Source organism: Bacillus yunxiaonensis (assembly GCF_037104695.1).
Lineage (GTDB): Bacteria > Bacillota > Bacilli > Bacillales > Bacillaceae_G > Bacillus_A > Bacillus_A yunxiaonensis.
Genome location: NZ_JBAWSV010000004.1, coordinates 173,015 through 230,685 on the forward strand (window position 1 = coordinate 173,015; position 57,671 = coordinate 230,685).

At 37.1% G+C, this 57,671-nt stretch carries 58 protein-coding genes, 1 pseudogene, 3 riboswitches and 2 other annotated features (2 of these 64 running past the window's edge); of the genes and pseudogenes, 50 read left to right on the forward strand and 9 right to left on the reverse strand.

Annotated features, from left to right (window positions below; all coding sequences use genetic code 11):
• A protein-coding gene (locus WAX78_RS13010; RefSeq protein WP_098309527.1) for an imidazoleglycerol-phosphate dehydratase crosses the window boundary here: on the forward strand, positions 1-113 show its 3' portion. Its footprint begins 43 nt before the window's first position; the window shows 113 of its 156 coding nt (coding positions 44-156); its start codon lies off the left edge, out of view; its stop codon occupies positions 111-113.
• A 434-nt stretch (positions 114-547) separates the two neighbouring features.
• On the forward strand, positions 548-1,891 hold the full coding sequence (locus WAX78_RS13015; RefSeq protein WP_336482685.1) for a TrkH family potassium uptake protein: 1,344 nt from the start codon (positions 548-550) through the stop codon (positions 1,889-1,891).
• A gap of 85 nt (positions 1,892-1,976) precedes the next feature.
• On the opposite strand, the gene WAX78_RS13020 is transcribed toward WAX78_RS13015, so the two are convergent.
• A complete protein-coding gene (locus WAX78_RS13020; protein WP_336482686.1) occupies positions 1,977-2,333 on the reverse strand; it encodes an imidazole glycerol phosphate synthase in 357 nt (118 codons plus the stop codon).
• Between the two features lie 273 nt (positions 2,334-2,606).
• Here WAX78_RS13020 and ytfJ point away from each other — a divergent pair, with 273 nt between their 5' ends.
• Entirely contained in the window at positions 2,607-2,981 is a 375-nt protein-coding gene (gene ytfJ / locus WAX78_RS13025; RefSeq protein WP_336482687.1) for a GerW family sporulation protein, read from the forward strand.
• A 125-nt stretch (positions 2,982-3,106) separates the two neighbouring features.
• Positions 3,107-3,196, forward strand: coding sequence for a phosphoribosyl-ATP pyrophosphatase (locus WAX78_RS13030; RefSeq protein WP_336482688.1), 90 nt, complete (start codon positions 3,107-3,109; stop codon positions 3,194-3,196).
• A gap of 435 nt (positions 3,197-3,631) precedes the next feature.
• Here the strand turns inward: WAX78_RS13030 and WAX78_RS13035 are convergent, their stop codons facing one another.
• On the reverse strand, positions 3,632-3,874 hold the full coding sequence (locus WAX78_RS13035) for a YkuS family protein (RefSeq protein WP_336482689.1): 243 nt from the start codon (positions 3,872-3,874) through the stop codon (positions 3,632-3,634).
• Positions 3,875-3,973: 99 nt separating this feature from the next.
• Complete coding sequence (locus tag WAX78_RS13040) at positions 3,974-4,228, reverse strand: DUF3911 family protein (RefSeq protein ID WP_336482690.1); 255 nt, start codon at positions 4,226-4,228, stop codon at positions 3,974-3,976.
• A 408-nt stretch (positions 4,229-4,636) separates the two neighbouring features.
• Here WAX78_RS13040 and ilvE point away from each other — a divergent pair, with 408 nt between their 5' ends.
• The 22 genes from ilvE (at position 4,637) to WAX78_RS13150 (ending at position 27,529) form a co-directional block, all read left to right on the forward strand.
• Positions 4,637-5,533 (forward strand): branched-chain-amino-acid transaminase, encoded by an 897-nt coding sequence (gene ilvE, locus WAX78_RS13045; RefSeq protein ID WP_336482691.1) that lies wholly within the window; start codon positions 4,637-4,639, stop codon positions 5,531-5,533.
• Between the two features lie 14 nt (positions 5,534-5,547).
• On the forward strand, positions 5,548-7,215 hold the full coding sequence (ilvD, locus tag WAX78_RS13050; protein WP_336482692.1) for a dihydroxy-acid dehydratase: 1,668 nt from the start codon (positions 5,548-5,550) through the stop codon (positions 7,213-7,215).
• A 23-nt stretch (positions 7,216-7,238) separates the two neighbouring features.
• Positions 7,239-7,466 (forward strand) — a binding site (T-box leader).
• 73 nt (positions 7,467-7,539) lie between these two features.
• Entirely contained in the window at positions 7,540-9,237 is a 1,698-nt protein-coding gene (gene ilvB / locus WAX78_RS13055; protein WP_336482693.1) for an acetolactate synthase large subunit, read from the forward strand.
• Positions 9,234-9,749, forward strand: coding sequence for an acetolactate synthase small subunit (ilvN, locus tag WAX78_RS13060; RefSeq protein ID WP_336482694.1), 516 nt, complete (start codon positions 9,234-9,236; stop codon positions 9,747-9,749). The genes ilvB and ilvN overlap by 4 nt, the downstream gene beginning before the upstream one ends.
• Positions 9,750-9,776: 27 nt before the next feature.
• On the forward strand, positions 9,777-10,787 hold the full coding sequence (ilvC, locus tag WAX78_RS13065) for a ketol-acid reductoisomerase (RefSeq protein WP_336482695.1): 1,011 nt from the start codon (positions 9,777-9,779) through the stop codon (positions 10,785-10,787).
• Between the two features lies 1 nt (position 10,788).
• Positions 10,789-12,312 (forward strand): 2-isopropylmalate synthase, encoded by a 1,524-nt coding sequence (locus tag WAX78_RS13070; protein ID WP_336482696.1) that lies wholly within the window; start codon positions 10,789-10,791, stop codon positions 12,310-12,312.
• Positions 12,313-12,326: 14 nt separating this feature from the next.
• Complete coding sequence (gene leuB / locus WAX78_RS13075) at positions 12,327-13,391, forward strand: 3-isopropylmalate dehydrogenase (RefSeq protein WP_336482697.1); 1,065 nt, start codon at positions 12,327-12,329, stop codon at positions 13,389-13,391.
• Positions 13,391-14,785: a 3-isopropylmalate dehydratase large subunit gene (leuC, locus tag WAX78_RS13080; protein ID WP_336482698.1), complete on the forward strand. Its 1,395-nt coding sequence runs from the start codon at positions 13,391-13,393 to the stop codon at positions 14,783-14,785. The genes leuB and leuC overlap by 1 nt, the downstream gene beginning before the upstream one ends.
• Positions 14,763-15,338, forward strand: coding sequence for a 3-isopropylmalate dehydratase small subunit (leuD, locus tag WAX78_RS13085; RefSeq protein WP_336482699.1), 576 nt, complete (start codon positions 14,763-14,765; stop codon positions 15,336-15,338). Before leuC ends, leuD begins: the two co-directional genes overlap by 23 nt.
• A gap of 829 nt (positions 15,339-16,167) precedes the next feature.
• Positions 16,168-17,430: an ATP phosphoribosyltransferase regulatory subunit gene (locus WAX78_RS13090; protein ID WP_336482700.1), complete on the forward strand. Its 1,263-nt coding sequence runs from the start codon at positions 16,168-16,170 to the stop codon at positions 17,428-17,430.
• Entirely contained in the window at positions 17,406-18,041 is a 636-nt protein-coding gene (hisG, locus tag WAX78_RS13095; RefSeq protein ID WP_154712361.1) for an ATP phosphoribosyltransferase, read from the forward strand. The genes WAX78_RS13090 and hisG overlap by 25 nt, the downstream gene beginning before the upstream one ends.
• A 12-nt stretch (positions 18,042-18,053) precedes the next feature.
• The gene (gene hisD / locus WAX78_RS13100) at positions 18,054-19,346 is read left to right on the forward strand and encodes a histidinol dehydrogenase (RefSeq protein ID WP_336482701.1); all 1,293 of its coding nucleotides are present in this window, start codon (positions 18,054-18,056) and stop codon (positions 19,344-19,346) included.
• A complete protein-coding gene (gene hisB / locus WAX78_RS13105) occupies positions 19,346-19,930 on the forward strand; it encodes an imidazoleglycerol-phosphate dehydratase HisB (RefSeq protein WP_336482702.1) in 585 nt (194 codons plus the stop codon). Before hisD ends, hisB begins: the two co-directional genes overlap by 1 nt.
• Position 19,931: 1 nt before the next feature.
• Positions 19,932-20,561 carry an imidazole glycerol phosphate synthase subunit HisH gene (hisH, locus tag WAX78_RS13110; RefSeq protein ID WP_336482703.1) on the forward strand — a complete coding sequence of 210 codons (630 nt, stop codon included), beginning with the start codon at positions 19,932-19,934 and terminating at the stop codon, positions 20,559-20,561.
• Entirely contained in the window at positions 20,534-21,253 is a 720-nt protein-coding gene (hisA, locus tag WAX78_RS13115; protein ID WP_336482704.1) for a 1-(5-phosphoribosyl)-5-[(5-phosphoribosylamino)methylideneamino]imidazole-4-carboxamide isomerase, read from the forward strand. Before hisH ends, hisA begins: the two co-directional genes overlap by 28 nt.
• Positions 21,247-22,005 (forward strand): imidazole glycerol phosphate synthase subunit HisF, encoded by a 759-nt coding sequence (hisF, locus tag WAX78_RS13120; RefSeq protein ID WP_336482705.1) that lies wholly within the window; start codon positions 21,247-21,249, stop codon positions 22,003-22,005. Before hisA ends, hisF begins: the two co-directional genes overlap by 7 nt.
• On the forward strand, positions 22,002-22,307 hold the full coding sequence (gene hisI, locus WAX78_RS13125) for a phosphoribosyl-AMP cyclohydrolase (RefSeq protein ID WP_336482706.1): 306 nt from the start codon (positions 22,002-22,004) through the stop codon (positions 22,305-22,307). Before hisF ends, hisI begins: the two co-directional genes overlap by 4 nt.
• A 12-nt stretch (positions 22,308-22,319) precedes the next feature.
• On the forward strand, positions 22,320-22,643 hold the full coding sequence (locus WAX78_RS13130; protein WP_336482707.1) for a phosphoribosyl-ATP diphosphatase: 324 nt from the start codon (positions 22,320-22,322) through the stop codon (positions 22,641-22,643).
• 12 nt (positions 22,644-22,655) lie between these two features.
• On the forward strand, positions 22,656-23,678 hold the full coding sequence (locus tag WAX78_RS13135; RefSeq protein ID WP_336482708.1) for a histidinol phosphate phosphatase domain-containing protein: 1,023 nt from the start codon (positions 22,656-22,658) through the stop codon (positions 23,676-23,678).
• Positions 23,679-23,835: 157 nt separating this feature from the next.
• Complete coding sequence (locus WAX78_RS13140) at positions 23,836-23,994, forward strand: DUF4025 domain-containing protein (protein ID WP_336482709.1); 159 nt, start codon at positions 23,836-23,838, stop codon at positions 23,992-23,994.
• Between the two features lie 349 nt (positions 23,995-24,343).
• A complete protein-coding gene (locus WAX78_RS13145) occupies positions 24,344-25,315 on the forward strand; it encodes a 2-hydroxyacid dehydrogenase family protein (protein ID WP_336482710.1) in 972 nt (323 codons plus the stop codon).
• Positions 25,316-26,128: 813 nt separating this feature from the next.
• Complete coding sequence (locus WAX78_RS13150; protein ID WP_336482711.1) at positions 26,129-27,529, forward strand: DJ-1/PfpI family protein; 1,401 nt, start codon at positions 26,129-26,131, stop codon at positions 27,527-27,529.
• A 404-nt stretch (positions 27,530-27,933) separates the two neighbouring features.
• Here WAX78_RS13150 and pssA read toward each other — a convergent pair whose 3' ends face one another.
• Positions 27,934-28,635, reverse strand: a complete 702-nt coding sequence (pssA, locus tag WAX78_RS13155; RefSeq protein WP_336482712.1) for a CDP-diacylglycerol--serine O-phosphatidyltransferase — start codon at positions 28,633-28,635, stop codon at positions 27,934-27,936.
• A 379-nt stretch (positions 28,636-29,014) separates the two neighbouring features.
• Complete coding sequence (locus tag WAX78_RS13160) at positions 29,015-30,901, reverse strand: LTA synthase family protein (RefSeq protein ID WP_336482713.1); 1,887 nt, start codon at positions 30,899-30,901, stop codon at positions 29,015-29,017.
• Between the two features lie 192 nt (positions 30,902-31,093).
• Between WAX78_RS13160 and WAX78_RS13165 the strand changes: the two genes are divergently transcribed.
• The 13 genes from WAX78_RS13165 (at position 31,094) to WAX78_RS13225 (ending at position 43,163) form a co-directional block, all read left to right on the forward strand.
• On the forward strand, positions 31,094-31,489 hold the full coding sequence (locus WAX78_RS13165; protein WP_336482714.1) for a DUF3888 domain-containing protein: 396 nt from the start codon (positions 31,094-31,096) through the stop codon (positions 31,487-31,489).
• Positions 31,490-31,580: 91 nt separating this feature from the next.
• Positions 31,581-31,763: riboswitch (Lysine riboswitch) on the forward strand.
• Positions 31,764-31,944: 181 nt separating this feature from the next.
• On the forward strand, positions 31,945-33,261 hold the full coding sequence (gene lysA, locus WAX78_RS13170; RefSeq protein ID WP_336482715.1) for a diaminopimelate decarboxylase: 1,317 nt from the start codon (positions 31,945-31,947) through the stop codon (positions 33,259-33,261).
• Positions 33,262-33,657: 396 nt separating this feature from the next.
• A riboswitch (SAM riboswitch) is annotated at positions 33,658-33,766 on the forward strand.
• A 68-nt stretch (positions 33,767-33,834) separates the two neighbouring features.
• Positions 33,835-33,978 carry a YezD family protein gene (locus tag WAX78_RS13175; protein WP_336482716.1) on the forward strand — a complete coding sequence of 48 codons (144 nt, stop codon included), beginning with the start codon at positions 33,835-33,837 and terminating at the stop codon, positions 33,976-33,978.
• Positions 33,979-34,069: 91 nt separating this feature from the next.
• The gene (locus WAX78_RS13180; RefSeq protein ID WP_336482717.1) at positions 34,070-34,774 is read left to right on the forward strand and encodes a phosphoadenylyl-sulfate reductase; all 705 of its coding nucleotides are present in this window, start codon (positions 34,070-34,072) and stop codon (positions 34,772-34,774) included.
• Positions 34,775-34,909: 135 nt separating this feature from the next.
• On the forward strand, positions 34,910-36,046 hold the full coding sequence (sat, locus tag WAX78_RS13185; protein WP_336482718.1) for a sulfate adenylyltransferase: 1,137 nt from the start codon (positions 34,910-34,912) through the stop codon (positions 36,044-36,046).
• A gap of 12 nt (positions 36,047-36,058) precedes the next feature.
• On the forward strand, positions 36,059-36,658 hold the full coding sequence (gene cysC, locus WAX78_RS13190; protein WP_336482719.1) for an adenylyl-sulfate kinase: 600 nt from the start codon (positions 36,059-36,061) through the stop codon (positions 36,656-36,658).
• A 150-nt stretch (positions 36,659-36,808) separates the two neighbouring features.
• The gene (locus WAX78_RS13195; protein ID WP_336482720.1) at positions 36,809-38,431 is read left to right on the forward strand and encodes a nitrite/sulfite reductase; all 1,623 of its coding nucleotides are present in this window, start codon (positions 36,809-36,811) and stop codon (positions 38,429-38,431) included.
• A gap of 12 nt (positions 38,432-38,443) precedes the next feature.
• The gene (locus WAX78_RS13200; protein ID WP_336482721.1) at positions 38,444-38,656 is read left to right on the forward strand and encodes a DUF3906 family protein; all 213 of its coding nucleotides are present in this window, start codon (positions 38,444-38,446) and stop codon (positions 38,654-38,656) included.
• 101 nt (positions 38,657-38,757) lie between these two features.
• Positions 38,758-39,534, forward strand: coding sequence for a uroporphyrinogen-III C-methyltransferase (gene cobA / locus WAX78_RS13205; RefSeq protein ID WP_336482722.1), 777 nt, complete (start codon positions 38,758-38,760; stop codon positions 39,532-39,534).
• 1 nt (position 39,535) lies between these two features.
• Positions 39,536-40,294, forward strand: a complete 759-nt coding sequence (locus tag WAX78_RS13210) for a sirohydrochlorin chelatase (RefSeq protein ID WP_336482723.1) — start codon at positions 39,536-39,538, stop codon at positions 40,292-40,294.
• Positions 40,263-40,877 carry an NAD(P)-binding protein gene (locus WAX78_RS13215; RefSeq protein WP_336482724.1) on the forward strand — a complete coding sequence of 205 codons (615 nt, stop codon included), beginning with the start codon at positions 40,263-40,265 and terminating at the stop codon, positions 40,875-40,877. The genes WAX78_RS13210 and WAX78_RS13215 overlap by 32 nt, the downstream gene beginning before the upstream one ends.
• Positions 40,878-40,944: 67 nt before the next feature.
• Positions 40,945-41,409 carry an NUDIX domain-containing protein gene (locus tag WAX78_RS13220; protein ID WP_336482725.1) on the forward strand — a complete coding sequence of 155 codons (465 nt, stop codon included), beginning with the start codon at positions 40,945-40,947 and terminating at the stop codon, positions 41,407-41,409.
• A gap of 54 nt (positions 41,410-41,463) precedes the next feature.
• Positions 41,464-41,708: a binding site (T-box leader), on the forward strand.
• A 111-nt stretch (positions 41,709-41,819) separates the two neighbouring features.
• Positions 41,820-43,163: a sodium-dependent transporter gene (locus WAX78_RS13225; RefSeq protein ID WP_336482726.1), complete on the forward strand. Its 1,344-nt coding sequence runs from the start codon at positions 41,820-41,822 to the stop codon at positions 43,161-43,163.
• A gap of 354 nt (positions 43,164-43,517) precedes the next feature.
• Here the strand turns inward: WAX78_RS13225 and WAX78_RS13230 are convergent, their stop codons facing one another.
• Entirely contained in the window at positions 43,518-44,783 is a 1,266-nt protein-coding gene (locus tag WAX78_RS13230) for a murein hydrolase activator EnvC family protein (RefSeq protein WP_336482727.1), read from the reverse strand.
• Between the two features lie 425 nt (positions 44,784-45,208).
• Between WAX78_RS13230 and gltP the strand changes: the two genes are divergently transcribed.
• The 8 genes and pseudogenes from gltP to WAX78_RS13270 all read left to right on the forward strand — a co-directional run bounded on the left by gltP (position 45,209) and on the right by WAX78_RS13270 (position 52,701).
• A complete protein-coding gene (gltP, locus tag WAX78_RS13235) occupies positions 45,209-46,480 on the forward strand; it encodes a glutamate/aspartate:proton symporter GltP (RefSeq protein WP_336482728.1) in 1,272 nt (423 codons plus the stop codon).
• Between the two features lie 61 nt (positions 46,481-46,541).
• A pseudogene (locus tag WAX78_RS13240) lies at positions 46,542-47,068 on the forward strand (ribonuclease FAU-1 family protein).
• Between the two features lie 144 nt (positions 47,069-47,212).
• Positions 47,213-47,317: riboswitch (SAM riboswitch) on the forward strand.
• Positions 47,318-47,414: 97 nt separating this feature from the next.
• Positions 47,415-48,731 (forward strand): Na+/H+ antiporter NhaC family protein, encoded by a 1,317-nt coding sequence (locus WAX78_RS13245; protein ID WP_336482729.1) that lies wholly within the window; start codon positions 47,415-47,417, stop codon positions 48,729-48,731.
• A gap of 220 nt (positions 48,732-48,951) precedes the next feature.
• Positions 48,952-49,311: a lmo0954 family membrane protein gene (locus WAX78_RS13250; RefSeq protein ID WP_336482730.1), complete on the forward strand. Its 360-nt coding sequence runs from the start codon at positions 48,952-48,954 to the stop codon at positions 49,309-49,311.
• A 45-nt stretch (positions 49,312-49,356) separates the two neighbouring features.
• Complete coding sequence (locus tag WAX78_RS13255; RefSeq protein ID WP_336482731.1) at positions 49,357-50,019, forward strand: PspA/IM30 family protein; 663 nt, start codon at positions 49,357-49,359, stop codon at positions 50,017-50,019.
• Between the two features lie 255 nt (positions 50,020-50,274).
• Complete coding sequence (gene liaF, locus WAX78_RS13260) at positions 50,275-51,015, forward strand: cell wall-active antibiotics response protein LiaF (RefSeq protein ID WP_336482732.1); 741 nt, start codon at positions 50,275-50,277, stop codon at positions 51,013-51,015.
• Entirely contained in the window at positions 51,015-52,076 is a 1,062-nt protein-coding gene (locus tag WAX78_RS13265) for a sensor histidine kinase (protein ID WP_336482733.1), read from the forward strand. The genes liaF and WAX78_RS13265 overlap by 1 nt, the downstream gene beginning before the upstream one ends.
• Positions 52,069-52,701, forward strand: a complete 633-nt coding sequence (locus WAX78_RS13270; protein ID WP_336482734.1) for a response regulator transcription factor — start codon at positions 52,069-52,071, stop codon at positions 52,699-52,701. The genes WAX78_RS13265 and WAX78_RS13270 overlap by 8 nt, the downstream gene beginning before the upstream one ends.
• Before the next feature lie 155 nt (positions 52,702-52,856).
• Here WAX78_RS13270 and WAX78_RS13275 read toward each other — a convergent pair whose 3' ends face one another.
• Entirely contained in the window at positions 52,857-54,398 is a 1,542-nt protein-coding gene (locus WAX78_RS13275) for a bifunctional metallophosphatase/5'-nucleotidase (RefSeq protein ID WP_336482735.1), read from the reverse strand.
• A gap of 270 nt (positions 54,399-54,668) precedes the next feature.
• On the opposite strand from WAX78_RS13275, the gene WAX78_RS13280 reads away from it, so the two are divergent.
• Positions 54,669-54,878, forward strand: coding sequence for a hypothetical protein (locus tag WAX78_RS13280; protein ID WP_336483020.1), 210 nt, complete (start codon positions 54,669-54,671; stop codon positions 54,876-54,878).
• Between the two features lie 33 nt (positions 54,879-54,911).
• Here WAX78_RS13280 and WAX78_RS13285 read toward each other — a convergent pair whose 3' ends face one another.
• On the reverse strand, positions 54,912-55,688 hold the full coding sequence (locus WAX78_RS13285; protein WP_336482736.1) for a class I SAM-dependent methyltransferase: 777 nt from the start codon (positions 55,686-55,688) through the stop codon (positions 54,912-54,914).
• Positions 55,689-55,799: 111 nt separating this feature from the next.
• Between WAX78_RS13285 and WAX78_RS13290 the strand changes: the two genes are divergently transcribed.
• The gene (locus WAX78_RS13290) at positions 55,800-56,666 is read left to right on the forward strand and encodes a hypothetical protein (protein ID WP_336482737.1); all 867 of its coding nucleotides are present in this window, start codon (positions 55,800-55,802) and stop codon (positions 56,664-56,666) included.
• 53 nt (positions 56,667-56,719) lie between these two features.
• On the opposite strand, the gene WAX78_RS13295 is transcribed toward WAX78_RS13290, so the two are convergent.
• Entirely contained in the window at positions 56,720-56,899 is a 180-nt protein-coding gene (locus tag WAX78_RS13295) for a hypothetical protein (RefSeq protein WP_413789198.1), read from the reverse strand.
• 140 nt (positions 56,900-57,039) lie between these two features.
• Between WAX78_RS13295 and WAX78_RS13300 the strand changes: the two genes are divergently transcribed.
• A protein-coding gene (locus tag WAX78_RS13300; RefSeq protein ID WP_336482739.1) for a site-2 protease family protein crosses the window boundary here: on the forward strand, positions 57,040-57,671 show its 5' portion. 466 nt of this gene lie beyond the right edge of the window; the window shows 632 of its 1,098 coding nt (coding positions 1-632); it begins with the start codon at positions 57,040-57,042; the stop codon falls past the right edge of the window.

Here is a 57,671-nt window from a genome sequence, read left to right on the forward strand (position 1 = left end):
CACCCAAAGTAGGACAATATCAACAGGAGTTCGGCACAGAGTTTGTTACTGGTGATGATAATAAAGGAAAAGAGTATCGCTCGAAAAAAGGGAGTAAATCAAGGAAGGAGTGAAGCGTATTCACTTCTTTTTTGCTATTAAATAAAGTGAAATTTTCATTATTGGAGTTTTTCCTTATCAAGGCTTTCACTAATTTGGTGTATTTCTCGCTTCTCTCTAAATCTTGAGGTGGGAATCTTACTGCCTGCGAATAGCTGGATAAAAAAAGGCCATCTTGTCATTGCAAGATGGCTTAGGAAGGGGGACAATTTATGTCAATTTAAGTTAGGGATAGAAAGCTGTTCGAGACATTAGGGATGATGTCTCATTATTAGGGAGGAACAGCTTTGATAGTTATACTATAAAAGACTGATGTGAATTCAATGTGAACTTGACGTGAAAGAATAAGGAATTTTCGCTTTTTTTATACAAAAATAAAAGTTGAAATTCAAAAGAAAAAAGATTATGCTCAACTATGTATGGAGGACGGGTTAAGGGAGTTAGTACTATGGAAATAATAGAAAAACGTGACTTGAATGATCGTTTTATACGATTAAGTCCACCACAAATTTTAGCGATTGGATTTTTTGCTTTAATTATTGTTGGCGGCATATTATTAAAATTACCGATTGCGACGAAAACGTCTATTAGTTGGGTTGATGCTTTTTTCACAGCGACCTCAGCTGCGACTGTAACAGGCTTAGGTGTAGTGGATGTAAATAGTACATTTACAACATTTGGACAAGTTGTCATCATGCTTCTAATACAAACAGGTGGTTTAGGGTTAATGACAATTGCTATTTTAATAGTTTGGGTGCTAGGAAAAAAAATAGGATTACGTCAGCGACTTCTTATTGGGGAAGCATTAAATCAAACGAACATTGGCGGACTTGTAAAATTAGTAAAACGAGTGTTTTTCTTCTCGATTTGTATTGAATTAGTGGGAGTTTTATTTTTAGCTATCCGTTTTGTTCCTGAATTCGGATTGGAAAAAGGGCTATATTACAGCTTGTTTCACGTCGTGGCTGCTTATAATAATGCAGGATTTGCTTTATGGCCAGATAATTTAACGAGATATGTTGGAGATCCTATCATTAATATTGGGATTTGTTCTTTGATTGTAATAGGTGGTTTAGGTTTTACAGTACTAATTGATATATGGTACAGTCGAAGTTTTCGGAAATTAACACTGCATTCGAAAATTATGATCGTTGGTACAATTGTATTGAGCATTTTTGCGATGATTGTCATCTTTATATTAGAGTATAGTAATATTAAGACGTTGGGTTCTTTATCGTTAAGTGAAAAATTGTGGGCATCATTTTTCCAAGGAATTACACCTCGTACAGCTGGGTTTAATACAATGGATTACGGAAGTATGAATGAATCAACGTTGTTCTTTACGATGATACTTATGTTTATTGGAGCCGGAAGTGTTTCAACTGGAGGCGGTATTAAGCTTACGACTTTTGTTATTTTAATTACATCTGTTATTTCATTTTTTAAGAAAAAAGAAGATGTTGTTTTATTTCATCGTACAATTAAAATGTCAACAGTGATGAGAGCGTTGTCGATTGTAATTGCAAGTCAATTTTTAATTTTTGTAGCAGTATTTGTACTTATGCTTACTGAAAACTTTAGCTTTATTGAATTGTTGTTTGAAACGGTTTCAGCCTTTGGAACAGTTGGATTATCAATGGGAATTACAGCTGATTTATCAGCTTTTGGGAAATGTGTGATTATGTTTGTTATGTTTTGTGGATTAATTGGACCATTAACACTTGTGTTTTCACTTGCACGGCCAGCGAAACAAAAAATTCGCTATCCATCTGAGGATGTGTTTACAGGATAAGGTATCTCGCGAGAAGCGAGATACCTTTTCTCATGTTCTGTGATGAAAAATTGTGAAGATCCTGATTGATGGAAGTTTCACTTTATTACGTAAAAAGAGAGTACAGCAAGCTGATAATAGCTGCTCGAAATATTAGTGCAACAATCGCTACTACGCCGCCCGTTACTGCTGCAATTCCACCTGTAACATTGGCACCGCGGTTATAGGCATATATGCCAAGTAGGACAGCAAGAAGTCCAAAGAGCGTTGGAAAAGTGAATAAAGATAAGACTGCAAGGGCAAGAGCGATAAATCCTGCTGTTGCTCCTCCTGCTTTTGTTGTTACTTCGTCTCTTCCTTCTCTTCCATCGTAAGGCACACCATTGGGTGCAATTTCAGCTGCGTATTCTTCGTCAAAATGATCTTCACTTTCTCTATGACGTTCTTCGTGTTTATCAGTCAATGTTAATGTCTCCTTTCATAAAGAGCTTCATGTATAGTATGAGCTGCTTTTGCTTTTTTATCCGCTTCATCGCGGTTACGTTAAGATTTTGAGAAAATAAATAAGATAAATGTCCGCAAGCGTCCGATATAAGAGCTTTCACGTAAGTAAGGAAGGAAAGAACCTCCTAATATAGGCTTCACTTCATGAAAAAGTTAAATCACAAAAGTTGGTATGTCTTCCACGTTTTTGGAAACGATAAAAAGGAATTGATAGGAAAAAGAGGTGGTTTATATGACGCAACATCCAATTGAAAACTTAATGAAAACAGCAATGGCAAACTTAAAAGAAATGGTGGATGTGAATACGATTGTTGGAAAACCAGTATCAACAGCTGATGGAAATGTTATTTTAACCGTTTCGAAAGTTGCTTTTGGTTTTGGTGCAGGTGGAAGTGATTTCGCAGGAAATGGACAATCACAAGAAGGGCAGAACTTACATCCATTTGGTGGTGGAAGTGGTGCAGGGGTTTCCATTAATCCTGTTGCGTTTTTAATAGTTGGGGCAAAAGGAATTCAGGTTATGCACTTACATAGCGGTACACACCTTGTAGAAAAAGCATTGGAAACAGTACCTAATGCAGTGCAGCGATTGGTAAATAAGCGTTAGCAGAATACTTGCATTTTAAGAAAACTATGATATAGTAGATAAAGTGTGTCTAAAAATTATACGAATATAAAGTAAATGACTATATAGAGAATTCAGATTTAAGAAAGAACAAGGGAGAGGGATAAATGATTAACATCAAGAATTTTGTTGTCGGTTTATGTATGTTAGTGAGCGGATTTGTTGTGTACGTATTAAAAGAAAAAGTACAGTTTTAACAAACAGGCTTACTTGTCAGTCTGTTTTTATTTTTGATAAAAGTGTTGACATTTTTATCGATAAGAAGTATAATTTACTTTCGTGTCTCGGTTACAGCTAGTATATATTGGTAATTCCTTACTTATACAAGTCACTTATTTGCTAAAGATCGGGCAATGATGCCAACAACTTTAGTGATCGTGCATATGATGAATTGTATTTGTAAGATGTACACCTACTAGTGATTAGGAGCGGTCGTTGGAACCGTAATGATGAAAGAGAGGCAGGGCTTTCGTCCAGTATATGTTACTTTCCCGTTAGTTAAATATAAAAAAAGAAGGCGCCTTTTTGTAAAAGGTGCCTTCTTTTTTATATGAAACGGTCCGTAAGAGCCCGATTAACGCGGCTCTTAATCAGCAGGGATGAGGAGAATCCCTGCTAATTAAAAGTTCACTTTATTGAATTCTACTCTCAACTTGTTGACAAATTTCATCAGTTGTTAACCCGCTTGCATCGATAACAGATCCCTTTATCACAGCGTTGCTAATCCCCGCTACGTTAGAATCCTGCCCGGTTACAACGCAGCAGTTACATCCTTGAACGTCACTTTCAGATTGCAATGAGACTACTTCATGTCCTTGTTGTTCTAGAGCTCGTTTTACGTTCGTTAAAGAATCCTCTACTCCAATTTTCGCCATATCATTCACCTCCTGCCATCTAGTAATATGTTCCTTTTTCGGAAGAATATTCACTAAATAACAAAGAGGTTTCACATGCTTGGCAGGAGTAGGAAAGAGTTAGTCGTTATAAACCCCAGTTAACATGTCACTTACAAAACGATCATTTTGTACATCTTGCATCGTATAATCATTTGATTGTACATCAACTGAGGCAATGTACATAGGATTTTGCGTTGTTTTATTTTGCTCTGCATATGGAAGTAATTCTACATAATCTTCTAATTTACACATTCCTTGTGTATTCATTACATCAAATAATTGAAGCATTTCCATTACTTCTTGTCTTGTTCCTTTAATTTGTAAACATGCCATATTATTAGCCCCCTTAAATTCGTCAAAATGATTTTTGAAAATAGGATTATGAGTAATAAGAAAAAAATATGAGTGTTATCCTCAAATTTTATTTTTTATTTTTTCACCTCGCTTTATTACTAGTCTTTTTCTAAAAACATGTAATAGATCGTCCGTTTATTGAATACAATAGATTCGCATCTTTTGACAAAAATCCTTCTCCTAAACAAATATTTTTTTGTAAGAAAAATGTCGAAAAAAATTTTTTGACATTTTGTAAACGTTAACAATGTTGATATATCAATATAAAGAGGGTTGTTTATAAATTTCAAAATTTAAAATTTTCAAAAAATTACTTTGATTTATTTGAAAAGGGGGCGTAAACTAGGAACCAATAAAAAAATTCAAGGATATAGGGGGCGCTTTCAAGTGAACGAGCAATGGATTTTCTTAAATGGAGAATTTGTTCCAAAAAATGAAGCAAAAGTTTCTGTCTATGATCATGGATATTTATATGGAGATGGGGTATTTGAAGGCATTCGTGTCTATAGTGGAAATGTTTTCCGCTTAAAAGAACACCTCATTCGGTTGTACGAATCTGCAAAATCCATTTTATTAGAAATTCCATATACGTTGGAAGAAGTGACCAGTATTGTTGTTGAAACAATTCGACGGAATCAATTATCTAATGGATATATTCGTTTAGTTGTATCGCGCGGAGTTGGAAATCTTGGTTTAGATCCTGATTCGTGTTCAAAGCCAAATGTTGTTGTAATCGCTGAGCAATTAGCATTATTCCCGGCAGAATATTACGAGAAAGGAATTCCGGTTGTAACAGTTGCAACAAGACGGAATCGTCCAGATGTATTAACGCCACAAGTAAAATCACTAAATTACTTAAATAATATTTTAGTGAGAATTGAAGCGAAACTTGCTGGTGTGGCGGAAGCGTTAATGTTAAATGAACAAGGATATGTGGCAGAAGGTTCTGGTGATAACGTATTTATTGTAAAAGGTAATAAGTTAATTACACCGCCAAGTTCTGCTGGAGCACTGGAAGGAATTACGAGGAATGCGATTATGGAAATTGGTGAGAAGCTTGGTTATGACGTAAGGGAAGAATTATTTACACGTCATGATGTGTATGTAGCAGATGAGGTGTTTTTAACAGGTACAGCAGCTGAAGTTATTGCGGTAACAAAGGTTGATGGCAGAGAAATTGGAGCTGGAAAACCAGGAGCGCATACAAATCGTTTATTAGAAGAATTTCGTAAGCTTGTTGTAGAAGATGGCGAAAAAATTTATGAAGAAAATAAAGTAATTTGATGGGAGAGTAACCGATGCGAAGCAATATGATTAAACAAGGTATTGACCGAGCGCCGCATCGAAGTTTGCTTCATGCAGCAGGCGTTAAAGAAGAAGATTTTCATAAACCATTTATTGCAATTTGTAATTCATATATCGATATTGTTCCAGGCCATATTCATTTAAGAGATCTTGCTGATGTAGCAAAAGCTGCCATTCGTGAAGCAGGAGGTGTTCCTTTTGAATTTAATACGATTGGTGTTGATGATGGAATTGCAATGGGACATATCGGAATGCGATATTCACTCCCAAGCCGAGAAATCATTGCAGATGCAGCGGAAACGGTAATCCAAGCTCATTGGTTTGACGGAGTTATGTTTATGCCGAATTGTGACAAAATTACACCTGGAATGTTAATGGCATCTGTTCGGACAAATGTTCCTTCTGTTTTTGTATCTGGAGGACCAATGGAAGCTGGGAAATCAAAGGATGGAACTCCGCTTTCGTTAGCATCTGTATTTGAAGGAGTTGGCGCTCACAAATCAGGGAAATTAACTTTAGAGCAACTGATTGATATAGAAAAATCAGCATGTCCAACTTGTGGTTCTTGCTCGGGGATGTTTACAGCAAATTCTATGAATACCATCATGGAAATGCTTGGTGTTGCGCTTCCTGGAAATGGAACGGTTGTTGCAACAAGTGAAGAACGACATAACTTAATTCGTCAAGCTGCTTTTCATTTAATGGATTTAATTGAGCGTGATATAAAGCCGCGCGACATTATTACAAAAGAAGCAATTGATGATGCCTTTGCATTAGATATGGCGATGGGGGGATCGACAAATACAGTTTTACATATGTTAGCCATCGCGAATGAAGCAGGCATTGAATATGACTTGCAGCGTATTAATGATATTGCAAAGCGTGTTCCATACTTAGCGAAAATTAGCCCAGCTTCTCATTATTCCATGCATGATGTGCATGAAGCAGGTGGAGTAGCAGCTATTATTAAAGAGCTTTCACAAATTCCAGGGGCAATTCATCCAGAGCGCATTACAATTTCAGGGAAAAGCATTTATGAAACAGTAGAAGAAGGAAAAATCTTAGATGAAAAAGTAATTCGTCCGAAAGAACGACCATATCGTAAAACAGGTGGTCTTTCCATTCTCTTTGGAAATTTAGCACCAGATGGTTCTGTCATAAAAGTTGGAGCTATCGATGAATCTGTTACATCATTTGTTGGTGAAGCGATTTGTTTTGATTCTCATGATGAAGCGGTTGCTGCGATTGATAGTGGTGTTGTGAAAGAAGGGCATGTTGTTGTCATCCGATATGAAGGTCCAAAAGGAGGACCTGGCATGCCGGAAATGTTAGCTCCAACATCAGCGATTGTTGGAAGTGGACTGGGAACAAAGGTTGCATTGATTACCGATGGACGCTTCTCCGGAGCAACAAGGGGGATTGCGATTGGTCACGTATCACCAGAAGCGGCTGAAGGAGGGCCAATTGCATATGTGGCAGACGGTGATCCAATCATTATTAATTTAAAAGATGGTATTATTCATTGGGAAATTTCTAAAGAAGCATTAGAACAACGGAAAAAACAATTTATTTCTCCAGAGCCGAAAGTAACAACTGGATATTTAGCACGATATGCAAAGCTTGTTACTTCGGCAAATACAGGAGGGATTATGAAAGTATAAAGTAAAACTTCCGTTCGCGGGAGGATAAAGCGTTGATAGGGAGGAGTAGTTGATTGTGAAGCCTCACAGAGAGTCGGTGGTTGGTGGAAACCGATGGTTCACGTTGACGAACATCGCCCTTGAGTGCCAAGCTGAAGCACTTGCTTAGGTTTGGACGGTAGCTCCGTTATTAGCTTGACTCTATGAGAGTCACTGAGGCAAGAATTTTTCTTGCAAAGAAGGGTGGTACCACGAAGTCTTTCGTCCCTTCAGCACATAGCTGGAGTGTGGGCGAAAGACTTTTTTATTTATACGCGTATTTCATAAAGGAGGTTTGTAGAAACGATGTCTTCAAAAACGGAAGAGAAAATGGCAACCGGTGCACAGTTATTGTTAAATGCGCTTAGAAAGGAAAAGGTAGAAGTCATTTTTGGCTATCCAGGAGGAGCTGTTTTGCCGCTATATGATGCGCTTTACGATTGTGAAATTCCTCATATCTTAACAAGGCATGAACAAGGAGCAATTCATGCAGCAGAAGGATATGCAAGAATTACTGGAAAGCCAGGTGTTGTTATTGCTACAAGTGGGCCAGGGGCGACAAATGTGATTACTGGTTTAGCGGATGCGATGATGGATTCCTTACCGCTTGTCGTATTTACTGGCCAAGTTTCAACAACGCTGATAGGAAGTGATGCCTTTCAAGAAGCGGATATTATTGGACTTACAATGCCTGTCACAAAGCACAATTATCAAGTACGAAATGCTTCAGATTTACCAAGGATTATAAAAGAAGCATTCCATATTGCCGCAACAGGTAGACCGGGTCCGGTCGTCATTGATCTTCCAAAAAATATGGTTGTAGAAATGGGAGAGCGATGTAGCAATGTAGAGATGGATTTACCTGGATACCAGCCGAATTATCATCCAAATCAACTGCAAATTACGAAACTGCTGCAAGCAATTGAAGCAGCAAAGAAACCGCTTATTTTAGCGGGTGCAGGCGTATTGCATGCAAAAGCGGCAAGTGAATTAACTGCATTTGCTCGTATGTATAATCTTCCGGTCGTTCATACATTGCTTGGTCTTGGAGGGTTTCCATCCGATGATACATTGTTTTTAGGGATGGGTGGTATGCATGGTTCTTACGCAGCAAATATGGCTTTGTACGAATGTGATTTGTTAATAAATATAGGGGCCCGTTTCGATGATCGTTTGACTGGAAATTTAGCGTATTTTGCAAAGAAAGCAACAGTAGCACACATTGATATTGATCCTGCGGAAATTGGAAAAAACGTTGTAACGGAAATTCCAATTGTAGCCGGTGCTAAACATGCTCTAGAAGCATTGTTAGTATGCAAAGGAGAGAAACAAAATCATAAAGAATGGCTAGATCTCCTGCAAAGAAGGAAGAATCGTTACCCATTTTGCTATAAAGACGATTCACAAATGTTAAAACCACAAGCTGCAATTCAGATGCTTCATGAAGTTACAAATGGAAATGCCATTATAACGACAGATGTTGGACAGCATCAAATGTGGACTGCACAATATTATGCATTGAAACAGCCTGATAAATGGGTTACATCAGGAGGACTTGGAACGATGGGGTTTGGTCTGCCAGCTGCGATTGGAGCACAAATTGCTGAGCCCGATGAACTCGTTGTAGCGATCGTAGGTGATGCCGGTTTTCAAATGACATTGCAAGAATTAAGTGTTTTAAAGGAACATCATCTTCCTGTTAAAGTGCTGATTTTAAATAATGAAGCACTCGGCATGGTAAGACAATGGCAAGATGAGTTTTATAATCAGCGTTATTCTCATTCTGTAGTCTCTTGTCAACCAGATTTCCCTATGTTAGCTCATGCTTATGGAATTAAAGGGATTCGTATTGAAAATCCGCTAACAGCAAAAGAGCAATTGCGAGAAGCGATGAATTTACAAGAGCCTGTGCTTATTGATTGCCGCGTTTTACAATCTGAAAAAGTTATGCCTATGGTTGCTCCGGGAAAAGGTGTTCACCAAATGGAGGGGGTGGAAGAGTGAAACGGATTGTTACAGCGACGGTTCGGAATCAAAGTGGGGTTTTAAACCGTATTACAGGTGTGATGACGAGAAGACATTTTAATATTGAAAGTATTTCAGTGGGTCATACAGAATCATCACATATTTCAAGAATGACATTTGTTGTTCACGTTGAAGATGTCCAGCAAGTAGAGCAGCTTATTAAACAGCTTCATAAACAAATTGATGTATTAAAAGTATCTGATATTACAGAAGAAGCAATGATTGCAAGAGAACTTGCGCTTATTAAAGTGTCTACGACAATTGCTTCTAGATCTGAATTATATAGTTTAATTGAACCATTTCGTGCAGCAGTTATAGATGTTGGAAAGGATTCCATCGTCGTTCAAGTAACAGGGACACAAGAAAAAGTAGAAGCGCTTATTGAATTATTGCGTCCATATGGTTTAAAAGAAATTGCAAGAACAGGAGTAACAGCCTTTACAAGAAGTATGAAAAAGCAAGACAAACAACAAGTAATGTTAATTAACTAATTTTTAAAATATAGGAGGAGAAAGAAAATGGCAAAAGTTTATTATGAAAAGGATGTAACAGTAAATGTATTAAAAGGAAAGAAAGTAGCGATTGTTGGATATGGGTCTCAAGGTCATGCTCATGCGCAAAATTTACGTGATAATGGTTTTGATGTTGTTGTAGGTCTTCGTCAGGGGAAATCTTGGGAAAAGGCAAAAGAAGATGGCTTCTCTGTATATAAGGTGGCTGAAGCTACAAAACTAGCAGATGTTGTAATGGTATTACTTCCAGATGAACAACAGCCGGAAGTATATGAAACAGAAATTGCACCGAATTTGCAAGAAGGAAATGCACTCGTGTTTGCTCATGGGTTTAACGTTCATTTCGGTCAAATTACACCGCCGGAAGATGTAGATGTATTCCTTGTAGCACCAAAAGGACCTGGGCATCTTGTACGCCGAACATTTGTAGAAGGCGCAGCGGTACCAGCACTATTTGCGGTTTATCAAGATGCAACAGGAACAGCTTATGAAAAGGCACTATCGTATGCAGATGGAATTGGAGCAACTCGCGCCGGTGTACTCCAAACGACATTTAAAGAAGAAACAGAAACAGATTTATTTGGAGAACAAGCAGTACTTTGCGGAGGAGCAACTGCTCTTGTAAAGGCTGGTTTTGAAACATTAGTAGAAGCTGGCTATCAACCGGAACTTGCATATTTTGAATGTTTACATGAACTAAAGCTTATTGTTGATCTTATGTATGAAGGTGGATTAGAAAATATGCGTTACTCAGTTTCGGACACAGCGCAGTGGGGGGATTTCGTATCAGGGCCGCGCGTTGTAACAGAGCATACGAAACAAGCAATGCAAGAAGTGTTAAAAGATATTCAAGATGGGACATTTGCAAGAGGATGGATTGCTGAACATAAAGCAGGAAGACAAAAATTCCATGCAATTAATGCAGAGGAGAATGAGCATCAAATTGAAGTAGTAGGACGTAAATTACGTGAGATGATGCCATTTGTGAAGCCGAAAGTGAAAATGGAGGTTAAGTAATATGAAGCAAATTTTGTTCATGGACACGACGCTTCGCGATGGGGAGCAATCACCTGGAGTAAATTTAAATGAACAAGAAAAATTACAAATTGCACGGCAGTTAGAGCGGCTTGGAATTAATGTGATGGAGGCGGGCTTTGCGTCCGCCTCTGAAGGTGATTTTCGGTCAGTGAAACGCATTGCTGAAACAATTCAAAATGCATCTGTTATGAGCCTGGCCCGTGCAAAGGAAAGTGATATTCGTACTGCATATGAAGCGTTAAAAGGAGGCGTATCTCCTCGATTACATGTATTTCTAGCAACGAGCGATATTCATATGAAATATAAGCTCCGTATGTCAAAGGATGAAGTATTAGATACAATTCATCGTTCTGTAAAGCTTGGAAAGTCATTATTTCCAACGGTGCAGTTTTCTGCAGAAGATGCAACGCGAACAACACCTTCTTTTTTGGCGGAAGCTGCAGAGGTTGCAATTCGCGCTGGAGCTGATGTGATTAACATTCCCGATACAGTAGGATATACCAATCCAGAAGAATATTATTCTCTTTTTCGATATTTAAAAGAGCATGTTCTATCTTATGAGAAAGCTATTTTCTCCTGTCATTGTCACGATGATCTTGGCATGGCAGTAGCCAATTCATTAGCAGCAATTGAAGGCGGTGCACTTCAAGTAGAAGGAACGATTAATGGAATTGGAGAACGCGCTGGTAATGCTGCTCTCGAAGAAGTTGCAGTTGCTCTTCATATTCGAAATGATCATTACGGGGCGTCAACTTCCATGCAATTAAAAGAAATTAAAGCAACAAGTACACTTGTAAGCCGTCTAACAGGAATGATTGTTCCGAAAAATAAAGCAATTGTTGGTGCAAATGCGTTTGCCCATGAATCTGGTATTCATCAAGATGGGGTTTTAAAGGAAGCATCTACTTATGAAATTATTTCACCTTCTCTTGTAGGCGAAGAACAAAATAAATTTGTACTTGGAAAACATTCTGGCCGCCATGCCTTTACAGAAAAAATGAAAGAGTTAGGCTATGAATTTACAGAAGAAGAGCGGGACTTAGCGTTCCATGCTTTTAAACGGTTAGCTGATCGAAAAAAAGAAATTACAGAAGAAGATTTACAGGCTCTTGTATTAGGAGAAACTGCGTTTGCTAAACAGCAGTACGATATTAAACAATTGCAAGTTCATTTTGTATCAAGCAGCATTCAAAGTGCAACTATCTGTTTAGAAGATGCTGATGGAAATGTGCTGGAGGATGCCGCAACTGGCTCCGGTAGCATTGAAGCGATTTATAATGCGATTCAAAGAATTCTTCATTTACAGTGTGAACTTGCTGACTATCGTATTCAATCGATTACGCAAGGACAAGATGCGTTAGCTCATGTTCATGTTGAATTGAAAGAAGATGGACACCAAGTTTCAGGTTTTGGTGTAGCGCAAGATGTACTAGAGGCTTCAGCTCGTGCTTACGTATATGCAGCAGGGAAATTAAAAGCATTACGATCACTTACAAAATCGTAAAGGAGTGTCTGGAGATGGAAAAACGAATCGTTTGTTTAGCTGGTGATGGAGTTGGACCAGAAATTATGGCTAGCGCGAAGCAAGCATTAGAAATGGTAGAAAGGTTATACGGTCATCATTTTTATTTGCAGGATGAATTGTTTGGGGGAGCAGCAATTGATGGATTCGGTCAGCCCCTTCCACCTCGTACATTAACAGCTTGTTTAGCAAGTGATGCAGTATTACTGGGTGCGGTTGGAGGACCATATTGGGATCATGCAAAAGAGCGTCCTGAACAAGGACTTCTTACACTTCGAAAAGGCTTAGGGGTATTTGCAAATGTTCGACCAGTTTCCGTTGAAGAAGCAACGGCGCACTTATCACCATTAAAGGCAGCAGAAGAAGTTGATTTTGTTGTTGTTCGCGAGTTAACAGGTGGTATCTATTTCTCATTTCCGAAAGAGCGAACAGAAGAAGTAGCAACAGATACACTAACTTATCATCGCCGTGAAGTAGAACGAATTGTTTCATATGCATTTCAATTAGCGAAGAAACGTCGTAAAAAAGTAACTTCTATCGATAAAGCGAATGTTTTAGAATCTAGTAAACTATGGCGACAAGTAACAGAAGAAGTGGCAGCTCGCTATCCAGAGGTAGAGTTAGAGCATTTATTAGTAGATGCTGCTGCAATGGAGTTGATTCGTAATCCAAGAAGATTCGATGTTATCGTTACAGAAAATTTATTTGGCGATATTTTAAGTGATGAAGCATCTGTACTAGCGGGTTCATTAGGGATGTTGCCGTCTGCAAGTCATGCGGAGAATGGTCCATCTCTTTATGAACCAATTCATGGATCAGCTCCGGATATTGCTGGGAAAAACAAGGTGAATCCAATTGCAATGCTGCGCTCCGTTGCAATGATGCTTGGGCAATCATTTGGATTAAGAAAAGAAGGAGAAGCAATTGAAGAAGCTATTTCCACTGTTCTTCGTTCTGGAAAATGTACAGCGGATTTAGGAGGGAATGAAACGACAACTTCGTTTACAAAGTATGTATTACAAACAATGGAAGAACAGGCATTAGTAGGGAGAGGGCGTTAATGGGAAAAACACTATTAGATAAACTATGGGAACGACACGTTGTAGCAAAGAATGAAAATGGTTTGGATTTACTATATATTGATCTGCATCTTGTTCACGAGGTGACATCGCCGCAAGCTTTTGAAGGCTTGCGGCTTGCAAATCGAACAGTTAGACGGCCTGATTTGACATTTGCGACGATGGACCATAACGTTCCAACAAAAGATGTTTGGAATATTACAGATAAAATTGCGAAACAGCAAATGGATACACTTCGCAAAAATTGTCAGGAATTTGGAGTACTGTTAGCTGATATGGGTGATGAGGAACAAGGCATTGTACATGTCATTGGTCCAGAGCTTGGACTTACACAGCCGGGAAAAACAATTGTATGCGGTGATAGCCATACATCAACACATGGAGCATTTGGGGCATTAGCATTTGGAATTGGTACGAGTGAAGTAGAACATGTTTTAGCAACGCAAACATTATGGCAACGAAAACCAAAAGCGATGGGAATTGAATTGAAAGGATTATTGCCAAAAGGAGTATATGCAAAGGATATTATTTTACATGTGCTTGCTACATATGGAGTAGCCATCGGTACAGGGCATGTCATAGAGTTTTATGGTGAAACCGTAAAAGAAATGACAATGGAAGAACGGATGACGCTTTGTAATATGGCGATTGAGGGCGGTGCAAAGGCTGGGATTATTGCACCAGATGAAGTGACATTTGATTATGTAAAAGGACGACAATATGCACCAAAAGAGTTTGAAGAGGCGATTGCAAAATGGCGTGAATTATACACGGATGCGGATGCGATGTACGACATGGTTATTACAGTTGATGTTGCAAGTTTGGCGCCGTATATCACGTGGGGAACAAATCCAGGAATGGGGCTGCGCGTTGATGAAGTTCTTCCAGAGGCAAATGATATCAATGATGAAAGAGCGTATGCTTATATGGGACTTCAACCAGGGCTAAGTACAGCGGATATTCAAATTCGCCACGTATTTATCGGTTCTTGTACAAACTCTCGCTTATCTGATTTAGAAATTGCCGCTGCGGTTGTGAAAGGAAAGAAGGTAAAAGAGGAAGTAAGAGCTCTTGTTGTACCTGGGTCAAAGCAAGTGAGAGATGCAGCAATGAAAAAAGGATTACATCTTATTTTCGAAGAGGCGGGATTTGAATGGAGGGAACCGGGATGTTCGATGTGTCTCGGTATGAATCCAGATCAAGTGCCAGAAGGTGAACATTGTGCTTCTACTTCAAATCGTAATTTTGAAGGAAGACAAGGCAAAGGAGCAAGAACGCATCTCGTTAGTCCAGCTATGGCTGCAGCAGCTGCAATTTACGGTCATTTTGTTGATGTGAGAAAGGAGAACTACGATGGAGCCATTTCGTATTCATAAAGGTACGGCTGCAATATTGATGCATGATAATATTGATACAGATCAAATTATTCCGAAACAGTATTTAAAGCGAATTGAAAGAACGGGATTTGGAGAATTTTTATTTGATGAATGGCGTTATTTAGATAATCGTCAAGAAAATCCTGAGTTTCCATTAAACGCTCCTGAGCGAAAAGGAGCTACAATTTTAATTACAGGAGAAAACTTTGGTTGCGGCTCTTCTAGAGAACATGCACCGTGGGCTCTTGCAGATTATGGATTTCGCGCTATTATTGCAGGAAGTTTTGCAGATATTTTTTATATGAATTGTACAAAAAATGGGATTCTTCCAATTGTGATGGGAAAGGAAATTCGTAAGCAGCTCGCATCTGTAGCACCGCAGACGATGATAGAAATAGATTTAGAGAATGAAGTAATAAGAACTTCTGAGGATTGTTTTTCTTTCTCCATTGAACCCATGTGGAAAGAAAAGTTGCTAAGTGGTTTAGATGATATTGGAGTTACACTTCAGTATGAGGGTGCGATTACAGAATACGAGATGAAAATAAAGTGAAACTTCCATCGGTGGAGGGCTTCATCCCCCACTGATGGAAAGCCCGCCCAATCGGGCTCTATCTATCTTCTTCTCATTCTCTGGATCTTGAGGTGGGGGGTACTGCCCGTTAGTGCGGGATAAGTTGTTAATGTATAAAAATTCACTTTTATTTTTCGGTATATAAGTTACTTCTATGCAGAAGAAAAAGTATCTTGCACTTATTTTCTCTCTTTGTTTTAGTGTTTTATGAGGAAAGTAAAGGGTTTATACGCTTCTGTTCATGGCTGGATGCTCTCTTTTATCTAAAAAGAAAGATTTTATGTCAATTTTTTAGCTTGTATTTATATGAGGATAAAATGCATATTATTTCAGAAAAATAATATAAAAGTATTTACTTTTGATTTAATTGGTAGTATACTGACTTCAAACAAAGAGGAGAAAGGGAGTAATGACAATGTTCACAACACAATCAGTCATTTCATTTACACAACATCATCATACATAAACCCTTGAACCTAGCGTGAAAAAACGTGTAGGTACAAGGGTTAGTTCCGTTGTACCTACATTCTCCAAAGAGCTATGTAGGTATTTTTATCTACATAGCTCTTTTTTCATTTTCTTAGCGCTATGTTATGAATGTATGAGTATTTTCGAAGATGAACTCGTAATAAATAATGTATCAAAATTCCGTCAGAAGATTCCCGCTTCTAGTGTGTTACAAGGGATAGCTGAGTGGTGAGTAGGAGAAGTTCAAGAAATTAATAATGGACATGTAAGAGAAGCATATTAAATATGTTATCATTGTAGATTTTTTGTATATATGTGCCGAGAAAGTAGAGGTGTAATGATGAAAAAATGGAAACGAGCCAATCCGAATGGAACAAGAGATTTTTTGTTTCAAGAATGTACATTGATGGAAGAGGTTGAACAAAAATTAAGACGAACATTTATCGATAGGGGATATGAAGAAATACGGACACCTATGATTGAGTTTTATGATGTGTTTGCATTTCAAAATCGTCCTATGGATGAGGAGAAAATGTATAAGTTTTTTGATTCTGAAGGACGTATCCTCGTTCTGAGACCTGATATGACAATTCCGTTAGCACGTGTAATTGGAACAAAAAAGATGAAAACTCCTTTGAAATTAACATATAGTGGGAATGTTTTTAGAGCAAATGAATCTTTAACAGGTAAATATAATGAAATTACACAAACCGGCATTGAAATTATCGGTATTGATAATATACGTGCTGAAATCGAGTGTATAGTAAGTACGATTGCAGCTTTGCAATCAGCTGGTATTCAATCATTTAAAATTGAAATTGGCCAAGTGGAACTCTATAAATCCATTGTGAAAAAATTGTCTTTGCGAGAAGAAGATGAATATGCATTGCGAGAATATATTGAGAGTAAAAATTTTGCCGCTTTGTCCCGTTTTTTACAAGAAAAGCAGTTGGATATGCAAGATGAAACAGTGCGATTATTACAAAAATTACCTCGTTTATTTGGTGGATTAGAAGTAGTTGAGGAAGCTGAAAAACTTGCTGTGAGTAAAGAAATGAAAAGAGCAATTGCGAGGATAAAAAATATATATGAAAACATTGATCGCCTTGGTTATGGTCAATATATATCTATTGATTTGGGGATGATCCAACATCTCAATTATTATACCGGTGTAATCTTTCGCGGATATATATGCGATGTTGGAGAAGAAATTGTTAGTGGTGGAAGATATGATGAATTGATTGGGAATTTTGGTGAATCTTTACCTGCAGTAGGTTTAGCAATACAAGTAAATCAAATTGTACGTACCTTACAAGAACGGAAAGAAATTTCATACCAAAAACAAATAGATGCTCTCATATATTATTCGTTAGATATGATTTCCGAAGCAGAAAAATTACGTATTTTACTTGGAAAAGATGGTATAAAAGTAGAATTGTCAATGTTAGAAAATTTACAAGATACATTTCAATTTGCAAGAACACAGGATGTGAAAACTGTAATTGATGTATCAGGAGATACTTTAGTCGAATATGTTTGGAAAGATAAATGGATCATGCAGAAAAAAGGAGAATCCTCATGCGTAACATTCAAATTGCGTTAACGAAAGGAAGATTAGAAAAACATGTGATTCCGTTATTTGAACGAATCGGTATTGATTGCTCAGAGCTAAAGGATAAAGGAAGGAAGCTTGTATTTCAAAGTAAAAACTCACAAATTTCATTCATCCTTGTAAAAGCAGTTGATGTTGTAACGTATGTACAGCATGGTATAGCTGATATTGGTATTGCCGGCAAAGATATCTTGCTTGAATATGAAAACGATGTATATGAAATGATTGATTTAGGGGTAGGGCGTTGTAAATTTTGCGTTGCTTCCGTTTCGTCGTATAGTCCAAACGGTTATAACAAAAAGAGGATTGCAACAAAGTATCCGAATATTACTTCTGCATATTTTCGTAAGAAGGGAGAAGATGTAGAGATTATTAAAATAGAAGGTTCTGTAGAGATTGCTCCTTTATTAGGATTAGCAGATGCAATCGTTGATATTGTAGAAACAGGACAAACATTGAAAGAAAATGGATTACTAGTATTTGAAGAAATTTGTGACATTTCAGCACGTTTAATTGTAAACAAAGCATCTTTAAAAATGAAAAAAGACGAAATATTCAATATTATAAATAAAATGGAAAGTGTCTTAATAGAAAAGGAATAGAGGAGGGTAAATATGGAAATTACATGCGCGGATTATTCTGGTATTTTATGTAAGGTGAAGCAGTTAAGGGAACAGGCAAACACAATCGAAGAAACGATTCAACAAGATGTGAGGAAAATTGTTGTAAGTGTCAAAGAAAAGAAAGATGAAGCGCTATTTTCGTATACGAAGGCTTTTGACAAAGTAGAGTTAACCAAATTTCAAGTTTCGGAAGAAGAGATGGAGTTAGCTTATCAAAGTGTTGAACCAGCATTTTTAGCAGCATTGGAAGAAGCAAAGAAGAATATCATTTCCTATCATGAAAAGCAAAAGAGACAAGCTTTTATTGATATAGAAAAAGAGGGAATTATTCGCGGGCAGCTTGTTCGGCCGTTACAAACTGTTGGTGTATATGTACCCGGAGGAACGGCAGCGTATCCATCATCAGTTCTCATGAATGCCTTACCAGCAAAAATCGCAGGCGTCAATAAGATCGTCATGATAACACCGCCGAATTGTGAAGGAGTAGATCCGCATATTTTAGCTGCGGCAAAAGTTGCTGGAGTTGATGAGGTATATACAGTAGGGGGAGCGCAAGCAATTGCTGCGTTAGCATATGGAACAGAATCGATTCCGCGTGTTGATAAGATTGTAGGACCGGGAAATATATATGTGGCATTGGCGAAGCGAGAAGTATTTGGTGCAGTTCATATCGATATGATTGCTGGTCCATCCGAAATTGTTGTTATTTCTGATGAAACAGGAAATGCAGCGTATATTGCTGCTGATTTATTATCACAAGCAGAGCACGATATACGTGCAACCGCTATTTGTATCACAACTTGTTTAGAATTAGCGCAGGAAGTGAATAGAGAAATAGAAAAACAATTGATGAGCCTTCCGAGAAGTGAAATAGCTCGTGAATCCATTAATAGAAACGGAGCGATTCTTGTCGTAGAATCGTTGGAGCAAGCGTTCCAGCTCTCAAATGAAATTGCGCCGGAACACTTAGAACTGCACATAAAAGAACCAATGACAGCTCTTCCGTATATTCAACATGCAGGTTCTATCTTTTTAGGTCCGTATGCGCCGGAACCATTAGGTGATTATATGGCAGGTCCGAATCACGTGTTACCAACGAGTGGAACAGCAAGGTTTTTTTCTCCATTATCTGTTGATGATTTTATGAAAAAATCGAGCTTTTTATTTTATACAAAAGAGGCTCTTGGACAAGTGCAACAGCATATTGTCAATCTAGCAGAAAAAGAAGGATTACAAGCTCATGCGAGAGCGATTGAGATTCGTTTTGAAGGAGGGGAAAAGTGATGCGCACTGCAAAACAAACGAGAATTACAACAGAAACGAAGATATCTGTAGCACTGCAACTAGATGGTAATCAAGAAGTTTCAATTCAAACGGGAGTTGGGTTTTTTGATCATATGCTGACATTATTTGCAAAGCACGGCCGCTTCGGATTGCAAATTGAAGCTGATGGTGATGTGCATATCGATGCTCATCATACGGTAGAAGATGTTGGAATTGTTCTTGGGAATTGTTTGAAAGAAGCACTTGGTGATAAAGCAGGAATTAATCGTTATGGCACAGCTTATGTACCGATGGATGAAGCGTTAGGATTTGTTACAGTTGATATAAGTGGAAGGTCCTATCTCGTATTTGATGGTGAATTTACAAATCCAAAACTTGGTGATTTTGATACGGAGTTAGCTGAAGAATTTTTTCGTGCGGTAGCTCATACAGCAAATATAACATTACATGCACGTGTTTTATATGGAAGCAACACGCATCACAAAATTGAAGCACTTTTTAAAGCGTTTGGACGTGCACTGCATGATGCCACCGAAAAAAATGAAAAAATTATAGGGGTAAATTCCACGAAAGGAATGTTGTAATATGATTGCGATTGTAGATTATGGAATGGGCAACATTCGAAGTGTAGAGCAAGCGTTAAGACATATTGGAGCAGAGTATATTGTAACAGATGAAGCAGAAGCATTTCTGAATAGCGACGGCGTTATTTTGCCGGGAGTTGGTGCGTTTCCAAGAGCGATGCGTTGTTTAGAAGAAAAGGGACTTATTTCTGTTTTGAAGCAAGTTGCGATTGCAGGAAAACCCCTGTTTGGAATTTGTTTAGGGATGCAGCTTTTATTTGAAGAAAGTGAAGAGATTGAAAAAACGAAAGGATTAGGATTACTTCCAGGAACGGTAAGAAAATTAGACGTACCATATAAAATTCCTCATATGGGATGGAATCAGTTACAAAAGAAAAAGGAGCATCCTTTATGGAATGAAATAGAGGATGGCGCTTTCGTCTATTATGTTCATTCTTATTATGCGCAATGTCCGAATGACGTTGTAGTAGGCGATAGCGAGTATGGTGTTTTCGTACCAGGAATTGTTTCAAGAGGAAATGTATTTGGGGCTCAGTTTCATCCTGAAAAAAGTGGTGAGATAGGAATTCAAATATTACGAAATTTTAAGGAGGTTATAGAAACATGGAAATCTTCCCAGCTATCGATTTAAAAAATGGTCGTTGCGTTCGTTTGTATCAAGGGCAATTTCAACAAGAAACGGTAATGAATGAAAACCCAGTTGCCCAGGCATTACTATTTGAACAACTTGGTGCACGTGTACTGCATATTGTCGATTTGGACGGGGCAGTTGCTGGTCGTTCAGAGAATCTTTCTGTTATTGAAGATATTTGCAAGGCAGTACGAATTCCAGTACAAGTCGGGGGCGGGATTCGCTCAGTTGCTGCAATTGAAACGCTTTTATCAGTTGGAGTAATGAAAGTAATTCTTGGGACAGCAGCATTATATGATCGTTCATTTGTAGAAGAGGCAGTTCGTTTATATGAAGATAAAATTATTGTTGGAATCGATGCTAAAAATGGTTATGTAGCAACGAGAGGATGGCTAGATGTGTCTGAAACGTCTTATGTACAACTGGCAAAGGAAATGGAAAAAGTGGGTGTGCAGACGCTTATTTTTACTGACATTTCTAGAGATGGAACGCTTGCAGGTCCAAATTTTGAACAATTACAAAAATTACAAGATGAGGTTTCGCTTCAAATTGTTGCTTCCGGCGGTGTGAGTTCGCTTGCTGATGTTGAGAAATTACAGGATATGAACTTATATGGCGTTATCATTGGAAAAGCATTATATGACAAAAAAGTTCTTTTAGAAGAAGCATTACAGGTGACAGGCATATGTTAACAAAGCGAATTATTCCGTGTTTAGATGTGAAGAATGGTCGTGTTGTAAAAGGTGTAAATTTTGTCGGGTTACAAGATGTTGGCGATCCTGTTGCAATTGCCGCTGCATACAATGAGGCAGGTGCGGATGAACTTGTGTTTTTAGATATTACGGCAACGTACGAAGAACGAAAAACAATGATTGATGTCGTAGAACGTACAGCATCTCAAGTATTTATTCCACTAACAGTTGGAGGTGGAATCTCGTCTGTCCAAGATATGTATGCATTACTTCGAGCTGGTGCAGATAAAGTTTCATTAAATTCAGCTGCAGTGCAAAGACCAGAGTTAATACAAGAAGGAGCGGAGCAATTCGGTTCTCAATGTATAGTCGTTGCAATCGATGCAAGAAAGGTCGGAGAAAATAAGTGGAATGTATATGTAAATGGAGGTCGCATTGATACAGGAATAGATGTAATCGAATGGGCAAAGCGTGTGGAAAGTTTAGGTGCTGGGGAATTACTTTTAACGAGCATGGATGCCGATGGGACAAAAGATGGCTATGATTTACTTTTAACAGAAACAGTTTCAAAAGCCGTTGGTATTCCTGTAATTGCTTCGGGTGGATGTGGATCAATTGAACATATTGGAGAAGTTTTTCAGCGAACATCAGCAAATGCGGCGCTAGCGGCTTCTATTTTTCATTATGGCACCGCGACTATTCAAGAAACGAAACAAAAGTTACAAGAAGCGCAAATTGAGGTGAGATTGTGAAACCGGATTTTTCAAAAGGATTATTGCCAGCTGTTGTAGTAGAAGAGGGTACAAAAGAAATTTTGATGCTAGCTTATATGAATGAAGAAGCGTATGAAAAAACATTAGAAACAAAAACGACCTGGTTTTATTCTCGCTCACGAAGAGGTTTGTGGAATAAGGGGGAAACATCAGGACATGTTCAACATGTAAAATCATTATATTTAGATTGCGATCAAGATTCTATTATGGTAGTTGTTCAGCAAGTTGGTGTAGCGTGCCATACAGGAGAAAAGTCATGTTTTCATAATAAGGTGTTATAGGGGGATAAGGAAATGAGCGATGTGTTGCAACAGTTATATGAAACAATTCAACAGCGAAAAGAGAATCCTATTTCTGAATCGTATACGAATTACTTATTTACAAAAGGAGAAGACAAAATATTAAAGAAATTAGGAGAAGAATGTACTGAAATTGTGATTGCAGCGAAAAATAATGAGAAAGATGAGCTTATAAAAGAAGTTGTTGATTTTACGTATCATTGCTTAGTATTGCTAGTAGAAAAAAATGTATCATTACAAGAGATAATAGAAGAATTAAATAAACGTCAAGGGCAATTATCGAGAGTGGGCGAACGAAAAGAAATTGATACATTATAGGAGGGGAGAAAGATGAGAGTAGATTATCACCTTCACTTAGAAGAAGGGCCGTATTCAATGCGGTGGTTATCTCGAACAAATGAAGCGCTTGAGTATTTTGCACCGATTGAGGAAGAGAAACATTCAATGGGATGGATCTTAAAAGCTGGGGAACGTTTGCAAAAGCGTGTAAAAGAAGGCGCATTTTCACCGGAGTGGATTGATTTATATTTAGAGGAAGCAGTGCGCAAAGGAATACGGGAAGTTGGAATCGTTGACCACTTATATCGTTTTTACGAAGCTAAGGAATACTATGAGCGCTATGTCGATATTAGTGATACAGAACTTGGACATCTGCAAAAAGAATGGCTGGATCAGGTGAGAGTAGAGTCGATTGCAAATTTTACAAAAGCAATTGAAGATGCGAAAGAAAGATGGAGCAAACGAGGCGTGATATTACGGCTTGGAATAGAAGCTGATTACTTTATTGGCGGGGAAGAGGAACTAGCGAAACTATTAACGTTAGGAAATTGGGATTATGTCATTGGCTCTGTTCATTTTATTAATGGGTGGGGATTTGATAATCCAGATACAGATGCTTATTTTAGACAGCATGATTTACATGTATTATATCCCGAATTTTTTTGTACTTTAGAAAAATCGATACGTTCTGAATTATTTGATATCGTTGCGCATTTAGACAATATTAAAGTGTTTAACTATCGCATAGATGAAAATCAGCAATTACCGTATTATGAGAAAATTGCCAAAGCTTTAATCGAAACAAATACAGCTACGGAAGTGAATGCTGGTTTATATTATCGGTATCCTGTCAGAGAAATGTGCCCAAGCCCTTTGTTTTTACAACGCTTAGTGCATTATGGTGTTCCGATTACGATTTCTTCAGACGCGCATTTCCCGAATGATTTAGGCAGCTACGTAAAAGAAAATATAGAGACGCTTCGTAATCATGGTGTGACGCACATTGCAACATTTGAAAAACGAATCCGGAACATGAAACCGATTGAATATGTAGAAGAAAATGTTTTGCGATAAAGTGAAACTTCCATCAGTGGGGGTTTTCTTTATCCACCACCTATCTTCATCGCTTTTCTCTGCATCTTGAGGTGGAGGGCTTACTGCCCACGAATAGCGGGATGAAAACTTCCTTTTTTGTTTACACTAACGTTGAACAAAAAAGGAGGGTTTTCTCATGGCGAAACAACAATATGAAGATACTGGGAAGTTAACGAATCAGAGCAATGTTGCAAAAAAAGACCAATCAGAGCAATCAATTACGCACGAACAAGTTAGTGATACATTAGCTGAAGGAACGATTGATGTAAAGTTAGAACAAGGAAGCGATAAATAAAGTGAAACTTCCATCAGTGGGGGCTTCATCCCCCGCCTATCTTCTTCGCTTTTTCTAAACCTTGAGGTGGGGTCTTGCTGCCCGTTAGTGTGGAATAAAGTGAAACTTCTATTGAAAAGAGGCTGAATGTGTTCAGCCTCTTTTTCATGATTTTGTAAAGAAAGGTTACAAGAACAATTAAATTCCTTGTCTTTTTTCGATAGAATTTCTTACAATAATATTGAAAGTGTTTATCTTACTATTCGCGGGCAATAAGGCCGCTCACTTCAAGATTCAGAGAAGACAAAGATGATAAAAGCTTTCACTAATAGAAGTTTCATTTTATGTTAAAAGGAAAGGATGCTTAATTATGGCGAAAATTTTAGTAGCAGGACAAATTCCAGAAATCGGACTACAGTTGTTACGAGATCATGAAGTGGAAATGTATGATAAGGAAGAGTTAATTAGCAAAGAAGAACTAGTGAAACGTGTACAAGATAAGGATGCATTATTAAGCTTACTTTCAACAAAAGTTCCGGAAGAAGTTATCGATGCAGCATCACATTTGAAAATTATTGCAAACTACGGTGCTGGATATGACAATATTGATTATAAATATGCAGTGGAAAAAGACATAGCGGTAACAAACACACCAAAAGTTTCAACAGAGGCAACAGCAGAGTTAACGTTTGCAATTCTTTTAGCAGCAGCGCGCCGTATTCCAGAAGGTGATACACTATGTCGTACAGTTGGTTTTAATGGCTGGGCACCGCTCTTTTTCTTAGGACGTGAAGTATACGGTAAAACAATTGGTATTATTGGTCTTGGAGAAATTGGAAAAGCAGTGGCAAAACGAGCAAAAGCATTTGGTATGAATATTGTGTATACAGGGCCAAATCGTAAGTATGAGGCGGAGCAAGAATTAGAGGCAACATATGTAACGCTAGAAGAACTATTACAAACAGCAGATTTTATTACGATTAACTGTGCGTATAATCCAAAGTTGCATCATATGATTGATGAGGAACAGTTTAGAATGATGAAAAAAACTGCTTATATTATTAATGCGGCACGTGGTCCAATTATGAATGAATCCGCGCTTGCTCATGCTTTAGAAACAAAGGAAATTGAAGGAGCGGCACTTGATGTGTTCGAGTTTGAACCGAAAATTACAGAAAAGTTAAAAGGATTAACAAACGTTGTGTTAACACCTCATATTGGAAATGCAACGATTGAGACACGTGATGCAATGGCAGAAATGGCAGTGCGTAATATTTTAGCAGTACTAGAAGGAAATGAGCCATTAACTCCAGTGTATAAAAAAGAACTTATAATGAAATAAAGTGAAACTTCCATTAGTGGGGGATTTTCTTCATCCCCACTGATGGAAAGCTCGTGTGTAAAGAGAATAAAGTTGTCAAATTTTATTCTTAGAAGTCAACAATCGTGCCAGATTGTTGAGGAACGTTTTCAATAAAATTGGATATTTATGTTGAAATATAGAGTAGAGATTGTGAAGGTTTCACTCAAACTAACGGGCAGTTTAGTTGAAGAGAGAGGAGAAAATTCTCCCACTTTAAGTCATTTTTGACACAAAAAGCGAAGTGATTATTTATTATTCAAGTTTACTGTCTATTTCTTTTAACTTAATATCGGTTTTTAAAGAAATATATTTGACAGAGACTATTTCAGTCTCTGTCATTTTTGTGGTCTGAAACCAGCTAAGTCTGAATTCTGATATAAAAATCAAGCTCTAGCACAATTATGAAAGCTTTAGAAAAAAAGTAATATGGAACCAAGATAGAACATATACCTTACAGGGGTATTACGAAATTTTGCGTGATACTCCGCAAAGTGTGCGGTTTTTACCAATTCAAATTCAGTACAATGTGAGGATAGATAACAAGTAGCACATTTTGGAGGTAGAATAAATGATTTTTGTTCAGAATGTATCAAAAGTCTATTCATTGGAATCGGGAGATTAAGTTGCGTTAAAGAATAACAACATTCACATCCGGAATGCGGCTATGGATCCGAGCGGGATTGGGATAGAGCACCTTGCTGCATCTACTAGGGGGGCTTGATTTGCCGAAGTCTGGCAAGATTTTGATTGATGTCGGATGGTAGTGTGTATAAAATTACGAGGAGGAAAAAAATGAAGAAGTTATTCTTACGTTTAGCTGTTTATGTATTCATTTTTATTGTGTTTATGGGGGGGATCTGGTTCTATGGCTTTAATCGTCATCAAAAAGATTTTTACTTAAACGTCCGCCATGAGCCAGTTCCTTCGCTACAAGGAGTGAATGTCCCTGAGTATGACCCCCATAAACCTACTGTGGCAGTTGTGATGGCCGATTCATCAATACCAACTGAAGATTTCGATTTTCTCATTCCATACACACTGTTTTCTATGACGGATGCCTACAATGTATACGCCGTTGCACCGGACAAAAACGTGAAGTCCTTATCAGGCGGACTGGATGTAATACCACATTACTCTTATAAAGAACTGGATAACTTATTAAATAAAAGTCCAGATGTTATTGTGGTCCCTTATATGCCCGGAGTAAATGAACAGAAATATCAACCAACTCGCGAATGGATTCAACAACATTCCAGCAGTAAAACCACCACTTTTTTCAGCATTTGTGGTGGGGCGAAGAATCTTGCCGATACAGGTTTATTAAAAGGGAAATCAGCCACCTCATTCTGGCAATTCCTACCCATATTAATGAAGCAATATCCTGATACACATTGGAAAGAGGATGTGAGGTATGTTCACGAAGGAAATACCTTAACTTCGGCCGGTCAAAGCGCAGGTATCGATGCAGTACTTCACCTAATATCTCAGAAACTAGGAGAACCGGTGGCTGCAAAAATATCTAAGGAAATTAGTTATCCTTCCTACCAATTCGTTCAAAATCCAAAGGTGGACCACCCTTTTTACGTGGATATAAAACTTGCAACATATTTGCTAAATCTTGGATTCCATTGGAATAAGAAACAAATGGGGGTACTTCTGTATAAAGATATGGATGAAATAGCTTTATCTTCTATATTTGATTCTTATGGAGACACCGGAACGACACAAGTCTTGACCGTTTCTAGTTCGGATGCACCAATTACTACGAAACATCATCTTAATATACTGGCTAGGCATCAAATATCTAATGCTCCAAAATTAGACAAAATGATCATACCAGGTGGCGATGCAAAATCACTAGCGGCAGCAGATGTAAGACTTTGGGGTGAAAAGGGTAACGCTAAGGAGACCCTCTTTATTCATAGTGATTCACCAACCAGATATGTATTCGAAGCGCCATTGGAAGACTTAGCTAAACAAGAAGACCTTTTAACTGCCAAGCATGCTGTAAAACGATTTGAATATCGTGCAAATGGTATCCATCTTGAAGGCAAACCGCTTCCACTTGGAACATACAGCAATATGGTGTTAACCAGTTTACTGGCTTTGTTGGTAGCTTTCTATATAGACAGACACTTCATTATGAAGAAGAAGGCTTCCAAAGTAATTAATACCTCAATGGAAAATTCCTAAGCCCTAGGTATTTATCCAGCTGGTGTCGATCATTCTCAGTTGCACCGAACTATGGTGGAAACTACTCGGCACATGCGAATCCTGGCAAGCCATATTTCATTTAGACCGAAATCCTGCACACTTTTAAAATGAATTTGAGAACGGATCACCCAGGGAAAGGTTTTAATTTCATTCTTCAACTATCGGGCGCGATTATGAAACAAAAAGTAAAAGGGATGATACATATTAGTCGTGTATAATATGTATCATCCCTTATTTTTTGTGACTTTTTACGATTTAAGTCTTGATAATTTTTATAATAACTTTATTATTTGTGTACAGCCCATCCAATCGAATCGAGCTCTTACAGCTGTTAATGCGGGATAAAAAAGAATCCTTCCTATCATAAGGAAGGATTCTTTTTGCTATTTGTTTGCTCGTTTTTTTTGTGTTGGTCGATGTCTCAGAAATTGTGATAGCATATACAAAATATAGAGTGGAATAGCAATGAATAAAAACACTGAAATATTACCGAAGCTCGTTTTATACAACGTATAAATGATTCCAATTAAAAAGAGTGTCACGATAATACTATATTTTGGAATCGGTACATCTTTCATACTTGGAATACGAATGCGACTAACCATAAGAAAAGCGAATGTTACGAATACTGTAATAAGTACGATTTTTGGAATCGTATGTGAAAATAAAGTAAGGAAGGCAACAAGACCACCTGCAGCCGTAATTGGTACACCAGTAAAGTATTTCATTGATGTTGATGATGGTGTGACATTGAAGCGAGCTAGTCTGTATGCTCCAAATAGAGGGAAAAGTCCTGCTATGTATAATCCGATAATACCGTAATTAGAGAAGGATGTGTAATACATCAATACAGCGGGTGCAGCACCAAATGTAACTACGTCTGCTAATGAATCAAGTTCTTTTCCGAGTTGTGAATCGACACGAAGTAAACGTGCGATTCTTCCATCAAGGCTGTCTAGCATCATTCCGATTAAAACTAAAATTGCCGCTGATTTGTAGTATCCTAATGAAGCGTAGCCGATGGATAGAAATCCACTATATAAATTTCCGAGCGTAAATAAGTTTGGAATGGCTGCTCTGTACAAAATCTGATCCCTTGCTTTCTTTTATAGATTCTTGATTAGTTTATGAAAGTTTATCCTTTTTATCATAACATAAATTTCCTGTGCTCGTACGAAAAATTCTTCGGTTTGAGAAAGATTTCACCGGATTTTCATTTGTTGTAAAACAGGAAGTATTAATTAAGGAAATCCATTATGTTGTTGGGATGAATAAAGTATATAATACAACATGTTTTTTTGAGAAATCTTTCATTAACGGACATATTACGTTAAAAATAAACCCCGAATCGTCACAATTCGAGGTTAGTTCGTTGTTCTGTATCGATAGGAAGTCATTAATATTTAGAGAAAATAAAGAAACTAGGTGCAGGATGGGAACCCTCTATCTGATTAAAATTTCACCTTATTCAAATTTCGTTATCATCGTACCAGTCTTATATTTATTATGCGGATCAAATCGTAACAAATCACCGTAAATGAGTTTATCAGAGTAATTCAATTCTGTTTTTGCCTTTTCGATATATGGTTGACAAATGTTAATATCGGTGGGTTCACCAGTTTTTTTGTTATAGCATACATTTTTTGTATACATATAATCATTTGTTACGAAACTACCGTCACGCATAACCACAAGCGGTTCATCGTTTGTTTCAAATAAATCTGTGCCAAATTCAATAGAATTGTTTGTTTTTATACCAAGTAAATGAAGTAGCGTCGGTTTTACATCAATTTGTCCTGAAACTTTTGAAATGACTTTTCCTTTTTGACCAGGAATGTGAATGATGAGCGGTACTCTTTGTAGCTGCATTGTATCAAAAGGAGTGAGCGTTTCTTTTCCTAAAAATTGTGCCATAGCAGCATTATGATTTTCAGAAATGCCATAATGATCTCCGTAGATAATAATAATAGAATTGTCGTATAATCCTTCCTCTTTTAATCTTGTAACAAAATGTTTCAGTGCTTCATCTGTATAACGTACAGTTGGAAAATAACGATTTACAACGCCGCTTTCCGAATTGTATTCATTAATGAATCGATCTTCCGATTCTAGTAAAAAAGGAAAGTGATTTGTTAATGTAATGAATTTTGTATAGAAAGGCTGTGGTAAAGATTTTAATTTTGAGATAGATTGCTCAAAAAATTCTTTATCTTTCAATCCCCAACCAACAGACATCTGTTCTGCATTTGTATAGTCTTGTAAGTTAAAATAGCGATCATATCCGAGTGCAGGGTACATCAAATCACGATTCCAAAATGTTTTATCATTTGAATGAAATACAGCAGAGTAATATCCATATTTTTTGAGTTGCTCTGGTGTAGCTGTATATTCATTATTAGCATGTGTGAAGAAAACAGAGCCACGATCAAGTGGGTATAAAGAGTTTTCAATAATAAACTCAGCGTCCGATGTTTTCCCTTGTCCAGTTTGATGATAAAAGTTATCGAAATAATAGCTATCTTTAATGAAGCCATTTAAAAATGGTGTAATTTCTTTTCCGTTTATTTTTTGGTTGATGACAAAACTTTGTGTGGATTCCATTGAAATTAAAATAACATTCTTATCTTTTGCCACACCGAATAATTCTTTGTTTTTTTGTCTATCTTTTGTTTTTACGTAGTTATCAATTTCAGAAAATCTATCTCCGCTTGCAAAGACACGCTGAGCAGAAGATTTCGATTGCAGTGCAATATCATAAACATGATAAGTATACAAACCAAGATTTTTCACAACTGTTTGGCGATCAAATGAATGTGAAAAAAGTTGCGGCTTATAAATAACTGAAATAACCATTTGTAAAGCTAATGCTGCTGTTACACCGCTAAAAAACGTTCGTTTCTCTTGCCGAGATAGAGGAGTAGTATCACAAAAATTAGGGAATTTACGAGATAAAATGGTTAAAATAATTACATCAGCAAATAAAAGAAGTGTTTTATACGTAAATAGTTCTTTAATACTTGTCCCTAAATCAGCCATATTATTTGTTTGAAATAATACAGGAAATGTTACAAAATCATCATAAAATCCATAAAACATAGCATTGCCAAATAAAATAAAGGATAGCACGATACTAATACTGATAATGATGCGGTTTCGATGTTTTGTTGCTAATAAAGCGAAACCGAAAAATAATAGTAATGAAGCTAATGGATTAAAGAACAACATAATTTGTTCGAAAGCGTTATCAATTTTCATATCAAAAGCTAACTTGTATACAATATATGTTTTGATCCATAACAAGACGACAGCTATGAGAGCAAATCGTACTTTTGGAAACAAACGTTGTACCATAACGGGCTCCTCCTACTACCTACAAGTAACCGCCTCTTTTACGTATATGACCGGCTACAAATCTATATGTTTTTTTACTATGTGTACTATTATATAAAAACATAGCGAAATTGTGGATGATTTTCTAACAATTGGATAGAAAAAGAAGAGAAGGATAAAATAAAGGCATTGATTGAAAGATGGAGGAGTACCATGAAGAAAATATGTTGTTTTATATTAAGTTGTTTCATTTTACTTGGAAATCCAGCTTCTTTCTCTGCTGAGCATGAGCCGTTATTACTAGAAGATGCCCTCTATTCCGTGCTGTTTCCGAGAATAAATGAAGCAATTCAAAAACATTATGGAAAACAAAAGCCGTATGACTGTCCTAAAATTGTTAGTATGAAAAAAATGTACAGCGGTACATATTTGTTTCGGACATCTATCGAAATAATTAAATATGAGCCAGGAACAGGGGGGAGAAAGCTTCCCCCCTTTGAAAAAGTAACGATTACATTTGATAATGATAGTGGCGAGTGGACTGTGAAAAATATAGATGTAAAGCGCTTACCAGATGATACGAAAATTAATTGTCGTAAACCGATTTAAAAAAAAGTGTTTGACAAATAAATTAGTCATTTGTTATTGTTAATAGCAACAAAAAGATGCTTGAAAATTAAATAGACTTACCTCATCTACACTCGAAGGTAGAGGCTGCGATAATCAAAAGTAAACTATGGGAAATAAAGTGGTATTCATGATCATAGGTTGAAAGGGGTTATCGCCGAAATATATGAATGACCACTTCATTCATATATTGGGACTGCATTGAATAAATGTAGTACTGTCATAAGTATTTTGCTTATGGAGAGCTATTAGGAGATGTTTGATGCGGTTTCTTATTTGAGAAAATAACAATACATTTATTTTTTCGTCATAGATTCTTCCGATAAGAAACGCGTGTGAACATTGTTCCGCGCGTTTTTTGTTTATATAAATTAGGAATAATAGTAAAAAATAAGAAATATAATAGAGGGTTTTGCGAAAACAAGGGAGGAATTCACATGTATTTACACGGCACAAGCCGCATTAATGAGCAAGGACACTTAGAAATTGGGGGCTGCGATGCTACTGAACTTACAAGAACATATGGGACACCACTTTATGTTTACGACGAGACAGCAATTCGTGAGAAATGTCGTGCATTTCATCGTGCATTTAGGGAAAGTGGGTTCTCTTATCAAGTAGCGTATGCAAGCAAAGCGTTCTTGTGCATGGAAATGTGCCGGTTAGCTGCCGAAGAAAATATGTCGCTAGATGTTGTGTCTAGCGGAGAACTATATACGGCGTTGCAAGCGGGATTTCCAGCAGAGCGCATCCATTTTCATGGTAATAATAAAACAGAAGAAGAAATAAGAATGGCATTAGAAGCTAATATCGGCTGCTTTGTTGTAGATAATTTTTTTGAACTAGAAGTATTGCATGATTTAGCGAAAGAATACGAGCAAGTTGTGAATATCTTGCTTCGTGTGACGCCAGGAGTAGAAGCGCATACACATGAATATATTACAACAGGTCAAGATGATTCTAAATTTGGTTTTGGTATTTCAACAGGGCATGCATCACAAGCGGTAAAAAGTGCATTAGAAAAATCAAACTATCGTATATTAGGAATTCATTCCCATATCGGATCGCAAATATTTGAGACGGCAGGATTTGTTCGTGCAATTGAGGTGCTTCGTAATTTCTTGGAAACAGTGAGAAAAGAAATGAACTATGTAGCGCCAGTACTAAATGTAGGAGGCGGTTTCGGAATTCGCTATACGGAAGGGGACACGCCACTTGTCCTTGGTGAATATGTGAAAGCTGTGACGGATGCGGTACGCGAGCAGTTTACAGTATGCGAATATCCCCTTCCAGAAATTTGGATGGAACCAGGTCGTAGTATTGTTGGAGATGCAGGAACAACGCTGTATACAGTAGGAGCGATTAAAGATATTCCAGGCATCCGTAAATATGTATCGGTTGATGGAGGGATGACAGATAATCTTCGCCCAGCACTTTATGGAGCTCGTTATGAAGCATTGCTAGCAAATCGTGCGAATGAATCTGCCGAAGAGGTTGTTTCAATTGCGGGAAAATGTTGTGAAAGTGGGGATATGCTCATTTGGGATGTAAAGCTTCCAAAAGTTGTTTCTTGTGATCTCTTAGCTATCTCTTGTACAGGGGCATATGGTTATTCAATGGCAAATAATTATAATCGTATTCGTCGCCCGGCAGTGGTGTTTGCGAAAAATGGAAAATCGCAAGTTGTTGTAGAGAGGGAATCGTATGAAAATATTATTGGAAACGATCGCATACGTGTGAAGGAACTTGTATGAATACACCCTCGTTTAGTTGAAGTAGGAGTTGTTTAGATGAACTACTCCTTTTTTATCCCGCTATTCGCGGGCTGTAAGACCCCACCTCAAAATGGAGAGCGAATCGTTGTCCAGCTCTAGCGGCTAGAATCTCCGATCGTTTCGCCCCCTCGTACGAGGCAAAAAGCCCCTCTATGTCGGGTGCTCCAACGTCCTGCGATTCTGGGCGAGCCGCTTCCGCTTTTCTACAGAAGATAGATGGGGAATAACTGCTGGCATGTGCCTGATTGGGCAGGCTTTCTATCAGTGGGGGATAAAGAAATCCTCCACTGATGAAAGTTTCACTTTATAATAAATAAAATTTATCGGAAAACTAGGATTGAAAAAAATCAGAATTGTGATAAAATACAAATATAATTCTTATCAAGAGTGGCGGAGGGAACTGGCCCGACGAAGCCCGGCAACCTACTTTATAGGAGTAAGGTGCTACTTCCAGCAAAATGGCATCCATTTTGAAAGATAAGGTAGATACGTTACCGGAACAGTCTTTTCGAAATGGGAAAGATTTTTTTTATGAAAAAAGGGGGGCTGTTCGTGGGAGTACGCGGACAATTTGAAGAAGTAGCAAGTAAAATTCAATCTATGCTTACTGATATGAAATATGGTTCGATTACAATTGTTGTGCAAGATGGTAAAGTGATTCAGCTTGAAAAAAGTGAAAAAGTACGTTTAAAATAAGCACGCTGACTAGAAAAACTAGAGGCGGCTTTAATCTATTTCTATAGATTAAAGCCGCCTTTTTGTATGGGTGTTGTGAAGGGGGAGAACGATGTTAACGTACGAAACATGGCAAGATAATTTTGTTTCATTTCAGGAAGACGACGAAACGAAAGGCGCTTTGGCAGCAATACGCTGGGCATATGAACATTATGATCAGGATATTGTTTATGCATGCAGCTTTGGAATAGAAGGAATGGTTTTATTGCATGTGATTAACCAAGTAAATCCATCTGCAAAGGTTGTATTTTTAGATACAAATGTTCATTTTCAAGAAACATATGACTTGATCAAAAAAGTCAGGGAGCGATTTCCTAATTTGAATATTATTGAAAAGCAACCGGCACTTACACTTGAGGAACAAGCAAAAGAGTATGGTGATAAATTATGGGAACATAATCCAAATCTTTGTTGCCAATTAAGAAAAATTAAGCCGTTAGAAGAAGCGCTAACAGGTAGGAAAGCATGGATATCCGGTTTAAGAAGAGAACAGTCTGAAACGCGAAAACATACACAGTTTGTCAATCAAGATCATCGCTTTCAATCTGTTAAAATCTGTCCGCTTATTCATTGGACTTGGAAAGAAGTGTGGCGCTACGTATATAAGCATAATTTGCCATACAATCCACTCCATGATATTGGGTATCCGAGCATTGGATGTGAAAAATGTACCGTGCAGGTGCAAGAGGGTGGAGATTCGAGGGATGGACGCTGGGCTGGAAAGATGAAAACAGAATGTGGTCTTCATTATCAATAAAATGAAGCTTTCATTAGTGTGGTCTTTCTTTATCACCCGCTGATGGAAATCTCTCATCAATTGGGCTCATACTGCATATTAGTGCGGAGTGAAAGCTACTATCTGTTAAAACTTAATAAAGAAGGGGAAAAGAAAATGAGCGATATAAAAACATTAGTAAATCGAATTGATACAACATATGAAACAGCGCATATCGTAAAAGAAATTGAATTAGATGGAATCGCATTAAGTGATTTAGAGCTCATTGCGACCGGTGGATATAGTCCGCTTACGGGTTTTTTAGGAAAGAATGATTACGTATCAGTAGTAGAAACAATGCGCTTAGCAGATGGAGCTGTATGGAGCATTCCAATTACATTGCCTATAACAGAAGAAAAAGCGAAGGAGTTAGAAGTAGGGGAAGAAGTTCGACTTGTAAAAGAAGGTATAACGTACGGTGTAATTCAAGTTCAAGAGATTTATACGCCTGATAAAGAAAAGGAGGCGTTACTTGTCTATAAAACGATAGAAGAAGCACATCCGGGTGTTAAGAAATTATACGATCGTCCGGATATATACGTGGGAGGACCGATTACGCTTGTGCAACGGATTAGAAAAGAAAAATTTTCCGCTTATCATTTAGATCCAAGTGAAACGCGAGCAGAGTTTGCACGGCGTGATTGGAAAACAATCGTTGGTTTTCAAACAAGAAATCCAGTGCATCGCGCACATGAATATATTCAAAAAGCAGCTCTTGAAATTGTTGATGGCCTGTTTTTAAACCCGCTTGTTGGAGAAACGAAGTCAGATGATATTCCAGCTGATGTTCGAATGGAAAGTTACGAAGTACTTCTAGAAAACTACTATCCAAAAGATCGTGTCTCTTTAGCAGTATTTCCAGCGGCGATGCGATATGCTGGGCCGCGTGAAGCGATTTTTCATGCACTTGTAAGAAGAAACTTTGGGTGTACGCATTTTATTGTCGGTCGCGATCACGCTGGTGTTGGGAATTATTATGGTACGTATGAAGCGCAGGAAATTTTCGCTAACTTTACAATAGAAGAATTAGGAATTACACCCCTCTTTTTTGAACATAGTTTTTATTGTGCGAAATGTGAGGGAATGGCATCAACGAAAACATGTCCACACGGAAAAGAAGATCATGTTATTTTATCGGGTACAAAGGTAAGAGAGCTCTTGCGAAATGGAGAACTGCCACCAAATACATTTAGTCGTAAGGAAGTAGTAGAAGTTTTAATTCGCGGTTTGCAAAAAGAAGTTTTGACAAAGTAAGGAGAGAAGAAGATGGGAACGAATATTACTTGGCATACGGCATCCGTTTCAAAGGAAGAACGCCGAAAGCAAAACAAAAATCATAGCTTTGTTCTTTGGTTTACAGGATTGTCGGCTTCTGGTAAATCAACCGTGGCAAACGCAGTAGCTCGCAAGTTATTTGATGAAAATATTGGTAATTATGTGTTAGACGGAGATAATATCCGTCACGGTTTAAATAAAGATTTAGGATTTTCAGAAGAGGACCGTACAGAAAATATTCGTCGCATCGGTGAAGTAGCGAAATTATTTGTTGATAATGGAACAATTGTATTAACAGCGTTTATTTCACCGTTTCGTGAAGATCGTCAGCAAGTGCGTGACATATTAGAACAAGGTGAATTTGTTGAAGTGTTCGTAAAGTGTCCAATTGAAGAATGCGAAAAACGTGATCCGAAAGGACTTTATAAAAAAGCAAGAAGTGGGGAGATTAAGCAGTTTACCGGAATCGATTCTCCTTATGAAGAGCCAATTCAAGCTGAAGTTATTGTAGAAACGCATCGTCATTCTATTGAACAATGTGCAGAGCAAATTATTGCTTATTTGCAAGAACGCAGCTTTATCCCGCGCTAACGGGCAGTAAGACTCTTACACCAAGAGTCTGAGAAAACAAAGAAGATAGGTGGGAGCTAACTGCTGGCATGCGCCCGATTGGTTCAACTGACCTTCTGGGAAAAAACGTTCCCAGAAGGAAGTTTCACTTTATATAGGAGGAGATACATGATGAGTTATGAAAAAGTATGGGCAAACAATGAAAAGCTAAATGCAACAGAAAAAAAGAAATTAGAAAAAGACGGTTTAGAAATTTTTAAAGATATTCCGTATTATGCTGAGCATGGATTTGCGTCTATTCCGAAAGAAGAATGGGATTCTTTTAAGTGGGCAGGTTTATATTTGCAGCGCCCAAAAGAGGCGGGGTATTTCATGATGCGTGTGAATATACCATCTGGAATCATAACAAACGAACAAGTGGAGGCTCTTGCTTCTATCGCCGAAGATTACGGCCGTGATGTACTTGATATTACAACACGCCAAGCAATTCAGTTTCATTGGCTGCAAATTGAGCAAATTCCAGATATTCTGCAGCGGCTAGAGAAAGTAGGGCTATCGACAGCCGGTGCATGCGGTGATATTACACGTAATATTACAGGGAATCCACTTGCTGGAATTGATGAAAATGAATTGTTTGATACACAAATAATTGTGCAGGAAGTATATGAATATTTTCAGCATAATGAAGAGTTTTCAAATTTACCTCGCAAATTTAAAATGTCGATTAGTTCGAATGTGTTCAATTCAGCAAATGCTGAGATTAACTGCGTGGCATTTACACCTGCAACGAAAGAAATTAACGGAGAAACAGTCATTGGTTTTCATCTAAAAGTAGGTGGCGGTTTATCAGCGCGTCCATATTTAGCAGAAGAACTAGATGTATTTATTTTACCAGAGCAAGTGAAAGATGTAGCAATTGCCGTCGCAACTATTTTCCGTGATTTTGGATATCGTGAAAAGCGTCATCTTGCTCGTCTGAAATTTCTTGTTGCAGATTGGGGACCAGAAAAATTTAAAGAACAGTTATTACAATACACAGGATCTTTACATGATAGAGGAGAAAGTGCATTGAAGGGTTGGAATGCAGGTTATTTTTACGGTGTTCATAAGCAAAAGCAAGATGATTTATACTATGTTGGTTTTAATGTACCAGTTGGTCGCCTGCATGCAGAAGAAATGTATGAGATTGCTAGAATTGCAAAACAGTATGGAAACGGTGAAATTCGTACATGTAATTCACAAAACTTTATTATTCCGAATGTGCCGCAAGAAAATATTGATGTACTATTACAAGAACCGTTATTCGAAGCAATCTCTGCAAAGCCAAAGTCATTTATCGGCTACGCAGTTTCTTGCACAGGCATTGAATATTGTAACTTGGCATTAGTGGAGACAAAAGAAAGATTACGCAATATTGCGGATTATTTAGATACACAGCTTATATTAGATGTACCAGTTCGTATTCATATGATCGGTTGTCCAAATTCTTGCGGACAAAGACAAATTGCTGATATCGGTTTGCAAGGTGTCAAAATGAAAACGAAAGAAAAAGGGATTGTCGAAGCTTTTGAAATTTATGTAGGTGGGACGCTGCTGGACGGCGGTGCTTATAATGAAAAGCTAAAAGGGAAAATTGATGGTGAAGACTTGCCGCATGTTCTCGTTGCATTTTTAACTTACTTTAAAGAAAGTAAACTTCCTAGTGAAACATTCTATGAGTTTGCTGGCCGTGTTGGAATAATGGATTTACAAGCAGCATTAGATACGATTTTAGAAGAAGTGATTGCATCGTAGGAGGGAAGCAAAATGGACTTATATCGTTTTGAAGCTGTTTTAGCAAATGGTGTTGTTCCTGTAGTCGTTGTTGCACAAAGTGAAGATCAGGCATTTCGTCTCGTTGAAATAGAACTTGAAAAATATTTTTTGCCTTTACCCGAAGTGAAAGAGATTTCTTTATATGAGAAAAAGAAAATCCGAAAGGGTGCAGCTTTTGTTTTGCATGAACAGGAAACGATTTAATAGGATGCTAACAGGCCGTAAGGTGAGGATTTATAGACTTCCATCAGTAGAAAAAATCTACTAATGGAAGTTTCACTTTATAGAAGAAATGGGGAGGAAATATGGGGAAAGTGTACATTGTCGGTGCAGGACCTGGTGATCCAGATTTAATTTCTGTTAAAGGAGTAAAATGTATTCAACAAGCAGATGTTATTTTATATGATCGTCTTGTGAATAAAGAATTACTTTCTTACGCAAAGCCAGAAGCGGATTTAATTTACTGCGGGAAACTTCCGAACTACCACACAATGAAGCAAGAAACGATTCATGCTTTTCTAGTGAAATATGCAAAGAAAGGAAAGATTGTGACGCGTCTAAAAGGCGGAGATCCTTTTGTGTTTGGAAGAGGCGGAGAAGAAGCGGAAGCATTGGTGAAACATGGTATTCCATTTGAAGTTGTTCCGGGCATTACAGCGGGTATTGCAGCTTCCGCGTATGCGGGAATTCCTGTTACACACCGAGATGCTAGTACAAGTTTCGCGGTTGTAACAGGGCACCGGAAAGAAGGTGCAGAGGAAGAAGTGAAGTGGGAAAACTTAGCGAAAGGTGTGGATACGCTTGCTGTTTATATGGGTGTAAGCAACCTTTCTTATATATGTGAACAGCTTTTAAAACATGGAAAAAGTGAACATACACCAGTAGCAATGATAGAGTGGGGAACAACAGCATCTCAGCGTACAATTACAGGAACATTAGGAACAATTGTATCTGTGGCAGAAAATGAGCAAATTCAAAATCCAAGTATGATTGTAATTGGTGAAGTCGTACGCTTCCGTGAGAAAATTCATTGGTTTGAACAAACATTTGAACAGTCGTATCCACTGAGCGGAGCACTTTAATATGAAAGCAATATTATATATTTGTCATGGCAGTCGTTTACAGGAAGCATGTAAAGAAGCGACTGCTTTTGTTACATCGTGTATGGAACGTGTATCAGCTCCTATTCAACAAATATGTTTTTTAGAATTAGCACCACCTTCTATCGCTGAGGGGATTACAACTTGTGTACAAAAAGGGGCAACTGAAATTGTGATTGTCCCTATCTTTTTATTAGCGGCAGTTCATGTGAAAAAGGATATTCCTGAGGAGTTAGAACGGTTACAAAATCAGTATCCTCATGTGTCATTTTCATATGGAAATCCATTTGGTGTTTCTCGTAAACTTGTTACTGCAGTTCTAAATGGTAGCGGAATTAAAATGATTGGCAAACGAGTTACCCTGTTACTTGTGGCGAGAGGGAGTAGTGATGCGGAGACGTTAAGAGATGTAAGAGATATTGCGTTATTGTTTGAAGCTGCAGATGAAGTAGTAAAGGTCGAAGTAGGTTATTTAGCAGCAGCCAAGCCGCAATTTGAGGAGAAGCTACATGAACTTGTTCAAACAACGAATGCCCCAATTGTTATCCTTCCGTATCTTTTATTTACAGGATTGTTAATGAAGAGAATTGAAAAAGCAGTTCGGAAAAATAACCATTCTCATATTGTATTATGTCCGTATTTAAGTAAGAATCAAGCTTTTCAAGATATGCTAATTGAACGTACCGAAGAAATGATAAGGGAGGATGTACATGTACCCATTAACAGTGCGAATAAAGAATAAACGTGTTGTTTTCATTGGCGGTGGACGAGTCGCAGCATTTAAGATTGCACCTTTATTGCAAGAAGAAGCTAATATTATTGTGATTAGTAGAAAACTTGATAAAAGTTTAGTTCAGCTTGTCGAAGAAGAAAAAATTCGCTGGTTTCAAAAAGAATATGAAGCAAGTGATCTTGCAGGTGCGTTTTTAGTTGTTGCTGCAACGGGTGATGCACTGTTAAATGAGAGAATTGCAAATGACGCAGCGCCGAATCAACTTGTAAATGTAATTACAAACCCTGAGAGTGGTAATGTTCATTTTCCGGCTGCTATTCATCGTGGGAAATTGAACATTGCTGTATCTACTGGCGGAGCAAGCCCAAAACTTGCGAAAAAAATTCGTGATGAAATTGCAGGGAGATATGATGATTGTTATGAGGAATATGTGAATTTCTTATATGATGTACGTATGAAAGTGAAGCGGCTACAAGTAGATAAGAAGACGCAGAATGTTGTGTTACAGGAAGTTCTTAAGTCTGTTTATGTACACAATGCACAGCAACGAGAAAAATTTTTGTATTCTTTAGATGAAAAGCTAGTATTTTGATAGTTTGTAATATTTCCCTCTTTTGAATAAAATAAAGAATGCATTACTGGAAAGGGGGAGAAGAGATATGAAAATCAGAAATTCAGTAAAAGCATTAATTGTACGGGATGATCATTTTTTGGCAATTAAAAAGCGTGACCAATATGGGGAATATTATACACTGGTCGGCGGTGGTCAAGAACCGGGTGAAACATTTACGGAAACGGTAAAACGAGAGTGTATAGAGGAGATCGGTGCGGAAGTTAAACCAAATGAATTATTGTTTATTAGAGAATATATTGGTAAAAATCATGAATATGCCGCGTTTGATTTTGATGTTCATCAAATTGAATATATGTTCTCATGTACACTTCTTAGTGAACCGAATGTAGAACGAGCAACAGAGTTAGATACGGGTCAAATTGGAATAGAGTGGTTGCCGTTACGTAATATTACACAGTATCGCCTCTATCCGCAAATACTACGTGTGCGATTGCAACAACATTTTATTCATTATGAAAAGACGGAAGTATATTTAGGAGATGTAAATTAATTTGTCCTTTACAAATACAGAAATCTCCTCTATAATCACAGTTGACTTCAATACATGAAATCAATGAGCAAGAAGAGTACGTATATTTGAAGCGTTCAGAGAGCTGGGGAAAGGTGTGAGCCCGGTACGATAAAATATACAGAATGGGCTTGCGAGAGGTATGTTGAACTAATAGTAGGCAACCCGGGTTCCGCCGTTACAAGGATAGGGTATCGGAAGCATTCCTGTACCTGAAAAGTGGGATAATTTATCCAATTGAGGTGGTACCACGGTATTATATTACATATATCGTCCTCTACATGCATCATAGCGTGTAGGGGACTTTTTTATTGTCTAAAGGAGGTGAGCGAGTATGAACTGAAAGTATATGAATGAAAAAAACGGAAATATTCAGATCAGGAGAAGTGAAAATGAAAGAAACACAGCAATGGACGTCGAAAATTGGTTTTGTACTCGCAGCAGCCGGGGCAGCAGTTGGACTTGGGGCAATTTGGAAGTTCCCTTATGTTGCCGGAAATAGCGGAGGAGGAGCCTTTTTCCTTGTCTTTTTATTCATGACAGTATTTATCGGTTTGCCGCTTTTAGTGGCGGAATTTGTGATCGGACGCAGTACGCAAAAAGAAGCAGTAACAGCGTATAAAGTATTAGTACCAAATCATAAATTATATCCATGGATTGGCCGCATGGGAGTTGTAACATGTTTTTGTGTTTTAGCATTTTATAGTGTTGTTGGAGGCTGGATTTTACTTTATTTATTCTATAGTGTAACAGGTGGATTATGGGGGAATGCTGTTGATTACGCAAAGTTGTTTGGAGAAACGATCTCAAATCCAGTAAGTGCAATTGGAGCACAATTTATCTTCATGCTTTGTACAATTTTTATCGTAAGTAAAGGTGTGGAAAAAGGAATTGAAAAAGCAAGTAAGTATATGATGCCGCTATTATTTGTTCTGTTTCTTGCAATTATTGTTCGTTCTCTTACATTGGACGGGGCATGGGAAGGTGTTAAGTTTTTCTTAAAACCAGATTTCTCGAAATTAACAGCAAAAACAATTTTATATGCGATGGGGCAATCATTCTTTTCACTAACAGTTGGAGCCTCTGTTATGGTTACATACAGCTCTTATTTGAAAAAAGAAGAACATTTAGCAAAATCAGCAATATCGATTACAAGCTTAACAGTTTTTATTACTGTACTTGCAGGGCTAGCGATTTTTCCAGCGATTTTTGCGTTAGGTGTTAGTCCAACAGAAGGGCCGGGGTTACTATTTATCGTTCTTCCAGCTGTGTTTGGAAAAATTCCTTTCGGGCATTTTTTCTTTATTTTATTCTTAATTCTATTTTTCTTTGCAACGCTTACATCGGCAATTTCTATGCTCGAAATTGTTGTTGCTTCCGTAGCGAAAGGGGACGGAAAGAAGCGTCCATCAGCATCGCTCTTAATTGGATTACTTATTTTCGTAGTTGGAATTCCAGCAGCATTATCATTTGGAGTCATGAGCGATGTAAAAGTATTTGGAAAGACAGTTTTTGATTTACTGGATTTTTCGGTGAGTAATGTATTACTTCCACTTGGTGTGCTAGCAATTTCGCTCTTTGTACCAAATAAGATGAAGAAAGAGTTGATAATGCAAGAATTAGAAGTTAAAGAAACAAGAGGGAAACTATTATTTCATGTATGGTTTTTCTTGCTTCGTTATGTTATTCCGATTACGGTTCTTCTTGTCTTTTTAAACGTTATTGGTGTACTTTAGTTCATAATAAAAAACGGGGAATATTCTCCGCCTTTTATTATGTTGTAGATTGCTTCAAGAGACGAATATACGTTTTATAACCTACGAAAGCGGCAATGACGAAGCCGATTAAAAACAAAATGTCTCCGCCTAGTGTAAACAAACGACCTATATAGATTTTTGGCTTCTTGTAATATTTGGGCTTCTTGTGATTCTTGATTCATGTGTAGACCTCCTCAAAAAAGCTTTTATGTTTTTGTATGTGCAATGCCTAGAAGGTGTTGAAAATTATAAAAAATATATAAGAAGTACACATGAAAGATGGGATTCGCTTGTTTTCCATAAATAAAAAAACTCGGCAATTGCCGAGTTTTTTTATTTAATATAAGGAGCTGGATCTACAGCATTTGATTTTTCTATATTCCACTCGCCGATGTGTAGCTCGAAGTGCAAGTGTTGTCCGTGTGAATCACCTGTGTTCCCCATAAAACCGAGTTGCTGGCCTTGTGTTACTTTTTGTCCAACTGAAACCGAGCGGCTGCTCATATGAGCATATACAGTTGTATATGTTTGACCGTTTATGCGGTGCGATAAGTATACAACATTTCCGTAGCTGCTAGATAAATCGGAGCGAATAACAACTCCATCGGCTGCAGCGAAAATTGGTACGGTTCCAGGAGCTGCGATATCAAGACCCTTATGACGATCACGTGTTGGATCATTAAATCCAGAAGTAAAGCTACCAGCTGCTGGTTTAATAAAACCGCCAGTATTTTTCACTTGAGATGTAGTTGAGTTTTGCGTTGAAGGAGCGGATTGCTGAGCTTGTTTTTGTTCTTGAGCTTTTTTTGCTTCTTCAGCCTTCTTTGCTTCTGCTGCACGTTTTTCCTCTTCAATTGCATTTTGAACAGCTTGATGTTGGTTTTCTAAAGTAGTCTTTGCTTCTTCTAAACTTTCCATCTCGGAATCTACTTTTGAAGCTTTTTCGTGTAAATCAGCAATTAATGCTTGCTGTTGTTGCTGATTTCCTTGTAGTTCTTGCTGTTGTTTCTGTAATGTTTGTTCAGATTCCTTAAGTTGTGTTTCCTTTTTCTCAATCGCTTCTTTTTCTTTTTTAACAGTTTCTTGATCTTGTGTTTGCTGTTTTACGATATCTGTATCATTATTTAAAATTACACTTACAGAATACATATTTTCTATTAGTTCAGCGATATTGTTCGTGTTAATTAATACTTCTGTAATTAAATTTGTACGCGGTTTTTCTTGCATGGACTGTAATCTCTGCTTAATTACTTCTTGACGGGTATCGATTTTTTTTTGCAGCTCTTCAATATTCTTCTTTTTCTCTGCAATTATGTTTTGTGTTTTTTCGATTTCAGCTTTTGTTGTTTTTAAATCTGCTTCATTTTTATTAATAGAAGTAGTTAATTCATCGATTTTTTTTTGTAAATCTTGTATCTCTTTTTCGATTTGTTGTTTTTCAGCTGATTTCGTATGTAATTCTTGTTGATTACCCTCTAATTGTGATTGGATATTAGATAATTTATCTTGACTCGTCTCCGCATACACTGGTGAAAGCAATGGAGAAACGAAAATAGTGCCGGCTGTCAGTAAACTAAACGCTGTTATTTTTTTGTTCATCTGTCTATCTCCTTTCCCTATTCTATATAATCACAGAAAGGAGAAAAATGTCTATTGTTGTAATGATAATGTAAAAAAAATTAAGTAATTGTTATTAAATGTCGAAAATTACAAAGAAATCACGTTCGAATTGTTCGTTTATACTATAACAATTCGTGTATATAGGCCCTAACATATATCGAAAAATAAAGAAGAGAGGAATCGTTCTCATGTTAGGTTTTCTGACATTAGGTTTATTTTTGTCAAGAAAAATATTTGCACAGAGGAAAATTTATTTAGTTGTCAGATTTCTATTTTTGTCTTATCATTTTAATAGGGGCGAAAGTATTGAATAGTCTCATAATATTTAATACTGTGATTTTTGTATTTTATAGAAAAATAGAATATGAAAATTAAGAACATCTAAGAAGGGGGTTGCAGCAAGTATGAAAAGAATTGGACTTGCATGGCAAATTTTAATAGGTCTTGTAGTTGGTATTGCTGTAGGGGCAATCTTTTATCACAATCCGATGGTTGGTACTATTCTAAAACCGATTGGTGATATTTTTATTCGTTTAATTAAAATGATTGTTGTGCCGATTGTAGTAGCAAGTATTATTGTTGGTGTTGCCGGCGTTGGCGATGTGAAAAAGCTTGGACGTTTAGGCGGAAAAACAATTATTTATTTTGAAATTATTACAACAATTGCGATTGTTGTTGGTTTATTAGTAGCAAACGTATTCCAGCCAGGAAAAGGCGTGGATATGTCACAGTTACAAAAAACAGATATTTCTAAGTATGCAGCTACAACAGAACAAGTACAGCACCATTCATTTGCTGATACATTTGTAAATATTGTTCCGACGAATATTATGGATTCATTGGCAAAAGGTGATATGCTTGCAATTATTTTCTTCTCTGTATTATTTGGTTTAGGAGTAGCTGCGATTGGAGAAAGAGGAAAGCCAGTTCTGAATTTCTTCCAAGGTGTAGCAGATGCAATGTTTTGGGTGACAAACCAAGTCATGAAGTTCGCGCCGTTTGGTGTGTTTGCGTTAATTGGCGTAACGGTTTCTACGTTTGGTGTAAAGTCATTAATTCCATTAGGTAATTTAGTTATTGTTGTATACGGAGCGATGATTTTCTTCGTTGTTGTTGTATTAGGTCTTACGGCAAAATTATTTGGAATTAATATTTTCCAATTCTTTAAGATTTTAAAAGATGAGCTTATTTTAGCGTATTCTACAGCAAGCTCAGAGACGGTTCTACCAAAGATTATGGAAAAGATGGAGCGTTTTGGCTGCCCGAAAGCAATTACGTCTTTCGTTATTCCAACAGGTTATTCATTTAACTTAGATGGTTCAACATTATATCAAGCAATTGCCGCTCTTTTCTTAGCACAAATGTATGGTATTCACTTATCAATTACACAGCAAATTACATTGCTTCTTGTATTAATGGTTACTTCAAAAGGTATTGCCGGTGTACCAGGTGTATCATTCGTTGTATTATTAGCAACACTTCATACAGTAGGTATTCCGTCTGAAGGTTTAGCGTTTATCGCTGGTATTGACCGTATTTTAGATATGGCACGTACAGCAGTAAACGTAGTAGGTAACTCATTAGCTGCAGTTGTTATGTCTAAATGGGAAGGACAATATGACGCAGAAAAAGGACAAGCTTATTTGAAAGAGATTTCAGAGAAGCAAGCAGCTTAAATTACAACAAAACCCTCACGTATAACGTGAGGGTTTTTCTATGTGAAAGGGATGGCTGCAAATGAAACAAAAATATGGAGATGGATCATCATGGAAACGGCTAATTGATAGAGCAAATTCAGTAAAAAAGGTACAATATGGTATGTTAGTATATTACATATAAAACAAGTGAAAGAGCCTAGCTACAAGCAGTATCATAATCGAAAGGTTTGTATTGCAAATAACGACTATACTTGGGTACAGTATTTCATAAATGGAAAAAATTTTGCGATTACAGCTATGTTAAATGAGAAAAAAGAGCTTGTACAATATTATATGGATGCTTCAAAAGAGTATAAAATTGATACAAGAGGAATGCCTTATTTCGATGATTTATATTTAGATGTTGTACTGTTACCGAATGGTGAGATGTATTTACTAGATGAAGATGAGCTAGAAGAAGCGTATGCAAACGGAAATATTTCAAAAGAAGAGTATAATGTAGCCTGGGATACGGCAAAGTGGCTTATGGAAAAAATTGAAGAAGAACATTTTTTATGGTTTTCAATTTTAGAAACAGAAATTTTGAAAATAAAAGATATTATTTAGTTGCATGAAATGTTTGGTTCACTCGTAACTTTGTATAAATATCAAAAAAATACCAACTATTTTGATAGAAATAATATTTGACATTTTCTTTTGCAGCGAGTAAAGTAATAAAGGATTGATTTACACAAAATATAATATGAAACCTTCTTATCAAGAGAGGCGGAGGGACTGGCCCTACGATGCCTCGGCAGCGGACTCATGTAGAGTGCTGTGCCAAATCCAGCAAGCGATATGCTTGATAGATGAGAAGAGTGTTTCTTATATGATATATAAGACCTCTTCTCTTCAGAAGAGGTCTTTTTCGCTCTTGTGAAGGAAAGGTTTAGAAATAGGAGAGGATATTACTTTGGAACAAACAAAAGGAAATGGATGGGCATTATTGCCACTTGGTATATTTTTAGCACTATTTATTGGTTCTGGTGTGATTACAGGAGATTTTTATAAGTTACCAATCGTAGTAGCTATTTTAATTGCAGTTTCTGTTGCATTAGTAATGAACAGAAAAGAAAACTTTACGACAAAGGTTGAACGTTTTGCTAAAGGGGCTGGCAATCCAGATATCATGATTATGGTATTAATCTTTGTATTAGCAGGTGCATTTTCTGAAACGGCAAAAGGTATGGGTGCTGTTGAAGCAACAGTAAACTTAGCACTTACTATTTTTCCACAAAGCTTGTTAGTTGCTGGACTGTTTATTATTGGTGCGTTTATTTCATTAGCGATGGGAACGTCAATGGGGACAATTGCAGCATTGGGGCCAATTGCAGTAGGAATTAGTGGGCACACGGATATTTCTATGGCACTAGCTATGGCGACAGTTGTTGGCGGAGCGATGTTTGGTGACAATTTATCCTTTATTTCAGATACGACAATTGCTGCGGTGCGTACACAAGGAACGGAAATGAAAGATAAATTTAAAACAAACTTCTTGATTGTATTACCAGCTGCCATTATTACGAGTATACTTTTAATCGTTCTTACGTTAGGAACTCATACAAATATGACAGCACATGCGTTTAACTGGGTGAAAATTTTACCGTATGCAGGGGTGTTAATTACAGCGCTGCTCGGATGTAACGTACTAGTTGTATTAACTGGAGGAACAGTGTTAGCTGGTATCATTGGCATGTTAGATGGAAGCTACACATTAGCGAGTTTCTTTAAAAGTATTACAGTAGGAATTAATGGTATGATGGAGATGGTATTATTAGCGATTTTAATAGGTGGAATGGTTGAAATTATCCAATATAACGGCGGTATTCAGTATTTAATGAATATACTAACGCGTAATATTCGTTCGAAAAAAGGTGCAGAATTTGGAATCGCTGGTCTTGTAAGTATGACAAATATGTGCACAGCAAATAATACGATTTCTATTATTTTCACAGGCCCACTGGCAAAAAATGTTGCAGATCAATACAATATTGATCCGAAAAAATCTGCGAGCTTGTTAGATTTATTTTCTTGTAGCGTGCAAGGGTTAATCCCGTACGGTGCGCAAATGTTAACAGCGGCAGGATTTGCTTCACTTTCACCAGTTGAGTTATTACCGTACTCATTTTATCCAATGTTAGTTGCGGTTTGCGGTATTATTTCAATTGTAATTAATTTTCCGCGTCTTTCACCTGTAGTTGAAAAAAAGGAATATCATAAAACAGCATAAATAAAAAGAAGATGTCTTGCAGAAGACATCTTTTTTTATTTATCCCGCATTAACAGGCAGTAAGCCCCCGCTGATGGAAGCTTCACTACATTTCATTACAGTAAAAGTCTGAAAGAAAATAGGACTTAAGTCTGAGAAGAAAACAGTTCTTAAGCTCGTTATAGAAAAATGAAGAAATAGTTAAGATAAGAGTATCAAAACGAAGGGAGGCAAGCACAAGATGAAACAATTTTTAGCGTTTATCGCAGCCGGTATTTTGGCTTTGATTGCTCTTGGTAGTCTTGCTGGTATTGTAGGGTTAGCAATTGGAGCAGGGATTGTGTACTGGAGCTATAAATCATTTGTGCGAGCACAATCATTTTTTGGAAGGTTAGCTTGGGGTATTGTCGGTTTAATCGGCTTGTCAATCGCCCTTTCTCATTCCCCAGCATTAATCGGTATCGTAGCACTAGTAGTTCTATACTACGGATACCGTGAGTGGAAAAAAGAAAAAGATGTAGTAGTAAATTCTGCTTCAGAAGGTTCTAAACCATATAGCAACTTTGAAGATGAGTGGAACAAATTAATGAAAAATAACTAATATTAAACAACTAAAATAATAAAGTAGAAGAGAGGAAGATTTAAAATGAAACAATCATTATTCGGACGTGTACGTGAGGCAATACTTGCAGATTTTCATAATGCTTTAGACGAAAAGGAAAGAAAAAATCCAATTGCGATGTTAAACCAATATTTACGTGATAGCGAGCGTGAAGTAACAAAAATTGAAAAGCTAATTCAGCGACATAAAACATTAAAAGCTAACTTTGCTCGTGAACTTGAGCAGGCTCGTTATTTCGTAAATAAGAGATCAAAGCAGGCAATAATTGCAAAAGAAGCAGGGGAAATACAGTTGCATGAACGTGCATTAGAAGAAGTAGCATACTATGAAGGGCAAGTAGCTCGCTTAGAAGAAATGTATGCAGGTGTAGTGGAACAAATTGATGAGTTAGAACGTCGTCTTTCTGAAATGAAAAACAAGCTAAGAGAAATGAATGCAAAACGTATGGAATTAATGGCACGCGAAAATATGGCACATGCCAATCGTCGTATGAATACGGCTCTTCATAAAATGGATGAGAATAATCCATTCTTACGATTTGAAGAAATTGAAGAGCATATTCGTGATTTAGAGCTTCGCATGAATGAAGATCATGAACGTGATACATTTGATATGAAAATTGCAAAGCTTGAGCGTGAAATGAAAGAAAAAAATGAACTATCTTTAACAAAAGAATCAGTAAAATAATTGTAGTACATTATAAAACAAGCTTATGATATAGTGATAGAAGAAAAGGTGTTGGAATGCAATACCTTTTTCTTCTGTTTATCCCGCTATTCGCGGGCGGTAAAAACCCTACCTCAAGATTCAAAGAGAGACGAGGAAGATAGATGGGAGATAACTGCTGGCATGCGCCCGATTGGGCAGGATTTCTATCAGTGGGGGATGAAAAAACACTGATGGAAATTTTACTTTATATATGAAAAAGAAAGGGGAGCTGAGATGAAGAGACAATTTTCAAAAACACAATTTGTAGGGATGCTCCTCATTATATTTGGATTTGGTCTTGTTCTTGATATGATTCTCGGACATTTTGAGCCGGGTGCCCTTGTTTTTGCGTTTATTATGATTATGTTTGGAAGGCATTATAGAAAAAAGAATCGGTATGTGAGAGGGAATGTGTTTTTATTTGTCGGAGGACTCATTTTCGTATTCTTCCTGTTTTCATCAGCAGCCTTCGTGCTTGTCCTATTTGCTTGTTTAGCTTTCGTTGGTTATCAACTTATGCAAGGTCAGCAGAAGTCAAAAATAGTACAGGTAGAAATTAAGGAAAAAGGATATATAAATGAAGAAAAACAAATCTATCGAACAGAACCGTATCTTAAGAATATAATGGTTGGTAACGTGCGAATAATGGATCATATTTATGAGTTAGAAGATATTAATGTCCAGTATGGAATTGGTGATGTTGAAATTGATTTAACAACAGCCATGATTCCAGAAGGAGAAACCGTCATTGTTATTCGTGGTGTTATTGGTAATATTCGTTTGTATGTTCCATATGATATTGAACTATCTTTAAATCATTCTGTTATTATTGGAAGAATTTTGCTTCCGAATCATGAAGAAACAGGTTTTAATCGCAATGTAACATTTAAAACAGAACACTATAAAGAAGCTCCTAGGCGTATTAAAATTATTTCTTCGCTTATCGTAGGCGATACGGAAGTGAGGAAAGTATAATGAAGAGACAAAAGAATATTTCATGGATGTATATTCGCTACTCTATGTTATCTGCTAGTAGTATTGCATTTATTTGCACCATTGTATATGTATGGAAAAGTGGGCAATCTGTATACGATTTATTATGGAAAGAATCTATTGCTTCTGTCCCAATTGGATTGTTTCTCATCTGTACGAGTCTTCTCATTGGTGGAGTTGTTGGGTATGCAATTGGTTATTATATGCAGCAGCGTATCCAAGGTTTAACAACTTTTTTATTTGAAGTAGAACGAGGAAATTTTCCAAAGGATGCTTCGTTTACTGCAGAAGATGAATTCCATGAAGTGGAGCGAAAGGTAATTGTACTTGCTAGGAGATTAGAGGAGCAAGCGGGATTATTTCAAAAAGTAACGAATGAACGTGCACATTGGAATGAAGAAATGAGACAAAAGGTTATTTCAGAAGAGAGACATCGTTTAGCCAGGGAGCTTCATGATTCTGTAAGTCAACAACTCTTTGCTATGTCGATGATGATGGCGGCAATTAACGAGCAAACCTCTAATATATCAGAAGCTACTCAAAAACAATTGCAACTTGTTGAAAATATGGTTGTAAATGCCCAATCGGAAATGAGAGCATTGCTTCTTCATTTACGTCCTGTTCAATTAGAAGGAAAAAAATTAATAGAAGGTATTGAAGAATTATTAACGGAGCTTTCAAGAAAACAACATATGAAGATTGAATGGTTGATTGAGCCAATTCAATTGAAAAAAGGTGTAGAAGATCACTTATTCCGTATTGTACAAGAAGCGTTGTCAAATACACTGCGACATGCACAAGCAAAGAAAACAGAAGTAAGGCTGCGTCAAATTGATGAGTATGCAATTTTAAAGATTATTGATGACGGCGTAGGTTTTGAAGTAGGCGTTAATAAAGCTGGATCATACGGTCTTCGTTCCATGCAAGAACGTGTCCATGAAATTGGCGGAACTTTAAAGGTATTAAGCTTCCCGAATAAAGGAACGCAAATTGAGGTGAAAGTGCCGATTCTTATAGATAGAGAGGAGGAACAGCATGATTAAAGTATTGCTCGTTGATGATCATGAAATGGTTCGTATGGGTGTATCTGCTTATTTATCAACTCAGCCTGATATTGAAGTTGTAGGAGAAGCAGAAAACGGAAGAAAAGGTTCAGAATTAGCATTATCATTAAAACCAGATATTATTTTAATGGATCTTGTTATGGATGAAATGGATGGTGTCGAGGCAACGCGTGCGATTATTCAAGAATGGCCGGAAGCGAAAATTGTTGTTGTAACAAGTTTTTTAGACGATGAAAAACTGTATCCAGTCATTGAAGCTGGTGCAACTAGTTACTTATTAAAAACATCAAGAGCAAGTGATATAGCAGATGCAGTGCGGGCAACATACGATGGAGAAACAGTGCTTGAACCGAAAGTTACCGGGAAAATGATGTCACGTATGCGTCAAAAGAAAGAACAGTCGCTACACGAAGATTTAACAGAGCGAGAGTTTGAAATTTTATTATTAATTGCACAAGGAAAGAGTAATCAAGAAATTGCAGATGAGCTATTCATTGCTTTAAAAACAGTAAAGACTCATGTAAGTAATATTTTAAATAAATTACATGTAAGTGATCGTACGCAGGCGGTTATTTATGCATTTCGCCATCAGCTTACAAAATAAAAAAGGCCGGAGAAGAGCCTTTTTATTTTGCATTGCTTTATGTGATTGTAGTTCTGTAAACAAATATCCAACGACTGCACCAATAATAGTTTGTAAGAGCCATCTAATTCCTTTGTTATATAAAGGTAGATAGTTTTAACAAGTTTTTTATGATGTCAATCCATTTTTTGAATATGATTAGCTTGAATGTTTTCTAAAGATGGAGTAGAACGGATGAAATTTACAAATGCTTCTTGATCTGTCGGGCCTTCAACGCGATTCCGTCCCTTTTGAAAAATTGTAAACTTATCTCCTCCGTTTGCCAGAAAAGAATTTACTACGACAGAGTATGTTGCATCATCTTCGAGTAGTTCACCATTTTCTAGTGTAATTGATGTTAACTTATTTTCTTTCCACGTGTAACGAATTCCAGATACTTGTAACATACGTATTTCGTCATTCCATTGTTCATTCAGGGCATACCGAATTTCTTTACCGGTTAAATCCATTTTAATGAGTTTATTTTCAAAAGGTTGAATGAGAAAGGTATTTTCCCATGTAATGAAACCAGCGGGTAAGTCATGGCGAATACTGCCGGGATTGACAAATGCAACGTCAGCTTGCATAGCTTGACGCTGAGAGGCAGCAAGAAGAGCACCAAGATCTGCTTCTCCGTTTCTATTTTGATCTCGTGTCAGCTTGTGTACGCTTTTTCCAAGTATTTGCTCGGTTGATGGGGAGATTTTTGTTTGATAGCTCTGTAGCCATGTTCGGATAATTGGATTAGGTTGTATTTGATTATGATAAGTAGGAATGATCTTTGCGGTTTTTTTTGTAATATCTTTTGTTTTGCGATTGATTGTGAGCTGCACATCCGCGAGAGCCCTTCCGTAAGAATACGCTTCAACGAGTAGTTTTCCATTAACATATCCATTCATATAAGAATGATTATGTCCACCAAATAATATATCTACATCATCATCAAGTTTGCTTGCTAAATCAGCAAGTGGCCCGTAAGTAATTCCATCTGTTGTCTTACCATCTAGATGAGCAAGAACGATAATTGCATGGATACCTTTTTGCTGCAATTCTTGTACATATGTTTGAATGGCAGTAGCTTCATCTAGAAAAGTGACCGCTGAAATATCATTGTGCATAGTAAGAAATGGTGTATCTTTTGTTACGATGCCAATAAAAGCAATTGGGATACCATCAATCCACTTAATCGCATATGGTGGAAATAGAGGTTCATTTGTGTCAGTAGCTACTACATTCGCACAAACATAAGGAAAAGAGCTACCCGGAAACATACCTGTTTTCGGATGAAAACCGCCATCAATTAGTCGCTTTAGTTCGTCTATACCTTTGTCAAATTCATGATTACCAACTGTTCCGACATCAAATTTCAGCATATTTAAAAACTCTATTGTTGGTTCATCTTGAAAGAGAGCAGAAATGGGAGGACTTCCACCGATCATATCACCGGCATGAACAAGTAAGGTATGGGGAAATTGTTCTTTATATGATTTGATGTAGGAGGCTATATAATCGGCGCGGCCAGCAGGTTGTCCGTGCAGCATTGTAGTTGTATTGATTTGTCCGTGCAAATCATTTAATCCGATTATTTGCACCCGTATTTCGGAAGGTTCTGCAGTGGAAAAAAATGAAGAAAGAGTTATAGAAATGAGAAAAGGAATACATAAAAGAAAGTTAATCATGTTGTCACCCCTTTACATATATTGGTGTTTTTATTGTAATAGAAGGACAACATTTTATTTTATTAAAAAATCGTAAATTTTTTGTGGAGATTATAAGATTTTTTATCCCGCTATTCTTGGGCAGTAGGCCCGCCCCTCAAGATTCAAAGAGAAGGGAGGAAGATAAGTGCAGGGAGTTTTCATGAAGAAAAGAAGGATTTATTGTTCAGTGTAGAGAATAATGTAATCATCCACTCGCTGGAAAGAACAGACAAAGCAGAGGTGACGAAGATGCTTGTAATGGGTGTATTGTTATGTATTACTGCAATTTGTGGTTTTATATGGTTATATTATTCTCGTTCGCTTAAACAAGCAGGAGTGTTACTTTTTGATAAAGGTAGTTTGTTTGCAAATCAATCCAGATTTTTAGTATGTTCGAAGTGTGGTAGAGCACAGGCAAGAAGCGGTGGATATCAAGAGTGTTGCCGAACAAGGTTATGAAAGAGTAGCAAGCCTCACATATTGTGAGGCTTGCTACTCTTTCACGGCTGTCCAAATAGTCCACCGATCCTGTTCTATAATAGGGGATTTATTATGAAGTTTAGATTGAATATGCTGTAATAATTGAGAGAGCTCGTCGTCCGATAATTCATGTAAAATAGAGCGACCTGTCCGAGGGGATAAATCTTGAAGTAAATTTTCAATTGAAGGATGGATTTTACGAACTTCCCAAAGAGTTTCAATAGGATTTGTATGGAAGCCGCTGTCGTGTAACCAATGCAGTATTTGATTTGTTTTAGGTCTTCGTTTTGCTTCTGTATGGATTAATTTTGGATAGCAAGAAAAGAAATAGCCGCGAATATGTTCTGGACTTCCTGGAATTGTGCAATCTTCAATTGTTCGATCCTGGAGAATAAGTATACCGTTTCGCTTTAAAGTTCGATATGCTTCTTGTAAAAATTGTGGAATATGCTCTAGATGATGAATAACAGCTCGGGATATAACAATGTCAAAGGTTGCATCTGCAAAAGGAAGGTTATGAGCGTCGCCTTGTACAAATGAAACATTTTGTATGTGAGCGCAATTTTCCTTGGCAGCTTCGAGCATCTCATTTGAAAAATCAAAACCAACTGCTTCAGCTGCCCCCATCATAGCGAGTTGTTTTGTATAAATACCACCACCGCATCCAATATCAATCACTCTCTTTTCTTTGACGTTTACAATATTTTGAATCATAAATGTCCATGAATCTGTTGCTTGACGATTTGTATACGTATATTTATTGTTTGGACTGTGAAAATCTATTGGCATGCTGTAAGCCCCCTTTCATGTATATTATATCCGATTTTGTTTGTTAGGTTGATTTTGTTTTCTTTTGAGAACAATAAGCTTTTCTTATTTTGAGAAATGAGGATGGGAGCAATGCGAAAAAAATGGTTATTCATGTTCGTTCTTTTCTTACTAGTTGCATGTAACCAAATGGGGAAGAAAATAGAACAAGGTGAGAAATCAGCAAAAGAAGCGGGGAGTGTTATGGAAGAGAACATACAAATAATTGTATCCAAAACAGGACAAGAAGAAAAAATATTGAAGGATGAGGAAGCGAAACTTATTGCAAATATTATAAATAAAGCGGAAAAACAAAATGTAATAGGTGAATTAGGTGAACCAGAATATGTGATTACCATTAAGAAAAATGGACAAGAAGAAAGGTATAAAGCTTGGCTTCGTACAGAAGCGAGAACAGGTTGGTTACAAAAAGAAACAGATACAAAAAATTTCTACCTTATATCAAAGGTGGATACAGAGAAGCTGCTTTCTTTATTTCCAACAGCACCTTCAACACAAAATGGGGTAGAACAACCATCAACTATAACTGAAATTACTAAAAAAGACTTACAAATTACGCGTTTTCACATTAAAACAAAGGAAAATACAGTGCATTATACAGTATATTACACAATTTCAGATGCATTATATAAAAAACTAGAAAAAGAAAAAAACTATTATTTCCAAATATATTTTCCACCGAAAGCACAAAAGATAATAAATAAAGAAAAAAGTGAACAAATTCAAGGTGAAATAGTAAAAGAAGGATATAAACAGTATGAAGTGAATTTTTTAATTCCTGTTAGCGACATATCATCGTCTCAGCTAAAAATGTTAGAAACGTACTATGACCAATATGATTTAAAAATGTTTAATTATAAAAAAGAGGAGATTGGTGCGTTTCAAAATATTATTCAAATAGTGAAAGAATATGGAGAGAAGATGGATTTACAAAGGTAAAGTTTTTTCTAGGAAATGAGAAAAAGAGTGATGAATAAAATCTCATCACTCTTTTATTTTGTTTTTGTTGACGGTTCATTCATAGATTTTCGCGTAATGAAATAAGCGATAATAAGTGCAGAAAGGATAATGGAGCTAATAAAAATATTGTTTGGCAGCCAATCCAATAGTAATACATGTCCAACAGTATAAAAAATAAGCATAGAAGCTAGAAAAGATAAGGCACCGATCATAACAGCTTGTAATGTCACTGTTTTCACCTCCTTGCATGTATAGTATTGGCTAAAAATGGATGAATTAAACAGTCGTTCCCAATAAAATTAAAATATATGGCATAATTAAGAAGAAAAAGACTATTGGTAAGGAGAGGAATATGAAACAAAATACAAAAGGATTATGGGGAATCGTTGCAGCAGTTGGTGTTTTTCTGTTATCTAAATTAAAATGGGTATTTGCTATTGTGAAACTAGCAAAGTTTTCGACTATATTTAGTATGTTGTTATCTCTTGGTGCTTATGCAGCGATATATGGATGGAAATTTGGTGTTGCGCTTGTATACTTATTACTTATTCATGAAATGGGCCATTTGTGGGCAGCGAGAAGAAAAGGGATTGCAACATCACCTGCTATTTTTATCCCATTTATGGGAGCGGTTATAGGAATGAAAGAATTGCCTAAAAACGCAAAAGACGAGGCATACATTGCATATATGGGACCGTTATTTGGTTTATTTTCTTTTTTGCCAGCAATTCCGCTATATATGATAACAAAAGAACCGTTCTGGGCACTTGTTATTGTACTTGGTAGTATGATTAATTTCTTTAACTTAATTCCCGTATCACCACTCGATGGTGGACGAATTGTTTCTGTTGTAAGTACGAAAATTTGGGCGCTGGGCCTAGTTATATTACTTGGTTATGCAATTGTACAAAAAAGTATTTTTCTTGGATTTATTTTTGTATTAGGTTGTTTAGAATGGCACAGAGTATCAAAGCGAAATCAACC

Excerpts from the sequence above, each read along its gene's own strand:
- WAX78_RS13015 (WP_336482685.1), top strand. The coding sequence starts at position 548 with ATGGAAATAATAGAAAAACGTGACTTGAATGATCGTTTTATACGATTA.
- ytfJ (WP_336482687.1), top strand. The coding sequence starts at position 2,607 with ATGACGCAACATCCAATTGAAAACTTAATGAAAACAGCAATGGCAAAC.
- WAX78_RS13030 (WP_336482688.1), top strand. The coding sequence starts at position 3,107 with ATGATTAACATCAAGAATTTTGTTGTCGGTTTATGTATGTTAGTGAGC.
- WAX78_RS13035 (WP_336482689.1), bottom strand. The coding sequence starts at position 3,874 with ATGGCGAAAATTGGAGTAGAGGATTCTTTAACGAACGTAAAACGAGCT.
- WAX78_RS13040 (WP_336482690.1), bottom strand. The coding sequence starts at position 4,228 with ATGGCATGTTTACAAATTAAAGGAACAAGACAAGAAGTAATGGAAATG.
- ilvD (WP_336482692.1), top strand. The coding sequence starts at position 5,548 with ATGCGAAGCAATATGATTAAACAAGGTATTGACCGAGCGCCGCATCGA.
- ilvB (WP_336482693.1), top strand. The coding sequence starts at position 7,540 with ATGTCTTCAAAAACGGAAGAGAAAATGGCAACCGGTGCACAGTTATTG.
- ilvC (WP_336482695.1), top strand. The coding sequence starts at position 9,777 with ATGGCAAAAGTTTATTATGAAAAGGATGTAACAGTAAATGTATTAAAA.
- WAX78_RS13070 (WP_336482696.1), top strand. The coding sequence starts at position 10,789 with ATGAAGCAAATTTTGTTCATGGACACGACGCTTCGCGATGGGGAGCAA.
- leuB (WP_336482697.1), top strand. The coding sequence starts at position 12,327 with ATGGAAAAACGAATCGTTTGTTTAGCTGGTGATGGAGTTGGACCAGAA.
- leuC (WP_336482698.1), top strand. The coding sequence starts at position 13,391 with ATGGGAAAAACACTATTAGATAAACTATGGGAACGACACGTTGTAGCA.
- leuD (WP_336482699.1), top strand. The coding sequence starts at position 14,763 with ATGGAGCCATTTCGTATTCATAAAGGTACGGCTGCAATATTGATGCAT.
- WAX78_RS13090 (WP_336482700.1), top strand. The coding sequence starts at position 16,168 with ATGAAAAAATGGAAACGAGCCAATCCGAATGGAACAAGAGATTTTTTG.
- hisG (WP_154712361.1), top strand. The coding sequence starts at position 17,406 with ATGCGTAACATTCAAATTGCGTTAACGAAAGGAAGATTAGAAAAACAT.
- hisD (WP_336482701.1), top strand. The coding sequence starts at position 18,054 with ATGGAAATTACATGCGCGGATTATTCTGGTATTTTATGTAAGGTGAAG.
- hisB (WP_336482702.1), top strand. The coding sequence starts at position 19,346 with ATGCGCACTGCAAAACAAACGAGAATTACAACAGAAACGAAGATATCT.
- hisH (WP_336482703.1), top strand. The coding sequence starts at position 19,932 with ATGATTGCGATTGTAGATTATGGAATGGGCAACATTCGAAGTGTAGAG.
- hisA (WP_336482704.1), top strand. The coding sequence starts at position 20,534 with ATGGAAATCTTCCCAGCTATCGATTTAAAAAATGGTCGTTGCGTTCGT.
- hisF (WP_336482705.1), top strand. The coding sequence starts at position 21,247 with ATGTTAACAAAGCGAATTATTCCGTGTTTAGATGTGAAGAATGGTCGT.
- WAX78_RS13130 (WP_336482707.1), top strand. The coding sequence starts at position 22,320 with ATGAGCGATGTGTTGCAACAGTTATATGAAACAATTCAACAGCGAAAA.
- WAX78_RS13135 (WP_336482708.1), top strand. The coding sequence starts at position 22,656 with ATGAGAGTAGATTATCACCTTCACTTAGAAGAAGGGCCGTATTCAATG.
- WAX78_RS13140 (WP_336482709.1), top strand. The coding sequence starts at position 23,836 with ATGGCGAAACAACAATATGAAGATACTGGGAAGTTAACGAATCAGAGC.
- WAX78_RS13145 (WP_336482710.1), top strand. The coding sequence starts at position 24,344 with ATGGCGAAAATTTTAGTAGCAGGACAAATTCCAGAAATCGGACTACAG.
- WAX78_RS13150 (WP_336482711.1), top strand. The coding sequence starts at position 26,129 with ATGAAGAAGTTATTCTTACGTTTAGCTGTTTATGTATTCATTTTTATT.
- WAX78_RS13160 (WP_336482713.1), bottom strand. The coding sequence starts at position 30,901 with ATGGTACAACGTTTGTTTCCAAAAGTACGATTTGCTCTCATAGCTGTC.
- WAX78_RS13165 (WP_336482714.1), top strand. The coding sequence starts at position 31,094 with ATGAAGAAAATATGTTGTTTTATATTAAGTTGTTTCATTTTACTTGGA.
- lysA (WP_336482715.1), top strand. The coding sequence starts at position 31,945 with ATGTATTTACACGGCACAAGCCGCATTAATGAGCAAGGACACTTAGAA.
- WAX78_RS13180 (WP_336482717.1), top strand. The coding sequence starts at position 34,070 with ATGTTAACGTACGAAACATGGCAAGATAATTTTGTTTCATTTCAGGAA.
- sat (WP_336482718.1), top strand. The coding sequence starts at position 34,910 with ATGAGCGATATAAAAACATTAGTAAATCGAATTGATACAACATATGAA.
- cysC (WP_336482719.1), top strand. The coding sequence starts at position 36,059 with ATGGGAACGAATATTACTTGGCATACGGCATCCGTTTCAAAGGAAGAA.
- WAX78_RS13195 (WP_336482720.1), top strand. The coding sequence starts at position 36,809 with ATGAGTTATGAAAAAGTATGGGCAAACAATGAAAAGCTAAATGCAACA.
- WAX78_RS13200 (WP_336482721.1), top strand. The coding sequence starts at position 38,444 with ATGGACTTATATCGTTTTGAAGCTGTTTTAGCAAATGGTGTTGTTCCT.
- cobA (WP_336482722.1), top strand. The coding sequence starts at position 38,758 with ATGGGGAAAGTGTACATTGTCGGTGCAGGACCTGGTGATCCAGATTTA.
- WAX78_RS13210 (WP_336482723.1), top strand. The coding sequence starts at position 39,536 with ATGAAAGCAATATTATATATTTGTCATGGCAGTCGTTTACAGGAAGCA.
- WAX78_RS13215 (WP_336482724.1), top strand. The coding sequence starts at position 40,263 with ATGTACCCATTAACAGTGCGAATAAAGAATAAACGTGTTGTTTTCATT.
- WAX78_RS13220 (WP_336482725.1), top strand. The coding sequence starts at position 40,945 with ATGAAAATCAGAAATTCAGTAAAAGCATTAATTGTACGGGATGATCAT.
- WAX78_RS13225 (WP_336482726.1), top strand. The coding sequence starts at position 41,820 with ATGAAAGAAACACAGCAATGGACGTCGAAAATTGGTTTTGTACTCGCA.
- WAX78_RS13230 (WP_336482727.1), bottom strand. The coding sequence starts at position 44,783 with ATGAACAAAAAAATAACAGCGTTTAGTTTACTGACAGCCGGCACTATT.
- gltP (WP_336482728.1), top strand. The coding sequence starts at position 45,209 with ATGAAAAGAATTGGACTTGCATGGCAAATTTTAATAGGTCTTGTAGTT.
- WAX78_RS13250 (WP_336482730.1), top strand. The coding sequence starts at position 48,952 with ATGAAACAATTTTTAGCGTTTATCGCAGCCGGTATTTTGGCTTTGATT.
- WAX78_RS13255 (WP_336482731.1), top strand. The coding sequence starts at position 49,357 with ATGAAACAATCATTATTCGGACGTGTACGTGAGGCAATACTTGCAGAT.
- liaF (WP_336482732.1), top strand. The coding sequence starts at position 50,275 with ATGAAGAGACAATTTTCAAAAACACAATTTGTAGGGATGCTCCTCATT.
- WAX78_RS13265 (WP_336482733.1), top strand. The coding sequence starts at position 51,015 with ATGAAGAGACAAAAGAATATTTCATGGATGTATATTCGCTACTCTATG.
- WAX78_RS13270 (WP_336482734.1), top strand. The coding sequence starts at position 52,069 with ATGATTAAAGTATTGCTCGTTGATGATCATGAAATGGTTCGTATGGGT.
- WAX78_RS13275 (WP_336482735.1), bottom strand. The coding sequence starts at position 54,398 with ATGATTAACTTTCTTTTATGTATTCCTTTTCTCATTTCTATAACTCTT.
- WAX78_RS13280 (WP_336483020.1), top strand. The coding sequence starts at position 54,669 with ATGCTTGTAATGGGTGTATTGTTATGTATTACTGCAATTTGTGGTTTT.
- WAX78_RS13285 (WP_336482736.1), bottom strand. The coding sequence starts at position 55,688 with ATGCCAATAGATTTTCACAGTCCAAACAATAAATATACGTATACAAAT.
- WAX78_RS13290 (WP_336482737.1), top strand. The coding sequence starts at position 55,800 with ATGCGAAAAAAATGGTTATTCATGTTCGTTCTTTTCTTACTAGTTGCA.
- WAX78_RS13295 (WP_413789198.1), bottom strand. The coding sequence starts at position 56,899 with ATGATCGGTGCCTTATCTTTTCTAGCTTCTATGCTTATTTTTTATACT.